Source organism: Corynebacterium sp. UMB8791 (genome assembly GCF_054166365.1).
The window spans coordinates 1-56708 of sequence record NZ_JBSZCG010000147.1 but is presented as its reverse complement, the minus strand read 5'-3'; the positions used below and the strand labels follow the sequence as shown (position 1 = coordinate 56708).

The 56708-nt window shown below is 62.8% G+C and carries 55 protein-coding genes and 1 pseudogene (1 of these 56 running past the window's edge); 23 read left to right on the top strand and 33 right to left on the bottom strand.

Annotation, left to right across the window (positions count from 1 at the left end; translation table 11 throughout):
• Positions 1-808, bottom strand: the beginning of a protein-coding gene (gene feoB / locus ACXIUA_RS10095) for a ferrous iron transport protein B (protein WP_256020562.1). Its footprint begins 1100 nt before the window's first position; only the first 808 of its 1908 coding nucleotides appear in the window; the start codon lies at positions 806-808; the stop codon falls past the left edge of the window.
• Between the two features lie 2 nt (positions 809-810).
• A complete protein-coding gene (locus ACXIUA_RS10090) occupies positions 811-1059 on the bottom strand; it encodes a FeoA family protein (RefSeq protein WP_083290805.1) in 249 nt (82 codons plus the stop codon).
• Positions 1060-1165: 106 nt separating this feature from the next.
• On the opposite strand from ACXIUA_RS10090, the gene ACXIUA_RS10085 reads away from it, so the two are divergent.
• Positions 1166-2098 carry a 1,4-dihydroxy-2-naphthoyl-CoA synthase gene (locus ACXIUA_RS10085; RefSeq protein WP_256006121.1) on the top strand — a complete coding sequence of 311 codons (933 nt, stop codon included), beginning with the start codon at positions 1166-1168 and terminating at the stop codon, positions 2096-2098.
• A gap of 209 nt (positions 2099-2307) precedes the next feature.
• Positions 2308-3186 carry a hypothetical protein gene (locus ACXIUA_RS10080; RefSeq protein ID WP_252931000.1) on the top strand — a complete coding sequence of 293 codons (879 nt, stop codon included), beginning with the start codon at positions 2308-2310 and terminating at the stop codon, positions 3184-3186.
• On the opposite strand, the gene ACXIUA_RS10075 is transcribed toward ACXIUA_RS10080, so the two are convergent.
• From ACXIUA_RS10075 to ACXIUA_RS10055, 5 genes are all read right to left on the bottom strand, one after another.
• Entirely contained in the window at positions 3183-4598 is a 1416-nt protein-coding gene (locus tag ACXIUA_RS10075; protein ID WP_457976750.1) for an ABC transporter permease, read from the bottom strand. The genes ACXIUA_RS10080 and ACXIUA_RS10075 overlap by 4 nt on opposite strands.
• Positions 4595-5296, bottom strand: a complete 702-nt coding sequence (locus ACXIUA_RS10070; protein WP_457976749.1) for an ABC transporter ATP-binding protein — start codon at positions 5294-5296, stop codon at positions 4595-4597. Before ACXIUA_RS10070 ends, ACXIUA_RS10075 begins: the two co-directional genes overlap by 4 nt.
• Positions 5297-5361: 65 nt before the next feature.
• Positions 5362-6000, bottom strand: coding sequence for a response regulator (locus ACXIUA_RS10065; protein ID WP_457976747.1), 639 nt, complete (start codon positions 5998-6000; stop codon positions 5362-5364).
• On the bottom strand, positions 5997-7109 hold the full coding sequence (locus ACXIUA_RS10060) for a sensor histidine kinase (RefSeq protein ID WP_457976746.1): 1113 nt from the start codon (positions 7107-7109) through the stop codon (positions 5997-5999). Before ACXIUA_RS10060 ends, ACXIUA_RS10065 begins: the two co-directional genes overlap by 4 nt.
• Before the next feature lie 54 nt (positions 7110-7163).
• Positions 7164-8144: a hypothetical protein gene (locus tag ACXIUA_RS10055; RefSeq protein ID WP_457976745.1), complete on the bottom strand. Its 981-nt coding sequence runs from the start codon at positions 8142-8144 to the stop codon at positions 7164-7166.
• A 155-nt stretch (positions 8145-8299) separates the two neighbouring features.
• Here ACXIUA_RS10055 and ACXIUA_RS10050 point away from each other — a divergent pair, with 155 nt between their 5' ends.
• From ACXIUA_RS10050 to ACXIUA_RS10035, 4 genes are all read left to right on the top strand, one after another.
• Entirely contained in the window at positions 8300-10258 is a 1959-nt protein-coding gene (locus ACXIUA_RS10050) for an exonuclease domain-containing protein (RefSeq protein WP_457976744.1), read from the top strand.
• Positions 10259-10844: 586 nt separating this feature from the next.
• Positions 10845-11681 (top strand): MetQ/NlpA family ABC transporter substrate-binding protein, encoded by an 837-nt coding sequence (locus tag ACXIUA_RS10045; RefSeq protein ID WP_457976742.1) that lies wholly within the window; start codon positions 10845-10847, stop codon positions 11679-11681.
• A 22-nt stretch (positions 11682-11703) separates the two neighbouring features.
• On the top strand, positions 11704-12744 hold the full coding sequence (locus ACXIUA_RS10040) for a methionine ABC transporter ATP-binding protein (RefSeq protein ID WP_457976741.1): 1041 nt from the start codon (positions 11704-11706) through the stop codon (positions 12742-12744).
• Positions 12745-13431, top strand: coding sequence for a methionine ABC transporter permease (locus ACXIUA_RS10035; protein ID WP_070363165.1), 687 nt, complete (start codon positions 12745-12747; stop codon positions 13429-13431).
• Positions 13432-13444: 13 nt separating this feature from the next.
• Here ACXIUA_RS10035 and ACXIUA_RS10030 read toward each other — a convergent pair whose 3' ends face one another.
• Entirely contained in the window at positions 13445-13861 is a 417-nt protein-coding gene (locus ACXIUA_RS10030) for an arsenate-mycothiol transferase ArsC (RefSeq protein ID WP_457976739.1), read from the bottom strand.
• Positions 13858-14943 carry an ACR3 family arsenite efflux transporter gene (arsB, locus tag ACXIUA_RS10025; protein WP_457976737.1) on the bottom strand — a complete coding sequence of 362 codons (1086 nt, stop codon included), beginning with the start codon at positions 14941-14943 and terminating at the stop codon, positions 13858-13860. The genes ACXIUA_RS10030 and arsB overlap by 4 nt, the downstream gene beginning before the upstream one ends.
• Positions 14944-15027: 84 nt before the next feature.
• Here arsB and ACXIUA_RS10020 point away from each other — a divergent pair, with 84 nt between their 5' ends.
• The 7 genes from ACXIUA_RS10020 (at position 15028) to menE (ending at position 21551) form a co-directional block, all read left to right on the top strand.
• Positions 15028-15360: an ArsR/SmtB family transcription factor gene (locus ACXIUA_RS10020; RefSeq protein WP_070477452.1), complete on the top strand. Its 333-nt coding sequence runs from the start codon at positions 15028-15030 to the stop codon at positions 15358-15360.
• 41 nt (positions 15361-15401) lie between these two features.
• Positions 15402-16304, top strand: coding sequence for an AEC family transporter (locus ACXIUA_RS10015; protein ID WP_457976736.1), 903 nt, complete (start codon positions 15402-15404; stop codon positions 16302-16304).
• Between the two features lie 37 nt (positions 16305-16341).
• Positions 16342-17331 carry a substrate-binding domain-containing protein gene (locus tag ACXIUA_RS10010; protein ID WP_457976735.1) on the top strand — a complete coding sequence of 330 codons (990 nt, stop codon included), beginning with the start codon at positions 16342-16344 and terminating at the stop codon, positions 17329-17331.
• Entirely contained in the window at positions 17328-18374 is a 1047-nt protein-coding gene (locus ACXIUA_RS10005) for an ABC transporter permease (RefSeq protein WP_457976734.1), read from the top strand. The genes ACXIUA_RS10010 and ACXIUA_RS10005 overlap by 4 nt, the downstream gene beginning before the upstream one ends.
• Positions 18375-19133, top strand: coding sequence for an ATP-binding cassette domain-containing protein (locus ACXIUA_RS10000; protein WP_256007677.1), 759 nt, complete (start codon positions 18375-18377; stop codon positions 19131-19133).
• 69 nt (positions 19134-19202) lie between these two features.
• On the top strand, positions 19203-20417 hold the full coding sequence (locus tag ACXIUA_RS09995; RefSeq protein ID WP_457976733.1) for an ATP-binding protein: 1215 nt from the start codon (positions 19203-19205) through the stop codon (positions 20415-20417).
• A gap of 6 nt (positions 20418-20423) precedes the next feature.
• A complete protein-coding gene (gene menE, locus ACXIUA_RS09990; RefSeq protein ID WP_457976732.1) occupies positions 20424-21551 on the top strand; it encodes an o-succinylbenzoate--CoA ligase in 1128 nt (375 codons plus the stop codon).
• Here menE and ACXIUA_RS09985 read toward each other — a convergent pair.
• Positions 21548-22387 carry a glycosyltransferase gene (locus ACXIUA_RS09985; RefSeq protein ID WP_457976731.1) on the bottom strand — a complete coding sequence of 280 codons (840 nt, stop codon included), beginning with the start codon at positions 22385-22387 and terminating at the stop codon, positions 21548-21550. The genes menE and ACXIUA_RS09985 overlap by 4 nt on opposite strands.
• A gap of 48 nt (positions 22388-22435) precedes the next feature.
• Between ACXIUA_RS09985 and ACXIUA_RS09980 the strand changes: the two genes are divergently transcribed.
• Positions 22436-23338 carry a 1,4-dihydroxy-2-naphthoate polyprenyltransferase gene (locus ACXIUA_RS09980; RefSeq protein WP_457976730.1) on the top strand — a complete coding sequence of 301 codons (903 nt, stop codon included), beginning with the start codon at positions 22436-22438 and terminating at the stop codon, positions 23336-23338.
• 284 nt (positions 23339-23622) lie between these two features.
• Here the strand turns inward: ACXIUA_RS09980 and ACXIUA_RS09975 are convergent, their stop codons facing one another.
• Entirely contained in the window at positions 23623-23850 is a 228-nt protein-coding gene (locus tag ACXIUA_RS09975; protein WP_256020512.1) for a hypothetical protein, read from the bottom strand.
• 171 nt (positions 23851-24021) lie between these two features.
• Between ACXIUA_RS09975 and ACXIUA_RS09970 the strand changes: the two are divergent.
• Positions 24022-24893, top strand: a pseudogene (locus ACXIUA_RS09970) (Abi family protein).
• A 247-nt stretch (positions 24894-25140) separates the two neighbouring features.
• Here ACXIUA_RS09970 and ACXIUA_RS09965 read toward each other — a convergent pair.
• On the bottom strand, positions 25141-26370 hold the full coding sequence (locus ACXIUA_RS09965) for an MFS transporter (RefSeq protein WP_070495012.1): 1230 nt from the start codon (positions 26368-26370) through the stop codon (positions 25141-25143).
• A gap of 91 nt (positions 26371-26461) precedes the next feature.
• Between ACXIUA_RS09965 and ACXIUA_RS09960 the strand changes: the two genes are divergently transcribed.
• Positions 26462-27139 (top strand): TetR/AcrR family transcriptional regulator, encoded by a 678-nt coding sequence (locus ACXIUA_RS09960; RefSeq protein WP_070614954.1) that lies wholly within the window; start codon positions 26462-26464, stop codon positions 27137-27139.
• Positions 27140-27386: 247 nt separating this feature from the next.
• On the opposite strand, the gene ACXIUA_RS09955 is transcribed toward ACXIUA_RS09960, so the two are convergent.
• The 6 genes from ACXIUA_RS09955 to ACXIUA_RS09930 form a co-directional block, all read right to left on the bottom strand.
• On the bottom strand, positions 27387-27950 hold the full coding sequence (locus ACXIUA_RS09955; RefSeq protein ID WP_143000823.1) for a hypothetical protein: 564 nt from the start codon (positions 27948-27950) through the stop codon (positions 27387-27389).
• A 57-nt stretch (positions 27951-28007) separates the two neighbouring features.
• Positions 28008-28271, bottom strand: coding sequence for a hypothetical protein (locus tag ACXIUA_RS09950; RefSeq protein WP_070975729.1), 264 nt, complete (start codon positions 28269-28271; stop codon positions 28008-28010).
• Positions 28272-28283: 12 nt separating this feature from the next.
• Positions 28284-29024, bottom strand: coding sequence for a hypothetical protein (locus tag ACXIUA_RS09945; protein WP_070975727.1), 741 nt, complete (start codon positions 29022-29024; stop codon positions 28284-28286).
• Between the two features lie 85 nt (positions 29025-29109).
• Positions 29110-29370, bottom strand: coding sequence for a hypothetical protein (locus ACXIUA_RS09940; RefSeq protein WP_143000822.1), 261 nt, complete (start codon positions 29368-29370; stop codon positions 29110-29112).
• A 275-nt stretch (positions 29371-29645) separates the two neighbouring features.
• Positions 29646-30131, bottom strand: coding sequence for a DUF4411 family protein (locus tag ACXIUA_RS09935; RefSeq protein ID WP_070975723.1), 486 nt, complete (start codon positions 30129-30131; stop codon positions 29646-29648).
• Complete coding sequence (locus ACXIUA_RS09930; protein ID WP_320072426.1) at positions 30132-31277, bottom strand: ImmA/IrrE family metallo-endopeptidase; 1146 nt, start codon at positions 31275-31277, stop codon at positions 30132-30134.
• A gap of 469 nt (positions 31278-31746) precedes the next feature.
• Between ACXIUA_RS09930 and ACXIUA_RS09925 the strand changes: the two genes are divergently transcribed.
• A complete protein-coding gene (locus tag ACXIUA_RS09925) occupies positions 31747-33039 on the top strand; it encodes a hypothetical protein (protein ID WP_457976728.1) in 1293 nt (430 codons plus the stop codon).
• On the opposite strand, the gene ACXIUA_RS09920 is transcribed toward ACXIUA_RS09925, so the two are convergent.
• Positions 33036-34307: an HtaA domain-containing protein gene (locus tag ACXIUA_RS09920; RefSeq protein ID WP_457976727.1), complete on the bottom strand. Its 1272-nt coding sequence runs from the start codon at positions 34305-34307 to the stop codon at positions 33036-33038. The two genes, ACXIUA_RS09925 and ACXIUA_RS09920, sit on opposite strands and share 4 nt — an antisense overlap.
• Positions 34308-34465: 158 nt before the next feature.
• On the opposite strand from ACXIUA_RS09920, the gene ACXIUA_RS09915 reads away from it, so the two are divergent.
• Positions 34466-36658, top strand: a complete 2193-nt coding sequence (locus ACXIUA_RS09915; protein WP_457976726.1) for an AAA family ATPase — start codon at positions 34466-34468, stop codon at positions 36656-36658.
• Positions 36655-37698: a 5-methylcytosine restriction system specificity protein McrC gene (locus ACXIUA_RS09910; protein ID WP_457976725.1), complete on the top strand. Its 1044-nt coding sequence runs from the start codon at positions 36655-36657 to the stop codon at positions 37696-37698. Before ACXIUA_RS09915 ends, ACXIUA_RS09910 begins: the two co-directional genes overlap by 4 nt.
• A 384-nt stretch (positions 37699-38082) precedes the next feature.
• Here ACXIUA_RS09910 and ACXIUA_RS09905 read toward each other — a convergent pair whose 3' ends face one another.
• Complete coding sequence (locus tag ACXIUA_RS09905) at positions 38083-38775, bottom strand: hypothetical protein (protein ID WP_457976788.1); 693 nt, start codon at positions 38773-38775, stop codon at positions 38083-38085.
• A gap of 609 nt (positions 38776-39384) precedes the next feature.
• On the opposite strand from ACXIUA_RS09905, the gene ACXIUA_RS09900 reads away from it, so the two are divergent.
• Together ACXIUA_RS09900 and ACXIUA_RS09895 are read left to right on the top strand one after the other, a co-directional pair.
• The gene (locus tag ACXIUA_RS09900; RefSeq protein WP_457976724.1) at positions 39385-41262 is read left to right on the top strand and encodes an AAA family ATPase; all 1878 of its coding nucleotides are present in this window, start codon (positions 39385-39387) and stop codon (positions 41260-41262) included.
• Positions 41263-41296: 34 nt separating this feature from the next.
• Complete coding sequence (locus tag ACXIUA_RS09895; RefSeq protein ID WP_457976723.1) at positions 41297-42076, top strand: MerR family transcriptional regulator; 780 nt, start codon at positions 41297-41299, stop codon at positions 42074-42076.
• Between the two features lie 6 nt (positions 42077-42082).
• Here the strand turns inward: ACXIUA_RS09895 and ACXIUA_RS09890 are convergent, their stop codons facing one another.
• The 4 genes from ACXIUA_RS09890 to ACXIUA_RS09875 form a co-directional block, all read right to left on the bottom strand.
• Positions 42083-43486 carry a succinic semialdehyde dehydrogenase gene (locus ACXIUA_RS09890; RefSeq protein WP_457976722.1) on the bottom strand — a complete coding sequence of 468 codons (1404 nt, stop codon included), beginning with the start codon at positions 43484-43486 and terminating at the stop codon, positions 42083-42085.
• Positions 43487-43496: 10 nt separating this feature from the next.
• Positions 43497-44168: a potassium channel family protein gene (locus ACXIUA_RS09885; RefSeq protein ID WP_176754815.1), complete on the bottom strand. Its 672-nt coding sequence runs from the start codon at positions 44166-44168 to the stop codon at positions 43497-43499.
• A complete protein-coding gene (locus ACXIUA_RS09880) occupies positions 44161-45498 on the bottom strand; it encodes a TrkH family potassium uptake protein (protein WP_457976721.1) in 1338 nt (445 codons plus the stop codon). Before ACXIUA_RS09880 ends, ACXIUA_RS09885 begins: the two co-directional genes overlap by 8 nt.
• Positions 45499-45859: 361 nt before the next feature.
• Positions 45860-46174 (bottom strand): DUF4229 domain-containing protein, encoded by a 315-nt coding sequence (locus tag ACXIUA_RS09875; RefSeq protein ID WP_370687309.1) that lies wholly within the window; start codon positions 46172-46174, stop codon positions 45860-45862.
• 44 nt (positions 46175-46218) lie between these two features.
• On the opposite strand from ACXIUA_RS09875, the gene ACXIUA_RS09870 reads away from it, so the two are divergent.
• On the top strand, positions 46219-46473 hold the full coding sequence (locus ACXIUA_RS09870) for a hypothetical protein (RefSeq protein WP_256059718.1): 255 nt from the start codon (positions 46219-46221) through the stop codon (positions 46471-46473).
• Here the strand turns inward: ACXIUA_RS09870 and galE are convergent.
• The 7 genes from galE to hemL are packed head-to-tail and all read right to left on the bottom strand — an operon-like array spanning position 46470 to position 53422.
• Entirely contained in the window at positions 46470-47462 is a 993-nt protein-coding gene (galE, locus tag ACXIUA_RS09865; protein WP_070363182.1) for a UDP-glucose 4-epimerase GalE, read from the bottom strand. The two genes, ACXIUA_RS09870 and galE, sit on opposite strands and share 4 nt — an antisense overlap.
• Positions 47462-48463 carry a c-type cytochrome biogenesis protein CcsB gene (gene ccsB, locus ACXIUA_RS09860; protein WP_070363183.1) on the bottom strand — a complete coding sequence of 334 codons (1002 nt, stop codon included), beginning with the start codon at positions 48461-48463 and terminating at the stop codon, positions 47462-47464. Before ccsB ends, galE begins: the two co-directional genes overlap by 1 nt.
• Positions 48464-48491: 28 nt before the next feature.
• Entirely contained in the window at positions 48492-50120 is a 1629-nt protein-coding gene (locus ACXIUA_RS09855) for a cytochrome c biogenesis protein ResB (protein WP_457976720.1), read from the bottom strand.
• Positions 50121-50849, bottom strand: coding sequence for a cytochrome c biogenesis CcdA family protein (locus tag ACXIUA_RS09850; RefSeq protein WP_177224256.1), 729 nt, complete (start codon positions 50847-50849; stop codon positions 50121-50123). It lies immediately after the preceding gene.
• 51 nt (positions 50850-50900) lie between these two features.
• Positions 50901-51479 carry a TlpA family protein disulfide reductase gene (locus ACXIUA_RS09845; RefSeq protein WP_457976719.1) on the bottom strand — a complete coding sequence of 193 codons (579 nt, stop codon included), beginning with the start codon at positions 51477-51479 and terminating at the stop codon, positions 50901-50903.
• 14 nt (positions 51480-51493) lie between these two features.
• Positions 51494-52096 carry a histidine phosphatase family protein gene (locus ACXIUA_RS09840; RefSeq protein ID WP_457976718.1) on the bottom strand — a complete coding sequence of 201 codons (603 nt, stop codon included), beginning with the start codon at positions 52094-52096 and terminating at the stop codon, positions 51494-51496.
• A complete protein-coding gene (gene hemL, locus ACXIUA_RS09835; protein WP_457976717.1) occupies positions 52097-53422 on the bottom strand; it encodes a glutamate-1-semialdehyde 2,1-aminomutase in 1326 nt (441 codons plus the stop codon). It abuts the gene before it with no gap.
• A 20-nt stretch (positions 53423-53442) separates the two neighbouring features.
• Here hemL and ACXIUA_RS09830 point away from each other — a divergent pair, with 20 nt between their 5' ends.
• Positions 53443-54288, top strand: coding sequence for an NAD(P)-dependent oxidoreductase (locus ACXIUA_RS09830; RefSeq protein ID WP_457976716.1), 846 nt, complete (start codon positions 53443-53445; stop codon positions 54286-54288).
• Positions 54289-54481: 193 nt separating this feature from the next.
• On the opposite strand, the gene ACXIUA_RS09825 is transcribed toward ACXIUA_RS09830, so the two are convergent.
• Positions 54482-55186 carry a DedA family protein gene (locus tag ACXIUA_RS09825; RefSeq protein WP_070363190.1) on the bottom strand — a complete coding sequence of 235 codons (705 nt, stop codon included), beginning with the start codon at positions 55184-55186 and terminating at the stop codon, positions 54482-54484.
• Positions 55187-55205: 19 nt separating this feature from the next.
• Positions 55206-56708, bottom strand: a 1503-nt coding sequence (locus ACXIUA_RS09820; protein WP_457976715.1) for a CAP domain-containing protein, incomplete at its 5' end; no start/stop codon positions are given.

The window sequence follows — 56708 nt, the reverse complement described above, 5'->3', positions numbered from 1 at the left end:
CAAAAAAGCCCTCCAGGCCATCCTGCAACGGCTTCGCCACAGTCGTGGTGATCTCGAAAACCATCCACATCGCCACCAGGAACATCAGCGGGCCGATCACCGGGTGCAACGCGAAGCGATCCAGGCGCTCGGTGAAAGTCTGCTGGTGACCGGTGTCGGTCGCAGCAACTTCGACGGCGGCGTCGACCCAGGCGAAGCGGGCGTCGGCAAGCTCGAAGTCGTCAGTGGTAGCCACTGGGCGCAGGGTGACCGCTGGTTCGGCGAGCTGGGCGTCGATAACTTCGCGCAGACCGCGCACATCCCTCTTACGCGGATCGACCGCGACCACGGGCAACCCAAGCGCGTTCTGCAGCGCCGCCGCATCCACCGCAATGCCCTCCGCGCGGGCCACATCCATCTTGGTCAACGCAACCACGATGCGGTACGGCGTCTCCGCGAGCTGCGCCACCATATACAAACCACGCGCAAGGTTCGCCGCATCAACGACGACCACCACCGCATCCGGACGCTCCGCCGGGCAACGCTCCAGCAGCAGCTCGCGAGTGAGCTCCTCGTCAGGGCTCTGCGGATCCAGCGAGTAGGCGCCAGGAAAATCAATCACGTTATAGGAACCCGCCCACACGCCGCGAGAAATCTCCACGGAGGTGCCAGGCCAGTTGCCCATCTTCACGTTCGCGCCAGTCAGCGCATTAAACAAGGTGGACTTGCCGGCGTTCGGAGCTCCGATCAGCGCGATGGTGGGCTCGCCCTTGACGGCGGTATCTGCGTGCGGCCCGCAACACGACGGAACCTGGGTGAAATCGGCCATGGCTATGCCACGCTCACCTTGATGCCACGCAGCGCGTCAGCGCTGAGGGCGTAGCGGGAGGTTGCCACCTTGATCACGCGGCCACCACCAGCCGTGGACTGCATAATGCTCACGCGCTGGCCTGGGCGAAGACCAAGCTCCTGCAGGCGACGCGCGACGGTAGGGGTAGTGTCAAGCGCCGCGATAACGGCGCTGTCGCCGACGGGGATGCGGGCAAGGGTGCCCTCGGCAGTTTTCGTTATCAGACTCATACGTTTGATTTAACTCCGAGCCCATTAGGTAAGCAATGCCTTATACAGTGGTTGCCTCCCTGTGGGGGTGCCCCGAGCTGCCGTCGGCACCGTAGACTACAAAGCCATGAGCTATTCCACTGCGCAACCATTCGACCCAACCCAATGGCGCGAGGTCGAAGGTTTTGACTTCACCGACATCACCTACCACCGACACGTAGGAACCACACGCGCCGACGGCATCGTCCGCATCGCCTTCGACCGCCCCGAAGTACGCAACGCGTTCCGCCCCCACACCGTCGACGAACTCTACCGGGCACTCGACCACGCCAGGCGCGACCCTTCTGTGGGCGTGGTGTTGCTGACCGGCAACGGGCCTTCCGAGAAGGACGGCGGCTGGGCGTTCTGCTCCGGCGGCGACCAGCGCATCCGTGGCCGCTCCGGCTACCAGTACGCGGGCGGCGACACCGCCGACACCGTCGATGAAGCGCGCGTCAAGGCCGAGGGCGGACGCCTGCACATCCTTGAGGTCCAGCGCCTCATCCGCACCATGCCCAAGGTGGTCATCGCGGTGGTGAGCGGCTGGGCAGCCGGCGGCGGCCACTCACTCCACGTCGTGTGCGACCTGACCATCGCCTCGAAGGAGGAGGCCAGGTTCAAACAAACCGACGCCGACGTCGGCTCCTTCGACGCCGGCTACGGCTCCGCCTACCTGGCCAAGATGGTGGGTCAAAAGTTCGCCCGCGAGATCTTCTTCCTCGGCCGCACCTACTCTGCCGAGGAGATGCAGCGCATGGGCGCCGTCAACATCGTCGCCCCGCACGCTTCCTTGGAAGAGGAGGCCATCCAGGTCGCCCGCGAAATCAACGGCAAGTCCCCCACCGCACAGCGCATGCTCAAATTCGCCTTCAACCTTGTCGACGACGGCCTCATGGGCCAACAAGTCTTCGCCGGTGAAGCAACCCGCCTCGCCTACATGACCGACGAGGCCGTCGAAGGCCGCGACTCCTTCCTTGAAAAACGCGAGCCCCGTTGGGACGACTTCCCGTTCTACTACTAGGTAGGTATGTGACCTAGCGGTTTTCTCCCCTTCGTGCCCCTTTGAAATAGTTCCCGCCGCCGGGGAACTATTTTGCGTTTGGGGCCGGTTCCGGTCGACCAACGGTTACATTTCCCTAGGTCACAACGGCTGTCCACGAAAATGGTTCCGGCGATCACGAATAGGTTGGGAACTTTCTTCGGGTTTCTAGTTTTCTGTAGCGTGGTGCCATGAAGCGCTATCTGCCTCTCATCACCGCCACTCTCCTGCTGGCTTCCTGCGGCACGGCGCCTGTGCCGGAAGCGCCCGTGCCGGAAACAACACTGGGCACGCCCGCGACTGAAGCACCGGTGCCCTCCACCCGTGATCTGTACGCCGACGCCATCGCGGACCCGGCGCGGTTCTTCGCAGATCTCGACGGCTTGGACGGCACGTTCGCCTACGACGTCTTAGATATCAACGGCGATCTTGAGCCGGAACTGCTGCTGCGCGCTGGTGCTGACGGCCCTTCTCCAATTCGCGTGTTGCGGGCCCAGGACGGCACGCTGAGCTGGACGAAGGACTACCTCATCGACTCGGACGACCCGTACCCGACTGTGTTCACCAACGGCACGCAGCCGGGCTTGGACCAGTACGAAGCCGAAAGCCCTCTCTTGCACGTGACGCACTTCGAGCTGCGGGGTCAGCGTTTGGAGAAGGTGTGGGGTCCGGAGGAGACGGTCGTCGGCAATCCGCTCAGCGAGTTCACCCGTATCACCTGGCACCCGACGACGGCCGCGGCGGCGCTGGGCACAATCAAACCTCCAGAACTCAAAGGTCCAATGGAGGGCACGATGGGTCAGGTATCCGAGGTCGAGCACCTACAGGGGCAGCAGTTCCGTGTCTGGTTCGCGCCAACCGCGGACGGTATCGCGGTGACCTACCCTGAGCTCGGCTGTGCAGGGCAGCTCACGAGAACCGAGGATGGCTTCCGGGAGACGATCACCGAGGGCACCTGCGATAACGGCGGCACGTGGCACTTACTTATCGACGACAACCACGCCCACGCCTTCTACAACTCCCCCGATGGTCGCTACACGGCGGACGGACGCCTCACTCCGGCGGGTTAGCGTCGTACTGGGCGCATCCCGCGCAGCGTCCGCATCAGCAGCACTACAACCACCGCCAGCAGCACCAGCCCCACCGCAGCCGCAACCCACACTCGTGTACCGGTGGCGGTAGCTGGCCATGCGGGGACGGCAAGGATCCATAACGCAGATTGCGCGAGGACGTCGCCGCCGATCGTGGCGGAGACGATCGTGACCAGGATCGCCGCAGCCAGCGCCCATGCCACGCCGAAGCGGACGGTGATGGCAAGTGCGGTGAGGGCCAATACGCTGCCGGCGAGGAACGCGAGGAGTCCGAAGCGCGCGTCGCCAACCACGGCCGCTCCGAACGCGCAGACGAGTGCGACGACTCCAACGCACCAAGTGGCCAATGCGGCGCGGACGTGTGGGTGTTCGACCTGCATGAGCGCCCAGGCGGGACGCAGTTTCGGCCACACCAGTGTGGGAAGCACGCCCGCCCCTATCGGCAGGATGATGTAGGTGAACATCGCCTCACGCACATCCACCGGATATGCCAGCGAGAACAGCAGCACCAGGGCGGTGAGCAGGAGCAAGACGCGTATCGACGACACCCTCGCCGCCATCGCAACCCCCTTCACCGCAGCCACGTATCCGGTGGCTTCGGTGCGTGGCGTCGCCGGAGAAGTGGCCAGCGGTGCGGTGACGTGGTGGACTCGGCGGCGGCGCAATATAGGTCGGGTGCGCGGTGGTACGAGGGCGGCCACTACAAAGCCAATTGCTGCGAGCACCAGCGTGAGGATGAGGGCAAGCACAGGAGACTCCCCCGCCATCGGATCCGTGGCGTCGAGGGGCAGCAGGTTGAAGTGCAGGCCCATGGTCGGCAGCACCAACCGAATTGGCCAGGCGCCGGGGTTGGCCCACCACCAGTCGCGTTCGGCGAAGTAGCCAAGCTCGATGGTGAAGAAAAAGCCGAGGATGATGGTCGGCAGCATCCCGATGCGTCGCGTAGACGCGGCGGCGAGGCCTGCCGGACCGAGCATGCCCAGCCACACAAACAAGCCGACGAGTGCGATCGCGGCTGTGTTGTCTAGGTTGAACATGAGGCCGGCGGCAACCGGTACGACAAAGTCAAGGGCAACGAACACGGCCAGCGCCAGCCACACCACGGCGATGCGGGCGGCTCGCGTTCGCACCCGTGAGACCGGCCGCCACAATGTGCCGCCGCCACGGGCGTCACGTTCGCGGGTTTCGGCCAAACCGGCGAACAGCGCGGCGGCGGGAGCAGCCATGCCGGTGACCAACAGTCCTTGCGGGTAGAGCAGGTTCGACGCGGTTTCGACGTTTCCGGCCAGGGCGAACAACGTCAGCAGCACGCCAACCAGCAGGCCTGCTCCGGCGAGCCACCACAGCATGGAGCCGCGCGCACGGATCCATTCGGCGTGTAGGAGGGTCATCGGTCATCACCTGACGTGAGCCGGAAGAATGACTCTTCTAGGTTGGGGCCCAGTTCCGCGAGCTCGCCTGCGAAGCGGACGCCGCCGCCTGCGATCACGGTGGCGTCGTCGGCCATGTGCAGCACTTCGCCGAGTTGGTGGGAACTGACCAGGACGGTGCGCCCGGCACGTGCGTATTCGCGGAGGTAGTCGCGCAGGTGGGCAATGCCTTCGGGGTCGAGACCGTTTTGTGGTTCGTCGAGAATGAGCACCTCTGGCTCGCCGAGCAGCGCCTGAGCGAGGGCGAGGCGTCCCTTCATGCCGGTGGAAAACGTTCCGGCTTTCTTCTTGCCCGCGGTTTGGAGGCCGACCAGTTCGAGAACCCGGTCGGCTTCGCTGTCGGGAAGGCCCAGCAGCGTGGTGTGGACGCGGAGGTTGTTGCGGGGGCTGAGGTGGCTGTAAAAGGCAGGGTCGTTGATGGAGGCGCCGACATGGCGCAGCGCCTCACGGGCGAAGGGCTGCCCCATCAGTGTTACCTCGCCGGCATCGGGTTCGATCAGGCCGAGCAGCACCGACATCAGCGTCGATTTCCCGGCACCGTTGGGGCCGAGCAGCGCGTGGACTCGGCCCGGGGTGGTGGTCAACGACACATCGCGAAGTACGTGGTGGTCCCCGAAGGACACAGCCACGCCGCGGCAAGCAAGTTGCGTATCAGTCATGGCATTCATGGTCGTCACCCAGCAAAGCCACCACATCGGTCGGTGGGACCAAACTGCCTCCTCCTCTAGGAGGAGATCCCGGCGCGCTGCGCAATCAAGGCGAGCGCCACCCTGTCGCGCGCGCCAAGTTTGGCAAGCAGATTAGAGACGTGCGTTTTCACCGTGGTCTCTGCAATAAACAGTGTGGCGGCGATTTCAGCGTTCGTGGCGCCGCGGCCAATTTCTGCGAGCACGTCGCGTTCGCGTTGCGTCAGCGCCTCCAGCGCGGCGGCGGATTCTTGGGTGCCCGCACCGTCGCGGACCCATTCCATCACGCGGCCGGTCACCCCGGGGGCCAGGACCGATTCGCCGCGGGCGACAGCGCGCACGGCGTTGGCCAGGACGTCGGGTTCGGCGTCTTTGAGAAGAAAGCCGTGCACGCCGGCGTCGATAGCCGCATGGATCAAGGTGTCGTCGTCGAAGGTAGTCAGCATGATCACGCGTGGGCCCATTTCCATGATGGTGCGGGCGGCGGTGATGCCGTCGAGTACTGGCATGCGGATGTCCAGCACCGCCACGTCGATGCGGTGGGCGCGGGTTTGCTCCACGGCCTCGGCGCCGTCGGCGGCGGTGGCGACGACGGTGATGTCGTCCTGGGCGTCCAAGATGGTGCGGAGGGCGCTGAGGAGGAGCGGTTGGTCGTCGGCAAGGAGCAGGCGGATCATGCTGCCAACTCCGCCCGCACGGTAAACGTCTCCCCTGACTGCCATGTCTTCAGCGTGCCACCGGCGCTTGCCGCGCGTTCGCGCAGCCCCTCCAGCCCAACGCCGGCGCCTGGTTGGGGTCGAATCTGGCCTGTAGAAACGACTTCTACCACCACAGTCTCGCCCGGTGCGATCCGAACCATCACAGCGGGATCGACTTGGTGGCGCGCCGCGTTTGCCAACGCCTCCGCTACGATGCGATAAGTAGCAAGCGAGGTCACCGGGGAGACATCCACTGCTGGTGCTTCCAGCGACACTTCCAGACCGGCATCGCGGTAGCGCTGCACCAACGACGGCAGGTCAGGGATCCCCGCCGCCGGCGAAAACGCATGATCGCTCTCACGCAGGCCGCGCACAAGCAGGCGAATCTCCGACAACGACTGCCCGGCGGCCTCGTTGATCTGCTGCAGCGCCTCCCGCTCCTGCCCGGCCGCCAACCCGGCATTGGCCTGCGCCTTGATCAGGGTCAGGGAGTGGCCGAGCAGGTCATGGATATCGCGGGCAATGGCGCGGCGTTCCTCCTCGCGCGCTGCCGCGAGGCGCTGCTCTTTCGCGTTCGCTTCTCGACGCCGCTCCGCCTCCTCAGCCGCCAAATTCGCCCCGAGCAAGTACCCCACCGCGCACGCGCCCCAATGCAGTGCAAGCGTGATCCCCAGATCAGCCCCGTGCCGGTAGAACAACACGAAGTTGTCGTCCCATGTCCACATGAACGGCGACAGCAGCGCCCACCCGCACGCGGCGGTGAGGACGCCCAACGCGAAGCGCTTCTCGGTGAACCGCCCGGCGATAAAGGTGGCCACCGGGACCGCCAACACCCACGGGGAAAAGCCAAGGTTGATCGGCGCTGCCAGCCACAACGCAGACCAGGCAACATTCAGCGCGATAAGGGCAATCGAGGAGAACTTGGGTTTGCTCGTGAGCACCACGCACACCGCGACGAAGCCCCACGACAGTACGGCTTGGCCCCAACTGGCCGCATGTGTGGGTTGGGTAAACGCACTCGCGGTGTACACCGCCGCCAAGATGGCAACAGCGACCGCGAGCACAAGGTCACCCGGTTTGTAGCGCATGGGCGTAAGCCTATCGGCAACACCGAGCACGCGCCTCCTCCCAGGGTAGGAGATTTACTTGTTCAGCCCGGGAATCTTCGGAAGCTCCGGCACATTGATGCCGGCGTTCTTGAGCAGCGCGAACAACCCGCCCAGCGCTGCCAGAACCGCAGCGATGATGCCGATGATCTGGCCGAGCTTGGCGTCAAAGTTCTGCGGCTGCTCCGGCTTCGGCGCGGGCTGCTCCGGGGTCGGCGTTTCGGGTGTGGAAGGGTCGGCTGGTTGGCCCGGCAGGGTGTTCTTCAGTACCGGCGGTGCTGGCAGGTCTGCGTTCTGGGTGCTGAAGATAAGCGGTGGGTTGTCACTGCACTGTTGCGCCTGCTTAAGCAAGTAGTAGTAGCGGGACTCGAGTGAGTCGGTGGCCTTGGCAAAGTAAGTATCGGACATGTTCGAGGCAAACGCGGCGCGCTTCCAGTCCTGGACGTGGTTCAGGAACCGAGCAGTGTTGTCGCCGGTACGGCCAAATACGTAGTTCTCCCCGAGGCTGGTCACCTCCGGCACGGAGCCGTCGATACCGATGTACCAGCGCGCCGAGCCCTGCAGCGCCTTGCCCGCTGGTGAAAGCGGAATCTGGGCACCCTGCTTCATGTCCAGGTAGAAGTCGGCGTCGGTGGAAACCAGGCCTAGCTTGGCCAGTTTTTCCTTAGTGGCGGCGCGGGCGGCGTCGTAGTCGGGACGCTCGCCGGGCTCCTGCCCTTCCAGGCGGAGTTGCTGGTAGGAGATGATGGCTGGTTGGTCGAGGTGGGCGTCGCCAAGTGGTTTGAGCCCCTCGAAGGTTGCCTCGAATGCTTCGGCGACGGCGGTGGCGTACATGCCGTGCGTGAGCGTTTTTGCGATGCGTTCGGCCTGCCAGGCGGGGCCGCGCTCGGCGTCGTTGAGGACGACGCGGCACTGGCCGCTGTCAGTGCGGGCGAGGTGGGCGGCGTGGGCCGGGGTCGTGGCGAGGGCGGTGAAGGCGGTCGCCGCAGCGACGGCCGATGCGATGATCTTCTTCATGCCCATGTAATCGGCACAGACGGTGCCGGGCGTTACGCGGCGACCACAACTCCCCCGCCGGTTCCATCGAACATCCGACCGACTCCGCCCCGCGGTGTCGGAGGCGTGCCTTATATTGAATGACGCCCCCAACACGGATGGACAAAGGAGCAGGAATGGGCCGGAATGGGTTTGCGGTCGTCGATTTGGAGACGACAGGGCTGAGCAACCAGGACCGCATTGTGGAGATCGGCGTGGTGCTGCTGCGCCCCGACTTCTCCGTGGAGCGCACGTGGGAGACCCTGATCCAGCCGGAGCGCGACATTCCGAATAGTTACATCCATAAGATCACGGCGACCGATGTGGTGGATGCACCATTATTTCGCGACGTCGCTCCGTACCTGGGCTCGCTGCTCAATGGTCGCACGCTGGTGGCGCACAATGCGTCGTTTGAGCACCGCTTCCTGACCAACGAGTTCGCGCGCGCCGGCGCGGAGTACGGCTTGTGCGAGTGGCTGGACACGATGCGGTTGACGAAGCAGTACATGGGCGTGGGCAAGTTGAGTGAGGCGTTGGGCATCGCGAAGATCCGGAACCGGTTTGCGCACTCCGCACTCGCGGACGCCGAGGCGACCGCGGAGCTCCTCCGTTACTTGTGCGTGGGCAACGGAGTGGACGTCGAGAAGTATCCGGCGGCGACGTTCACCTCCCCCGCAGCCGAGGCCCCGTGCCTCCCCCGCGGCGGCGAGCCGTCCTGGGCGGGGCAGCTTTCGCGCGCCTTGCCGACGGCCACCACCAAGAACGAAGCCGACTACCGCGCCGAGCTGACCTGCGCACTTGTGGACCGCGCCATCTCCCGCACCGAGATGCGCCGCCTCGAATCCACCGCCATCGCCGCGGGCCTCAGCGCCGACGACGTCGACGCCATCAACGAGGAGTTCACGCGCCAGCTCGCCGTCGAGGCCTGGGCCGATGGCGTCATCACGGACGAGGAGCGCGCCACGCTGCTCGACATTGCCGAGGCGCTCAACGTCGATGCGCAGCTCGTGCGCTCGCTTCTCGACGAGCCCACCTCCGGCCCCACCCCCGCCACCTTCGCCCTGCGCCCGGGCGACCGCGTCGCGTTCACCGGAGCCCTCGACATCCCTCGCGACGTCTGGACCGACCGCGCCACCGCCGCAGGCCTCGACGTCGGTGGCGTGACCCGCACGTGCGCCGTCCTTGTTGCGGCGAATCCGGACTCGATGAGCGGGAAGGCGAAGCAAGCACGCGAGAACAACGTGCCGATCATCAGCGAGACCCACTTCGCCCAGTTACTGAAGGCCATGGAGGATTCGACCGAGGACGCACCGGTTGCTGCCCCTGATGCCGCTGCGCCTGTTTCAGCCCCGGAGCAGTTCTCTTGGCTGACCACCGAGCAGTCGCACGCTGTTGGCGCGTCGAGTGCGCGCATCGCCGCCGCGTGGATCGAACAACACCCGGACCGCCCACTGCACGAGATCGCTGACAACCTCAAACCCCACCACGTCCCCGAGGCGACCGGGCGCGGCATCGACCGCTACCTCGCCATGTGGAGCCTCGAGCACCCGGAGATGCTCAACGCCAGCGCCGACGACCTACTTGACCTGCACGGCGTCGGCCCGAAGCGGTGCAGCCAGCTTGTGGAGATGGTGGTGGACCTCGCCGTCGACGGCGTCGAGGAGACGGCTGAGGTGGAGGCGGCGGTTGTTGAGGAGGTCGCTCCGGAGATTGTTGCGGAGGCGCAGCCTGCTCCAGCGCCACGCCCTGCAGCCACAAAGCCCCGACCTGCCACCAATGAACTGACACCTGAGGAGCTACTTGCCGCAGCGTATGCCCCGCTGCACGCACCGGTCCCCGCCCAATCGACGCTGTACGATCCCGCGCTGCTCACGCCTGCTACCGCCCCGAAGCGACGCTCCAAGTCCGGGAAGGTATTCAAGCGGTCGGTGATCATCACGGTGGTGTCGTTTGTGCTCTTCGGGCTGTGCCTGGAAACGTTCGACCCGGAGGCCGAGTCCTTCATCGCCGGGATGCTCGCTCTGGCCACGTTGGCCGGAATGCTGACAGCGGGGGTCTCGGGCGTGATGGCATTGATCGGCAAGTTGCGGGGGTAGAGCGCCAGGCCTTGTGCGTGTCTGATATTCAGTTGGGTTTGTCCGGCTGGTTACCGGAATCAGCTTGAGGCATTCATCTCACCCCCTTCCTTACGGTCGAGACCAGCCGCTTCCACAAAGAAGCGCGTCCGCGCCGCCACTCACAGTCCGCAAATTGCAAAAGCGGGTATAAAACCGTTGCAAAAGCGGGTGCGAAATCGTTGCAGAAACGGGTACGTCACCCGTGAGCTGCACGTTTACCGCAGCTCTAGGAACGCGCTCGCCACCATGCCGCGCGCCCGAAAACAGCGGCGCGAGCCCCAAAAAATTCCAAACTGTAGTAGGTGGATTGTAGTAATCCTCGAAATTCTTTGCGAAAAGCGGAATACTACAATCCTTTTACTCACTTTTAGGCGATCAACCCTAGCCCCCGGCCGCCCAACTCCAGCCCCCGCCCCCAACCTCACCCCACCCCAACCCAGCACAAGCCCAAACCAGACCACCCCGACCACCTCGCGCCCCAACAAACTAGACCGACCAGTCTTGCAATAACAAACCGAGTGGTTTATTCTTCGGTACAGCTTAAAACAACTTGAAAGGAAACATTGTGCTGAAGAAACTCACTGCCATCACCGCGGCTGCCGCGTTAACGCTTGGCCTCACCGCCTGCTCCGGCGATTCCACCGACGCCACCGCTACCCCGGACGGCGACTTGCAGACGATCCGCGTCGCTACTTCGCCTGGCCCGTACTCGGAGCTGTTCACGGACGCGGTCGGCCCCATCCTGGAGGGGCAGGGTTACGAAGTGGAGTACCAGTCGTTTACTGACCTGACCCAGGCAGATACTGCGCTCAACGAGGGGTCCGCGGACTTGAACGTTGACCAGCACACTGCCTGGCTGAACGTCTTTAATGAGGAGAAGGGCAGCAACCTCGCTTCCATTACTGAGGTGCCGACGGTGCCGGCTGGGTTGTACTCCGATAAGTACACGCAGCTCACCGAGGTTGCCGACGGCCACAAGGTTGGTATCCCGCTGGATGGGTCGAATAAGTCCCGCGCGCTGCACCTGTTGGTGGATGCTGGCTGGATTACCTTGAATGATCCGGATGCGACGCTGGTCGCGGAGTCGGATATTAAGGACAACCCCCACAACCTGGAGATTATCTCCATTGATTCGGGCAACCTGTCGCGCACGCTGCCGGACTTTGACTGGGCGGTGATCCCGGGCTCCATGTCGTATTCCGCCGGGTTGGACCCGAAGTTGCAGGTGTTCCAGGAGACGCTGCGTCCGGAGCTGATTCTTGTCGCGGTGACCACCGAGGACAAGAAGGATCAGCCGTGGGCGAAGGCGGTCGCGGACGCGTACCGCTCGGAGGAGTTCAAGCAGTACTTCGACGAGCACAACGAGAACAACTACTGGTTCCTTCCGGATTCTCTGAAGTAGACAAAGCGCTAGAAAGGCTCGCATGACCATCGCAACCGGTAGCGGTAGCGCCGTCGTCTTTGACGGTGTGACCAAGGTGTTCGGCACCGGGGACACCACCTTTACTGCGCTCGAGGACATCTCGTTTGCTGTGCCAGCAGGAGGTATCTCCGGCGTGGTGGGGACGTCTGGTGCTGGCAAGTCCACGCTGATTCGTACCGTCAATGGGTTGGAGGTGCCGACGTCGGGCTCGGTGTCGGTGCTCGGCGAGGAACCCGCGAAGCTGAACGCGAAGCAGCTGCGTGACCTGCGACGCAAGGTGTCGATGGTGTTCCAGAACTACAACCTTCTGGAGACCAAGACGGTTGCGGAGAATGTCGCCACGCCCCTACTGCTATCGAAGACGCCGAAGGCGGAGATGCAGCGCCGTGTCGCGGAGGCCCTCGAAATGGTGGGGCTCACCGACCGCGCAAGTCACAAGCCACACCAGCTTTCGGGCGGTCAGCGGCAGCGCGTCGGCATCGCTCGTGCGCTCGTGACCAATCCGAGTATTTTGCTTTGCGACGAGCCCACGTCCGCCTTGGATCCGCTCACCACAACACAAATCCTGGAGCTACTCCGCAAGATCAATTCGGAGCTGGGCGTGACGATCCTCCTGATCACGCACCAGATGGACGTGGTGGCGCAGCTCGCGGACGAGGTCGCGGTACTGTCCGAGGGCCACCTGGTGGAGTCGGGCCCCGTCGCCGAGGTGTTCGCCGACCCGCAGCACCCGTTGACGCAGCGGTTCGTGGAGACGGTCATCCAGCGCGAGGTCCCTGAGCACGTGCGCGAGACCATCCGCGAAGGAAGGTTTGACCGCGCGGTGCAGCTCGTCCACACGGGAGGGGCTGCGCAAGAGGTGTTCACGCAGCTCGTTGGCAGGTTTGGTGTGGATGCGCGGCTGCTGGCGTCGTCAAGTACTGAGCTTGCGGAGACCACCGTGGGCACCACCATCGTCGGCTTGCGTGGCGGCGAGGCGGACGGCGCGGTGGCGTGGCTGTCGAGCCTGGAAGGTGTGACTGTGAATGAGGTGGAGGCGTAAATGGAACCGCTGAACTCCTGGTGGCGCGACCTCACGGGCTCGCGCGTGACTCCGTCGATGTACCTCGACTCCTTCGGGGAGACCGTGTACATGGTGGGGGTCGCCCTGTTCATTGGTGCGCTGGTTGGTATCCCGCTGGCGCTGGCGCTGGTGATTACCCGCCCGGGCGGCTTGCGCCCGAACCGGCTGGTGTACGGGGTGCTCAACGTGGTGGTCAACATCATCCGTTCCCTGCCGTTCATCATTCTGCTGGTCGCGATTTCGCCGTTTACCCGCTCTATTGTGGGCACCTCAATAGGCACGACGGCCGCGCTGGTGCCGCTCACCCTGTACATCGCCCCGTTCATCGCAAGGCTCATCGAGCAGTCCCTGCTCGAGGTCAACCCCGGTATCACCGAGGCCGCCGAATCGATGGGCGCGAACATGTGGCAGACCATCCGCCACTTCCTCCTGCCGGAGGCGAAATCCTCCATCATTCTCGCGGTCACGACGGCAACCGTCGGCCTCATCTCCGCGACGGCGATGGCCGGAACGATCGGTGGCGGCGGCGTGGGCGATCTTGCGATTGCCTACGGCTACCAGCAGTTCGACTCCGTGGCAATGCTCACCACCGTGATCATCCTGATTATCGTGGTGCAGGCCATCCAGTCATTGGGTAACACACTCGCCCGCCGAGCACGCGCGTAGCGCCCCAAACCGCTCAAAGCGTGCGATGCAGCTCGCGCAGGAGGGCGCGCACGCGGGCGTCGATATCGTCGCGTACGAGGCGCATCCGTTCCATGCCTTCGATGCCACGGGTGGACGGCTCGTCGGTGTGCCAGCGTTCCAGGGTGCCGGCGGCGTCGGCTGGCATGTTGAGCTGGGCGGCGTCGCCAATTATTACTACTCGGTCGACTGTGCGCAGCAGTTCTGGGTCGATGGGTTTTGGTGTGCCGCGCGACATGTCGGCACCGAGTTCTGCAATTGCGGCGACGGATTCTTGGTTCAGCTTCGTGCCCGGTTTCGTGCCAGCGGAGAAGACGCTGACCTGGTCGCCTGCGTAGTGTCGCGCAAGCGCCGCCGCTATTTGTGATTTACCGCCGTTGCTGACGCAGACGAACAAGACACTGGGGTTCATGAACGGCTCCTTGCAGCTGGCAGGGTGGGATCGCCTGGGAAGAGTCTCTGCCCGATGCCGCGCATGAGGTAGACAAGTCCGACGAGGACGGGGATTTCGATGAGCGGACCGATCGTACCTGCCAGCGCTTGAGCCGAGGTGGCGCCAAACGTGCCGATCGCCACCGCGATGGCCAACTCGAAGTTGTTGCCCGCGGCGGTAAAGGACACGGAGGCGGATTGGGCGTAGCCCATCCCCGACGCCTTCGACACCACCAGGGCGATCAGGAACATGCCCACGAAGTACCCCAGCAGTGGCAGGGCGACTCGAGCAACGGTCCACGGTTGGGATGTAATCTGATCGCCTTGCAGGGAGAACAGCAGCACGATCGTGTACAGCAACCCCACGAGCGCAAGCGGGGAAACCGCGGGCAGGAAGGTCTCTTCGTACCACGCACGGCCCTTCACTCGCTCACCGATGATGCGGGAGAGCACTCCGGCAAGTAGCGGGATACCGAGAAACACCAGTACTGCGGTGACGATGGAGAAGAAGGAGAACTCCACAGAGGTGGTCTCCAGGCCCAGCCAGCTCGGCAGGGTCTGCAGGTAGAACCATCCGAGCACGCCGAACATGAGCACCTGAAATACTGAGTTGATGGCGACCAGGACGGCCGTGGCTTCCCGGTCGGCGCAGGACAGGTCGGACCACACCAGCACCATGGCGATGCAGCGTGCCAGTCCGACGATGATAAGGCCGGTGCGTAGCTCTGGTTGGTCCGGCAGGAACAGCCAGGCCAGGGCGAACATGAACGCGGGGCCGACGATCCAGTTCAAGATGATGGAGACGGTCATGAGCCGTTTGTCGGTGGCGATCTCGCGGGTCTTGTCGTAGCGGACTTTGGCCAGCGGCGGGTACATCATCACCAAAAGGCCCAGCGCGATCGGCAGCGAAATACCGCCGACTTCAAAACGCTCAAGCGTGCTGCGGAGTCCTGGAACGGCGCGGCCCAGCAGCAGACCGAATGCCATCGCCAAGATGATCCACACTGGTAGGAATCTGTCGAGGAACGACATTCGAACGGGGGTCGGCTCTGGGTTGGTCATCTAATCACCTCACATATCGATAATTATCAATATGTGAAAATAGAGGGCCGCATAGACCGCTGTCAATATGAGAAGGTAGAAGTCATGCACGAACAATCCCCCGCCCCAGACTGCTGCTCACTCGGCTCCGGCCCACTCCCCCCAGAAGACGCCGAGCGCTACGCGGCCCTGTTCAAAGTGCTGGCAGATCCCGCCCGGCTGCGCCTCCTCTCCCGCCTCGCCGCAGAAGGGTGCGAGCCGATGAGCGTGACCGCGCTTACCGAGTATTCCGGGCTCAGCCAACCGACGGTCTCCCACCACCTCAAAAAGCTTGCCGAAGCCGGACTACTCAAAAAGTCCCGAACAGGCCGAACCGTCACGCACGAAATCTGCCCGGCTCCCTTCGCGGAACTGCGCACCGTCCTTCAGATGGACTAGGCGCCAGTTTCACAGGCGCGTAGCCACTACACTCAGTCGGCATGCTTGACGTTCTGACTGGTTTCGCCATCATCTTCACCGTGATCGCGGCGGGCTGGTGGCTTGCCCAGAAGAAGGTGATCGGCCCGGGTGAGCAGCGGCTGCAGCTCAACCGCATCGCGTTTCATGTGGCAACGCCGTCGTTGATTTTTTCGTCGGTGGCGGTCTCGGACACGGATGCGTTCTTCTCCCCGGTGATCCTGGTGATCGCGATCGCGACGGTGACCACGATGCTGATTTATTGGGCGATCAGTGCGGTGTGGTTCAAGCAGGATGCTGCGGAGACGATGGCGGGGGCGGCGTCGTCGAGTTATTACAACTCGGTCAATATCGGATTGCCCATCGCCACCTATGTGCTGGGGGATCCGACGTACGTGATTCCGGCGCTGGTGTTGCAGATGGCGGTGCTCTCCCCCATCGTGATCGCTGGCTTGGACCGTGGGGCGTCGGGGCTACTGAAGTCGGTCATCGCGGGGTTGAAGGCGCCGGTGGTGGTTGCGGCGTTTGCGGGGTTTGCGGTGTCAACGTCGTCGTGGACGGTGCCGGAGCCGGTGCTCGCGCCACTGCAGATTCTGGGTGGCGCGTCCATCCCCATGATTCTGATGAGCTTCGGCGCCTCACTCACCGGGGAGAAGGTGCTTCAGAGCCAGCGCTTAGCGACGACCACCGCTACCATCCTCAAGCTGATCGGCATGCCGGCCGTGGCGTGGGTAGTGGCGTCGCTTATGGGCCTGACCGGCTCGGATATGTACGCGGCCCTCATTCTGTGTGCGTTGCCGACGGCGCAGAACGTGTACAACTACGCGGCGACGTACCGCTCGGGCGAGGTGATCTGCCGGGACACCGTCTTCCTCACCACGTTCCTTTCGTTACCTGCAATGTTGTTGATCGCGGGGGTGTTCTAGCCTTGACAAACATGGTGCGGTGGATCACACTCGTACAATGGCTAAGACACGAACTACATTTTTTGCCACAGCACTGATGGCTGCGGCGCTGCTTGTTGGGTGCTCCTCAACAGGCGGCGCACCCCGCTCCGAGAACGCTGAAGGGACCGCTGGTGGCGTCGATACGCCGAGGTACGTGGTGGCCATGGTCACCCACGGTGCGCCGGGCGATACCTACTGGGACCTCGTGCGCAAGGGCGCGGAGGACGCGGCGAAGAAGGACAACATCGAGCTGCGCTACTCCTCCGACCCGCAGGCACCGAACCAAGTGAACCTGGTGCGCTCCGCGGTGGACGCTGGCGTCGACGGCATCGCCGTGACCATGCCGAACGCCGAGGCAATCGGGCCCGCAGCGCGCAACGCTGTCGACCGTGGCATCCCCGTCGTCGGCCTGAACGCCGGTATGGGCAAGTACCAGGACTACGGGATGACGGGCTTCTTCGGCCAGGATGAGTCGGTGGCGGGCAACGCCGCCGGCGAGCGCCTCAAGGAGGAAGGCAAGTCGAAGGTCCTGTGCGTCATCCACGAGCAGGGCAACTCCTCCCAGGAAGCGCGCTGCGACGGCGTCCGCAAGGGCCTCGATGGCAACGTCGAACTGCTCTACGTCAACGGCCAGGATCTGACGTCCGTGCAGTCCACCATCACCTCGAAACTGTCGCAGGACAAGAGCTTCGACACCGTCTTCGCCCTCCAGGCGCCGGTGGCGATGCGCGCGACGGAGTCCGTGAAGCAGTCCGGGTCCAAGGCGCAGGTCGCCACGTTTGACACCAACGCCGAGCTTGTCGACGCCATCGCCGACGGCCGTGTCGCCTTCGCCGTCGACCAGCAGCCGTACCTGCAGGGCTACCTGGCCGTCGACTCACTGTGGATCGCGAAGCGCAACGGCGGCACCCTAGGCGGCGGCCGCCCCGTCTACACAGGCCCGAGCTTCGTAGATAAGGACAACGTGGACAAGGTCGCCGAGGCAGCGAAGGCGGGCATGCGATGAGCGCGGCAGTGAGCGAAGGGGCGTCGACAAGCGATGACCGGCTACGAACGCACACTGGCTTTTCCAAGCTCATCCGGCGCCCCGAGTTCGCTTCGATGCTGGGCTTCATCGCGATCTTTGCGTTCTTCCTGACCGTCGCCCCCGCGTTCCGCTCCTTTGAGGCGCTCGCGACCACCCTGTACGCGTCCTCGACGCTGGGCATCGTGGCGCTCGCGGTGGGGCTGCTGATGATCGGCGGCGAGTTCGACCTTTCCTCGGGCGTCGCCGTGACCACGGCCGCGCTGGCCGCGACGATGCTGAACTACAACCTGCACCTCAACTCGTGGGTTGGCGCGTTCATGGCGCTCGGGATCTCGCTGGCGATCGGCGCGCTGAACGGCTACCTGGTCACCCGCACCGGCATCGATAGCTTCCTGATTACGCTGGCGGCGTTTTTGATGCTGCAGGGCCTCAACCTAGCGGTGACCAAGCTGGTGACCGGCCAGGTGGCGACACCGATCATCTCCGACATGGAGGGTTTCCCGTCCGCGCATGTGGTGTTCGCGGGCACCTTCGACATTGGCGGCGTCACCTTGAATGTGACGGTGCTGTGGTGGTTGCTGCTCGTCGCGATTGCCTCGTTTGTGCTGTTCCGCACGAAGTTCGGCAGCTGGATCACGGCGGTCGGCGGGGACCAAAACGCCGCGCGTGCCGTGGGCGTGCCGGTGCGTCGGGTGAAGATTCTGCTGTTCATGGGCGTGGGCTTCGCGGCCTGGTTCGTGGGCATGCACACCCTGTTCGCCTTCGACTCCATCCAGGCAGGCCAGGGCGTGGGCAACGAGTTCCTCTACATCATCGCCGCCGTCATCGGCGGCTGCGCTATGACGGGCGGGCGCGGCACCGCGGTGGGTACCGCGATCGGCGCGCTGATTTTCGGCCTGACGAACCAGGGCATCGTCTACGCCGGCTGGAACCCTGACTGGTTCAAGTTCTTCCTCGGCGCAACGCTGCTGGTCGCCGTGTTTACGAATATGTCCTTCGCTAAGTACACCAAGGGGCGCTAAGTGGCTGTCATTGAACTGAAGAACATCACCAAGTCCTACGGCAGCTTCGATGCGCTGCGCGGGGTGAACCTCGCAGTGCGTGAAGGGGAGGTCACGTGCGTACTCGGCGACAACGGCGCCGGCAAGTCCACGCTGATCAAGATCCTCGCAGGCCTGCACCAGCCCACGTCTGGGGAGTTACTTATCGACGGCCAGCCAGCCACCTTCACCTCTCCCCGAGACTCGATCGATACCGGCATCGCAACGGTGCACCAGACGCTGGCAATCGTGGATGAGCTCAGTGTGTGGCGCAACTTCTTCCTCGGCCAGGAACTCACCGGCCGCTTCGGCATCCTTCGCGATACCGAGATGAAACGCATCTGCGCCGAGCAGCTGCGTGAGATGGGCATCGACATCCCCGACGTCGAGGTTGATGCCGGGAATCTCTCCGGCGGCCAGCGCCAGGTCGTGGCTATCGCGCGCGCCGTATACTTCGGCGCCCGCGTGCTCATCCTCGACGAGCCGACCGCGGCGCTGGGCGTCAAGCAGTCCGGGGTGGTCCTGCGCTTCGTTGCGGCTGCCCGTGACCGCGGCATCGCTGTCGTCCTGGTCACCCACAACCCGCACCACGCGTTCTTGGTCGGTGACCACTTCACCATTTTGAAGCTGGGCCGCCAGGAGCTCGACGCCCCACGCGCCGATGTGACCTTGGAGGAGCTGACCCACCAGATGGCAGGTGGCGGGGAGCTCGAGGCGCTCAGCCACGAGCTGGGAAGGTAGCTGCGCGGTTTCCGGTATACCTGAAACCACGGCACGTTTGAGCAATAGTTTCAGGTATGCTCGAAACGCATGAGAGCCCTGTACCCGCGACAGCAGTACCTGGACAACCTGCTGGCAGTCACCGATAACGACTTCGTGCGCATCATCACCGGTGTTCGACGCTGCGGGAAGTCGACCCTCCTGGAGCTGTACCGCCGCCACCTGCGCGAGCACGGCACCCCAGACGACGCCATCATGGTGATCAACTTCGAGGACCAGGCCAACGCCGCGCTGCGGGACCCGACAACCTTCCACGACGCCGTTACGCAACGGCTCGCACAAGGGCTGCGCTACCTCCACGTCGATGAGGTGCAGGAGCTCGAGGACTGGGCGCGCGTGATCAACTCGCTGCGGCTCAACGAGCAACTGGAGATCTGTGTGACCGGCTCCAACGCCTCCCTCTTCGTTGGCGAGTCGCTGACATATTTGGCGGGGCGCTACATCGAGATCCCGATGCTGCCTCTTTCCCTGGCGGAGTTCATGGAGTTCCGCTACCCGGCGGATGCGCGCCCTGGCCTTGACAGTGCGTTTCAGGAGTGGGTTACCATCGGCGGCTTCCCCGCCACGGTACAGCTCGCGGACCCGGTGGTGATTCGTCAGGCGAACTCCTCCCTGTTCGATTCCATCTTCACTCGCGACATTTCCTTGCGTGGCCAGATCCGCGACACCGACGCTTTCCTGCGCGTGGCCCGTTTCCTCTTCGACAACGCCGGAAACCCGGTGTCCACGCACCGCATCGTGGGCCACCTCAAGCACGAGGGGCTCAAGGCGTCGAGTGAAACGGTGGACCGCTACCTCGGACTGATGGCGGACGCGCACCTTATCTATCAGTGCCGGGATTACGACACGAAGGGCAAGCGGTGGCTGAGTACGAACGGCAAGTTCTACTTCGTCGACCCGGGGCTGCGCACCGCGCTGCTGGGCTCTCGCCCTTTCAACTTCGGCCACGACTTGGAAAACATGGTTTACCTTGAGCTTCGCCGCCGTGGGTACCAGGTTTCCACCGGTAAGGTTCCCGGTGGGGAGATTGATTTCATCGCCAACGACGGCCAGCGCACCCTCTACATCCAGGTGGCGCTCACGGTTACCGAGCCTGCAACGCTCGCGCGCGAGCTCGCGCCGTTCGACGCCCTTCCCGCCGGGTCCCGCTGCATCCTCTTGACGACGGACCGCTTCGCCCCCAACACCGGCAACGTCACGTGGCTCGACGCCATCGAGGTCCTCGCGGGCGGGGCGCTAGACTAACGCTTCGTGACGAAGCTCCTGGAACTCCTGCCCGTTGACCCCGCCGACCCGCTGGCGATCCTGCCCGCCCTCGAGGAGGCCCTGACCGGCCAGCGCGCCCTGCTGCCCGTGCCGACGAACGACCCGGCGCGCGCCAACCTGCTGCGCAACACGCAGGGTGTGGGCGAGCCGATCGCGGACGACGTAGCCCTCGTGGTGGCGACCTCCGGGTCCACAGGTACCCCGAAGGGTGCGCTGTTGACCCCGACGAACCTGATTGCCAGCGCGGACGCCACCCACCAGGCGTTGGGCGGGCCGGGCCAGTGGTTGTTGGCGATGCCTGCCGCGTTCATCGCGGGCATCCAGGTGTTGGTGCGCAGCATGGTCGCCGGCGTGGAGCCCGCCTTCGTGGACTTGACCCGCGGGTTCCACGTGGATGAGTTCGCGGCCCGCACCGCGGAGATCGCCGCAACCGGGGACCGCTGCTACACGGCACTGACCCCGCTGCAGCTGGACAAGGCGATGTCCACACTCACCGGCATCGACGCGCTGCGCAGCTTCGACGCGGTGCTCGTCGGCGGGGCGGCCACGAATCCGGCGCTGCTGGACTCGGCGGCGAAGCTGCGCATCAACGTGGTCACCACCTACGGCTCCTCGGAAACCTCCGGCGGCTGCGTCTACGACGGGGTGCCCATCGCCGGCGCCAACGTGCACATCCGCGACGGCCGCATCTGGCTCGGCGGACCCATGATCGCGCGCGGCTACCGCAACCAGCCGGAGCACCCCGACTTCGCCGAGCCGGGGTGGTTCCGCACCTCAGACGCAGGCCAGCTTGTCGACGGCCACCTGACGGTCGAAGGGCGCGTCGATAATGTGATTGACTCCGGCGGCCTGAAGCTGCAGCCGGAGGTACTCGAGCGGTTCCTGCTGCGCGTGCCCGGCGTGGCGGACGCGTGCGTGGTCGGCGTGCCGGACGAGCGCTTCGGGCAGCGGATCTGCGCCGCCTTCGCGGGCGAGGCGCAGGTGCCGGACGTGATGGATGCCCTGCAGGACCTGCCGCGCTGGCAGGTGCCGAAGGAGCTCAAGCGCGTCGCGGCGCTGCCGTTGCTGGGGCCGGGCAAGGTGGACCGGGCCGCGGTAGGTGACCTGTTCTAGCCTGCGTTGACGACCGCGCTGATGTCCTCGGCACTGTAGCTTGCGGCGAGCTGGGCGTCGTTGCCCCCGCGCAGGTTTGTGCGCACGAGTGCCACCGACTGCGAACCCGGCACCAGCGGAAACTCCTTCGGTTTGTCAAAGACTTGGCGCACGAAGTGCCCGGAGCGCACGGCGCACATGTTGAGCCACACGTCGTCGGCGCTGGGGGCGGCGCGTTGGAATGCGTCGCCCTGGGCGGCTACGAAGTCCACCATCGCGGGCGGGTACGCCACCCCGGACACGCCGGTGGCGAAGTGCCGCGGGCTCGGAGTGGTGGTGCGCACGCTGCGCCACTGCGTATACGGCGCGAACTGTCCGCCTCGCAGGGCGATCTCGTGGGCGCGATACGCCGTCACTGCCAGCGGATCCACCACCAGCTTCTCGACGAACCACCTCGGGTACAACACGTCATCATCCACCGTGATCACGCTCGTCCCCGTGCCCGCGAGCTGCCGGAACGTGCCGTAGTACTTCGTGTGCGGGCCGTAGTGGCCGTCGGAACGCCGCACCTGCAGGCCGCGCTCCACGAGCTCCCGCAGCGGCTCGGGCCAGGGCGCGTCGAAGTCCTCCGCGTCCAGCCACAGGATGGTGGGCACGCGGCGAGTCCCCACCAGCAGCGATGCGAGGGTGTGGTGGACCGTCGATAAGCGGGTGCCGTGCGAAGTCAGGCTGATGACAGTGTGGCCGTCGGCGGGAAACTCGAAGCGCCCGGAGCGCACCGCCAACCGCAACGACGGCAAACGCACCACCGCGCCTATCGACGCCACCGCCTGCCGCGCCGCGTAATCAACCCACATGGCGCACCACTTTAGCCGACAGACCCGACACGGGGCATGATGGAAACCATGAACGCACAACCCAACCTGCACGCGTGGTGGGAAGCCTCCCGCCCCCACACCTGGCCAAACGCCTTCGCGCCCGTCATCGCCGGCACCGGCGTCGCGGCCTTTACCGCGCAGGCCCACCTGGGCCGCGCCCTGCTTGCGCTGCTCGTGGCGTGGGCCCTGATCATCGGCGTCAACTTTGCCAACGACTACTCCGACGGCATCCGCGGCACCGACGACGACCGCTCCGGCCCCACACGCATCACCGCCAGCGGACTCGCCGAACCCAAGGACGTAAAACTCGCCGCCTTCATCGCGTTCGGCGTTGCAGGGCTGTTCGGCATCATCCTGTCCGTGCTGGCCGGGGCGTGGTGGCTGATCCTGATCGGCGCCGCCTGCATCGCCGCCGCCTGGTTCTACACCGGCGGCAACAACCCCTACGGCTACATCGGCCTTGGCGAGGTCAGCGTCTTCATCTTCTTCGGCCTCGTCGCAGTGATGGGCACCGAGTTCGTCCAGACCGGGTTCCTGTCCTGGGAGGGCCTGCTCGTCGCGGTGGCGATCGGCGCAATCTCCGCATCCGTGAACCTGGTCAACAACATCCGCGACATCCCCACCGACTCCGCCTCCGGTAAGCAGACGATCGCGGTCCGCCTCGGCGACCGCCGCGCCCGCACCCTGTTCACCGTCCTGACCTGCGTGCCGTTCGTAGTCAGCGTGCTGCTGGCCCTGGTGTACGCGCCGGCCCTGGTCGGGCTGGTGGCGCTCCCCCTGGCGATCGCCGCCGTCATGAAGGTCCGCAGCGGCGCGACCGGCACAGCCCTCATTCCGGTGCTGGGCCTCAACGGCAAGACGATGCTGGCCTGGGCCGTGCTCACGGCCATTGCGCTGGCGTTCGGCGGGATGGTCGTCCCGTACGCGTAGGGCTGGTTGTATGTGGTTTTGCGGGGTCTACGCACCAAATTCCCTCGCGCAGCAGTTTGCGTGACCTGGGCTTTTCCAAACCTCCGCGCGCGGGGAATCTAGGAATTTGGTGTCCTCGTTCGCCGCGCTAGTGACAAAAGACGCAACCCCCTTTTCGCGACCTGGGCTTTTACCGAGGTCGACCGGCAGGATTGCGTCCATTGTCACTCGCCGTTCACACAAGACACCACATTCCCTCACACGACCTACACGACCTGGGCTTTTCCAAATCGACACACGATTCTTCAGGACACGCCCGGCGAACCCGGAGAGGATGGCAACGCAGCGACCATATCAATCCCGTCGGCCTCGTCCAGCCAGGCGTCCAGCAGCTTCGTGCCGTCGTGGATGGTGGTCTCGAGGTTGGTGGTGCCGTAGATGAACCTGCCAGCATCGAACGCCTGTTGGTCAAAGAACTCGAACCTGGCCGCCAGGCAGCGCTTCGACCCCGCATACGCCTCAGACTCTGTCACCTGGGTGATTGGGGAAACCGGACACAGCGTGAGGAAGGCTCTCGCACATACGCCCCCGAGGACCGACGAATCCGGACGGATCAGAGAGCCCACTGGTGTGTGAACGTACCGATGGCTCCGTGCCCCGTGTTCTTGCTTCGCCGTCGTCAACTAGGTAGCTTTGCAAGCAACATGACCGGTTCCGCTGCCCGCCTCGGTGGGAGTCCAGGGCCGGTCTTCGTTTTTTATCCCGAGCATGCCGAGATGCTGCTGGCGCGATTGAACTACTGATGCGCCGTTTCTCCCAAGGCGACGGCACCGCCCGAGATGAATTCGTTGACGGAGCATCGTTTGACCTGGTGGTAGCCCTCTATGGGTTTGACGAACAATTGCGCCACAGCGTGTTCATCGAGCTTGATCGCGTGGAGTTGGCTATTCGAACCAAGCTCGGTCACGAACTGGGCCGCCTTGACCCGCTGATCTATTTGGATCCTCAACGTTTGAACGCCCGGGCACGGCAGCGAAACAAAGACGGGCGTAGCGTGCATGAGGTATGGGTGAGAAAGTACCAGTCGGCATTGAAAGCGTCGAAGGAGGACTTCGTCACCCACCACAAATCCAAATATGGCGGGACTCTACCCATCTGGGCGGCCGTCGAAATCATGGATTGGGGAATGCTGTCATACCTGTACGGCATGTCGCCCAATATCGTGCGCAAACGGATTGCCCAACCCTGCGGCCTAACCGGTCCTCAGCTTGAATCGTGGCTGAAATCCTTGAATATTCTGCGCAACTACGCAGCTCATCATGCGAGGATGCTCAACCGCGTTTACGACATCAAACCGAAACTGAACAATGACGTCAGGCTGGCTCCGGTAGCTGAAGGAATGAATCGCGTGTTCGGGCAGCTCTCCCTTATCCAATACTTGCACCGCCAACTGGGCTTGTCCCCAGCCGACCGGATGCCGAAGCTGTTCGACACTTACCCGCACAATCCCATCGTGCCGATTTCTCGCACAGGCGCACCTGACAACCGGCGTGAGTTGCCTCTCTGGCGCGTCTAATCCTTGCGGTTCATTACCGCGCGACCAAAAACACCGACTGGGTTGCCTGCAAAAGTCACGATCACGTTATCCGCACGACAAGTAAAACGGCACCGACGCCGTGTGCATTGATGATGCATTGTTAACCATAAATCTGACTCACAACCACTTGACATAGAGCGTCGTCAAAGCCAACTCGCTGGTGGACTACTCGGGGCCGACTCCTGCGGATAACGTGATGGAACGGCTACTTCAGGCACGCTCATAGTTATTGGCGTAGTGCGGGTGCGGTGTGGGCGTAGATGACGACCACTGCAATCAAGGCGATACAGACGGCGAAGGGTGCCAGCGGGTTCCACCCGTAAAGGGCGGTCGAAGCCAGCGGGGCAATCGCGTACGCCAACCCATTATTAGCGTTGATGATGCCAGCCACTGCGCCTTGCTCATCTGCACTCATCTTCAAGGTTGGGCCAGTGTTGTACCCGGGCATCGCCAGTCCCATACCTACCCCCAGCACGATACACCCGACAACCAGTAAAGCGTGCGAGGAGGTAGGCCAAATGAGCACAGTTGCAACTAGTGTAATGGCCAGACCAGTACGTAAAAGCTTCGCTGCTCCCCACCCTGTCTTTGGAGCAATCACCGCTTGGGCAATGATCATGGTCACGCCCATGATGGTCAGGTAAATCGCGGAAATACCTGCGGTCGCAGTTGCCGACAGGGCGAAGCGGTCTTGGACAGTGAATCCAAAAATCGTAGCAACAGAAGAAAACACAAGAAACATCACCAGACCAGTTGCTAGCCAGGGAGCTACACGCGGATCAGTGAAGCGAATCCGTTGAGGCTTTGCAAAAAGTTGCCCTCGGCTTTGAGGTGCGAAACTCACCAAGAGAACAACCAGACCAATCACCATCACAACGGGCATGACCACCAAGGGCAAGAGCAGGCCACCAGCAGCGGCTAACACACCTCCAGTAACACCTCCAACAATGGAGGCCATCCCTTGAGCCGCTCCAATCATGCCCAGTGCTTTTACCCGCCCGTTCTCGCTGGCAGCATGCGTGACCAGGTGGGCTTGCGCGGTCGGGGCGATCGCTGAAATCCCTCCACCATAGAGCAAACCACGAGTGATCACAACACCAAAAACTAGTCCGACACCGCCAACTACCTGGTTCATCCCCAGGTAGGAGACAATACCGAAGGCGCTCAAAGCGATGATCGCGATCACAAGCCCGGCAGCGAGTACACGTTTAGCGCCGACACGTTGGGAAGCTCGCCCCCAATAAGCACTCAAGCTCGCTAGTACAATCGCTGCCAAAGAGATAGTGGCGCCAATATGCCATTCCCGCAATCCCATCTGTCGTGACAGTGGCGCGATGATCGGATTGAGAATCATTTGCCCCATAAAGGCGAGAAAAACGATTCCCACTACCAGGTTCGCTTGCGCTCCTGGATCAATAGAGCTCTGTGTCGGCTTATTACTACGAGGGTCGGGCATCACTACACTCCATTACTAGAACACTGTTTCACTTAGGGATATTGTAGAATGGTGTTCTAGTAAGGGTCAAGGAATAAGTTAGGGTCACCTTATGAACACTGTGCCAACGGGGCGAAGGGCTGGGCTATCACGCGAGCTGATTGTCAAACAAGCTGTACAGTTAAGCGCGATCAGTGGCGTTGAGGGATGGTCAGTACGGGACATTGCCCGTGAACTGGGCGTGGTTCCCTCAGTGATTTATCATTATTTTCCAAACAAGGAAGCCATTTGTGATGCTGTTGTAGACCGGGTATGTGTCGGGATTGAAGTTCCCGACCCGGACCTTGAATGGAAAGCCTGGTTTCGAGCTATGGCTCACAATCTACGCCCCGCATTGTTAGCATATCCGGGGATTACCGACAGGTTCGCGCGGGGCAAGTTCACCGAACAGTTTTTGCCGATGATCGATGGAGCCTGGGCCAAACTACAAGAAGCTGGGTTTGGTGACAATTCGCCTGTGGCCTACACAATTATCGCGAACTCGATCATCCACACGATCGGAGCGAGAAACCTGCGCGCATCCAATCAAATCCAGCCTCGCCACAACCTGCACGAAATGCTTGTCAGGCTTGAGCCTATGATGGCTCAATCTGTTGGACTGACCAGTATTGTCAACTCTTACCTGGAGCCTCTCTCACACCCTGATGAAGAAGAAGCGATGTCCGAGGAATACTACGACCTCGTCATCGATGTGATCCTAGACGGCATCGAACACACCCTGCTGCCTTAACTCTGACCCACTTCTCAATCATCGTCTTAGTGAGCGCCCGCACAGCTGTGTACTTCAACACAGCGGATGTACCCCAGTTGATAAGCCGGGTCAGTTCACGTTCACCCCCGCGTTCTCATGGTCACGGAGACGGTTAAGTAGTTCTTCCTGATACGGATTATTCATGGTGTGCCCTTCATCCAGGTATGGGTAAAGGGGGCCAAGGCACACACCCTGACCCCCTTCGCTGTCTGCTACGGGCTAGCGTCTACTCGGTAGCACCCGCCGTGGTCGGCTCCACCACATCCTGTTCAGCCGTCGCCAGCGCCTCCGGGCGGATCACGGAACCGCCGTACACCTGGAGGCCCGTAATCGCACGGGTGAAACGGAACGGCAGCATGGACGATTCCTCCACCTCCGTGATCTGGTAGCCGAACGGGGTAGCCATCGGGTGGCCCGCAATGACCACCTCACGGCCCGCCACCGTCGGCACCGTCGGCGCGGAAATGATGCGAAACCCGAGCAGGCGACCAATCTCACCGTTCAAGAGATTGCTGTTGTTCACTGCCTTGTCCAGGCGCTCGTCGTGCAGCAGCGCCGCTTCCATCTCGGGGCCAACCATCACGAAACGGTCAGTCTTCGGAACGTGGGTAGCGTTCAACTTCTTACGCAACTTCACTAGCACGGAGAAAGAATCCTTGGAATCAATATCCAACGGAAGCTTGCCCACCTGGTTCTGCTTACGAACGCCGTCCTTCATGAGTTTGCCGATGTAGGTATCGACCTGCTCGGACATGCCTTCCTCTGCCTCGCTGACTGCCTCCGGCTTCACGTCCAGAGCAGACTGGACGGAAGATACCAGCGGAATCTTGAAGTTAAAGTAATCGCCCTAGTCGATCTTGAACTTGCGGTCGCCGAACTCAAGGTCTTCAACAACCGTGTCTTCGGACTCGTCGTACTTACGGATGGTGGGACGGCTAAGGTTGGTGACAACAACCTCGTCACCCTTACCGCGGATTTCGCCCTCAAAGTCGCGGTTCGTCACGCCTTCCTGCGCGAATGCCCAGGTCTGACGGAGCGGCTGCATGAGCTCAGACGCGACAATCGGGCCGATTACCGGATCCCAGTTCTTGTGGGACTGTGGAGTTGCCATAGTGTGTTCCTCCTAGTGGAAACTTTTAGCGGCTGATACGGCCTTCCTCCACTGCATTGTTGATTTCCTCAAACTTGCCCTGTGCGTACAGGCGGTCGAGGTCATCGGCGGTGAGGATTCGGCCATCGTTGTTGTTCGTGGGGCGGGGGTTCCGCTGGTGCGGGGTGCTACCCCACCCGCCTTGAACTGTGGAAATGAGTTGAGCGTGTTGGTGACGAGTTCGCCAGCCTTACTGTCCCACTCGTCGCTGCCCCACTGCGGGAGATCACCTACACCACGGAGATACGGCACAAGCATGTCGCGGTCTGCCCCGTTTTCCTTCGCCAGCTTGCGTAGGGTGTTGTCCTCGCGCATTCGGTCGAGTTCGGCCTGGAGCTTGTCACGCTCGGCTTCTCGTTCCTGCGCGGCGGCCTTGGCCTGCTTGATTTGTTCCTCCGGGTCTTCGTCGGACGGTTCAAAACCGAGTACCTGCGCGAGTTTCTTCAACGTCGCTGCCTGTTCTTCCGCCTGCTTCGCCTTCACTCGGCGGTCGCCGTTCTCGTTCTTCAACTTGCGGTTTTCCGCTTCGTATCGGGCGAGCTGCTTACGTAGCGCGTCAAGGTCTACGGCTTCGTCCGCCTCGTTGGCCTGCGCCTCGCCTAGGTGTTCACCGGCTTGGGTGTAGTTGCCCTGCTCGGTGTCGTGCTGGGCTTGCTGCGCCTTGTCAGCGGCCTGCTGTGCGAGTTCTGCGGGGGTGGTGTTTTCATCCGACATGTGGTTTGTCTCCTCCTTGGGGGCTTGGGTGGTGTTCCACGCCTTGGTGGTAACGGGGAGGAGTATCGCGGAGTCAGGGTGGCGGTCAGTGTTGCGTGATAATCACCCAGGCGGAATCGTCCTCACACACCTGCCAGTACCACTCCGGCCACGTATCAGCGTTGGAGGACAAAGCCACAACCTCTGTAGGGGTTACCCAGGCGGGAGCGTCACCAACCACCATGGGCACTGTTTCCTCCGGCATTACCATCGCCTCGTCACCGTAAACAACCACCCGGTTAGACCACAGGCGCTCGGGCAGCGCCTCCCTAGCGCGCTCCACCGCCCGTGCTGCAACGTCAATCAACGCTAATCACCGCCAAAACTTCATCCGTAGGTGTCAAATCGTCCGTGCGCATCATCGTCAGCGAACCCGCCTTCAACTTCTTCAACCGTTCGTCAACATTGATTAGTCCATCTGATGACTGGCCCTCAAACCACTTGATCTCGCCGTCCTCTTTAACCCCAGTTCCAGATATGGCCGCTCCTAGTGTGTGCACGGCACGTACCGGGACATCATCGCGGGGTTCCTCGGGACGGTCGAAGGGTTATAGAGCGTGGCGTGGGGTCGGATTGGCCGTTTTAAAAAATAATGCTTTGTTGCCTTAAGAAATCAAACTCTGTCATGCACTGCACTCCCAAGCCATTGGCAACGTCAGGCAGCTTGACCCGCGTTCGTTTTCGCGGACTCGGGGTCTCATTGGTGATCACGATGAAGTCTCGGGCATGCGCACTCGCCACTATCCAAGAATCTGCAACGCGCAAAAATTCTCGAATTGCACTTTCTTCATAGGGAGCATCCTTACGATCACGCACCCATCGTGTTACCGCACGATAGGAGTCAACCTCTTCTTGCGTCACAGTGAGAACCTGCGACGTAGGGACGAAGCTTCTCAGCCACTGTGACTTTTCGTCATCTCGTTTCAGCAACTCATCTTCTACAGTCTGGTGAAAATAAAACTGACCATTGGAGAAAAACGAATCGAACTGCCGCCAGTACGTTTCAAAAATGTCCCGTGGCCGATGGTTGAACGCACCAATCACGATATTCGTATCGATGAGGTACATCTATGCGACCCCCTGCGCACGAGTAACCGTATTCTTCAACGTCTCGGTCTTGGCAATCCCCAGTTGACGCGAAGCCTCCTCTTCAGAAATTGCACCGTCTACATATGCCCCGGTGACGGTGTCCAAAAATCGGCCACCCAGCCGCGACTTCAACGTGACGAAGAAGTCACCGCCTCCACTAACAATCGGAGGCGTAGGGTTCGAGGGACGTTGCCGAAGGAATTCCTGCACTTGTGGTTTGCCAAGGCGGCGCTGCCCCACAAGGGACCACAGTGCCGTATCCGCGCTTACCCGGTACGCATCGTATGCCCATTCAGTGATGCGTTTCAGATCGGGATTTCTGTCCCATTCCTGCAACAACGCATGCTGTGGCAGAAGCAGGGCAGCTGCAAACCTGTTACACCATCGCTCCACATCGTGATGATCATTCATGGCACCTGTGAGACCTTCTGCAGCGAGCAGTACGTGGCCCAGCTCGTGAGCAAGGCTGAAGTACTGCCCAACTTTGTAATCACTGCCGTTAACAAAGATCAAGGGGTAGGGGCCATCGAACAGTGTGAAAGCACGAAACTCGTCGATGTCGAGTTTGCGGTGGTTGTTATTTCCAAGTACGGAGTTCCGCATCACTAAGACACCGCAGTGCTCAATTGCATCCGCTAATTCCAGCACATTCTCCCGACCAGTGGGCGCTTTACCTGGCCTCCATCCGGCATCGGCAAGCTGGGGTAACAATGCACACACCGCATCGTCCGGGCTATCACGCAGTGTCCAGGCACCACCGAAATTTGGAGGATCAATTCCTTCCGCGCGCGCAAATTCTGCATACCAGCTCAAGCGGCGCTCACAGGTATAAATCGTCTCCTTCAACGCTGGGCTGAACTCAGTTACTTTCTTACTATCCACGGTGCGAAAATCTGGGAGATTCGGCTGGTCGTCCGTGGGGCCGTCGAGAAGCAAGTAACCAAACGGGATACATGCGAGCGATGCCAAGTGCTCAGCCTGATGCAGCGTCGGCGACACCTTGCCTTCCAGCCATTGCCGGACCAACCGAAAATCACTTCTTTGGGCAAGTTCTTCCACCGTGCTACCGGTTCGCTGCAGCGCCCAGCGCAGCGTCGGTTCTGCAATGTCGACTCGAACAGTCATCACGCACCTCCCGCTAGTTACGTAGTTTTTACCTTAGCGGAGGAGCCCGACAAACATCTCTGGGTAGCTACAGCTAGCAAATTGATACAAACGAGTTTTCATGCTTGTGGAACTAACCTCACGAACGCTAGGATTCATGTCAATCGTTCAGCCCGCCTCCGAGCCAAGCTCAGAGTGTGGGCTGGATTTCTTATTGCAATCGGGGAATATACTTCGCCAAGCTGCAAGATCAAACCAGCTACAACCGTTTCGCAACAAATCGCAAGTTCTCCTCGCTTCCAGAAGGACAACGTGAACACATTTTCGGAGCTTTCGTTATCATGTCCTCCGTAATTCGGGTCGTGTCCCCCGGGACGACTTGGCCAGACACAGTCTCGCAGTATCAAAAAGCGTGCAAACCGTTGCACACAATAGCGATAGACATTTAAGATAAGGCTAACCTAAGTTACCTAATGAGGGGAGTCTCATCTTGAACGTATCCACACGGCGTCGCGTCGCAACGGGCGCTACCCTATTCGCGCTGCTCAGCCCCAACGTTGCGGTCGCGCACGCCTTCCCAACTATCGACGCCGCCACCGCCCCCGGCTGCACCGGCGAACTCGACACGCGGCACCCGAACCTCGGCGTGCAGTTCGATGTCACCGGCCCCGACACCATCGACCCAACCAAGGACATCACGTTCAAGCTGAAGGGGGCGGGGATCAACCCGGCGTCGACGCCTGGGGCGTCCAACGGCGTCTACGTGGTGCTCACGCCGACGCGGGTGTGGCGCCTCAACCACTGCTCCACCATGACCGGCGACGGCGACGCGCTCGTCGCTCGCTGGATCCCCGCCGCCGTGATGGAAGACAACGGCGGGAAGCTGGACCTCGACCTGCTCGTGGAGGCAAACACGCTGCAACCTGGACAAACATACACGGTCGGGATCATGGCGGCGCACGCCCTGGCGCTCAGCGAACGCTACTTCGACCGCGGCGTCACGTTCAAGGTGCCGTCGGTAACAACCGACCACGTAGCGACGCCATCCAACGTCCGCGGCGAGATCGACCAGCAGCGCAACGTCACCGTCGCGTGGGACTACCCCGAGTCCGTCCCCGGCACAACGTGGCGCGCCCAGATCGAGTGCGTCGAACACTGCACCAGTGCCAAAACACTACGCAGCCTCGACCTTTCCGACCCCAACGCCCGCACCGCCAAGTTCGACGACGCCGACCCCGGCGTCTACCAAGCCTCCGTCAACGCCAGCCGATGGGTCAACGGCAAGTTCGTCACCACAGACTTCGGGGTGTCGACGCGCTTTGTCGTAGGGGACGTCGATAAGCCGATCAGCCAGCGACTGTACGCGGTCGGCATCGCGCACGAGTACGGCGAGTACGTGGCGCCCGGCACCGATGTCACCCTGGCGAACCCCCTGAACACGAAGGCGAAATGGTCGGTGACCGGCGTGAAAGACTACGAAGTCGACCCCGCGACGCAGGCGATACGCTTCACTATGCCGACCAACCCGGTGCAGGTCGAAGTCGCAGAGGCGAAGGAGGCGCCGACGACCACTCCGACCACCCCGACTTCGACGACCGCAGCGCCTACCGCGCCTGCTGAGTCTGCTAAGCCTGCATTGCCCACTGCCCCTGCTACCCCTGCCAAGTTCCCGGCGTGGGGCGCGGTGCTGATCGCGGGCGGGGTGGCCCTACTCGCCGTCGTTGCTGGCCTGGCTACCCAATCCCCCGTGATCGCGGCGCTACTGAAGCACCTGCAGCGTTAGATCTTCGGCAGGATGCTCGCCGCGAGCGTATGCAACGCGGCGAACCCACCCAACAGCGTGGCGATGACCCCGAGCACAATCGCCACAATCGACTCCGGGGCCATGCCCTGCTGCTGCGCCGCAGGCATCTCGACCGGCGGCAGCACCGTCCCGTCCGTCAGCGTCACAACGAGCTTGCCGTCCTTATCCGTCTTCACCGACGCGATACCGCGGCCGTCCTTGCCCTCCACGCCTGCGGCGCCTGCGGCGCCTTCCTTGCCTGGGGCGCCGTCTTTTCCTGCGGTACCGTCGCGTCCATCCTTACCGTCTCGACCGGCAGGCGCGTCACGGCCGTCACGACCATCGTGCCCGTCCTTCCCCACCACTTTGCCGAGGTCCTTGGTCGTGCCGTTGGTGAAGGTCAGGATCAGGTGGCCGTCACGGTTAATCGAGGCATCGCGGATGCCGCCTTCTGGCTGCTGCCCTGGCGCTGGTGCCGGTTCCGGCTCGGCAGGCTTCTCGGGCTTCTCGCCGAGCTCCAGCGTCACAGCAAACGGCGCCGGCTTCTTCTGGTCCTCCCACCTGCTCCCGGAGTTGTAGAACCACGACCGCACCGAGTCCGTCACGTTGTTCACCAGCTCAGTCGGCCATGCATCCGGGTAGGAAATGTCCTCATCCCGCTTATAGACGACCCCTTCGTACTCCGGCGTCGCCCCCACCATCACTGTCTTGCCATCGACGGCAACGTTGGCACCCTTGAACGTCGCGACGGTGACCCGCTTCGCTTCCTTATTATTTGCTGCCTGGTTCGGGTCCGCCGAACTCACGACCGCCGTAATCTTACCGGCGCCCTCCGCATCGACCTCGAGCGCGAAGTCCTTGAAGGAGATCGTTTGCGCCCCGTTAATCGTGTAGGTCACCTGGCCAGTCCACTGCACCGACAGCGCTTTGGTGTCCTCGTCGACCCAGCCGGTCGCCTTCGTCAGCTTCAGGCTCCCGTTGTTCGGTTCGGACTCGTCAACCGGGACGATGGAGACGCCCTCCCCTTCCACGGCAGCGTCCCACAGCAGGGCGCGTTTGCTCAGTTCCCACTGCAGGGTTTGGGATTTGGCGTCGGCAAGCGGTGTTGCCCCAGCTGGCTGAGCTGCTGCGACGGGCGCGACGGCCGTGGTGCCAGCCTCCTGGGCTTGGGCCGGGACGGCCAACGGCGCGACGGCGAGACTTGCCGTGAGCGCAACCGCGGGCAGCACTGGCAGCGTGGCGTAGATCCTGCGTTGGGACTTCTTCATAAGGTTCACCCTCCTCGTATAAATATTAGGCTTGCCTTACCTTAGTGCAATATATGGTTTGGAGTAAAGGTTTTCGAATGGGTTTTGGGGGCGTTTCTGGGGCGTTCGTTCCCGCTAATGTAAAGGCAACACGCTTCAGTGGACGTCGAAGGAGAGTTATGGCCCAGCACGTGTGGGGAGCCCACAACAACAAGACGGATTTTGATCCGATTGCGCAAGGCTGCGTCGGCGTCAGTTACAGATTCCCCGTTGACCTGCGAAGCTTCGCCTCCAAGGACGCGCTCAGGGACGCCTACAGTGAATGGTTCCCTGCCAAAACCGCATATGAAAGTGGCCAGGTCATCGGGGTGCTCTACCGCTTTTCTCGCCAGGCACAGGTCGGTGACGTGGTTGTACTGAGCAACCGGGAAAACAAAACGCTGAGCATCGGCGTGGTTACCGGGCCGTACTACTTCGAGGAACAGGGCCCGACGGCGCCGCACCGGTTGCCTGTGGAGTGGAAGCACGTCGACATCCCGCGTGCCAACCTGTCCCAGTCAACGCTGAACACGCTCGGGTCTGGGATGTCCTTCTTTGAGGTGCGAAACGGCAGACAGGAGATCCTTGATCTACTCAGAGGCGTCAACCCTGCGACCAAACAACCGGTGTTTGATTGGGTGCCGTTCTACGAACAGCTCGCCAATACCGTGCTCACGTACAGAACTAGCCGCGCCGAACTGCTGGATAAGGTACTGGAGTGCGGGACGGTCAGTGGCAAGCCGGACCTGTTCAAGTTCCTACTTCCCTCCAACGAGCGCTACAGTGACGGCACTCGGGTCCGCGATATTGATCCGTTTACGGTCTTCGCCCCGTTCAATCGGAGCATCATCGACGCGAACCGCCTCCGCATCGCGGAGGCATACAAGCAGGTCTTTGGCATCGAGGCCCCGGCGCCGACTGGGTTTAGCGGCGTCCCGCTTCTGAACAACCTCAATTCGTGGTTCATGCACTTCCCAGCCAAAGACGCTGATGACTCCGAAAGCAACGTGGAGCAGCTGTGGGATCTCGCCGAGGCAGCTATCCGCTACGCGGACTCGGGAACAGACGCGGACGAAGAGGCCTTCGTCGCAACGTTTGATGCGGCCCGGCGCAACTCCGTCGTGCAAATCACGATGGGCTTGTTCTACCTGCGCCCGCGGAAGTTTGTGGCCGTCGATTCGCAGAATGTGCGCTACCTCAACGAACAGTACCCCAACCCAGAAACGCTCAATCTCAACCGCGCAATGACTGGCGATGAGTACGTCGCAACGCTCGACAGCGTCACTGACTGGATCAGCGAGAGTGCCGAAAGCCCAAGCACCATCGTAGAGCTTTCCCACGAGGCGTTCGTGCACCGCGTGGAGCCAGCCACCATCATCGAGGACGAGCCCGCTGCCGAGTCCACCGACAACAGCTACGACGTCAGCCAAATCATCGACGACGGCTGCTTCCTCGAAGAAGCCCAGCTGACCAGCATGCTGCACAGCCTCGAAGCGAAGAAAAATCTCATCCTCCAGGGCCCTCCCGGCACGGGCAAAACCTGGCTCGCCCGCCGCCTCGCGTACGCGCTCATCGGGGAGAAAAACACGGATTCGCTCACGGTCATGCAGTTCCACCCCTCCATGAGCTACGAGGATTTCGTCCGCGGGTACCGCCCATCGCCGACCGGCAGCCTCGAGCTTATCGACGGCCCCCTCCTCACCCTCGCCGAACGGGCCCGCGCAGACCAGGACACCCGCTATGTCATGATCATCGAGGAGATCAACCGCGGCAACCCCGCCCAGATCTTCGGCGAGATGCTCACCCTCATGGAGAACACTAAGCGTGTCCCGGCCGCCGCAATGCAGCTCATCTACCCGCGGACCGACGAGCAGTTCTACCTCCCGCCGAATCTCTACATCATCGGCACGATGAACCTCGCGGATCGCTCGCTCGCACTCGTCGACATGGCTTTTCGACGCCGCTTCGCCTTCACCAACCTCTACCCCCAGATCAACAACCGCTGGTTGGAGTACGTCACGCAGCTCGGCTACGACGCGAGTATCGCCGACGCCTACCGCGCTGCCCTCGCCGACCTGAACCAGGACATCCACGACGACCAGCTGCTGGGCCCCGAGTACCAAATCGGCCACAGCTACATCGTCCCCACCGAACGCATCGACACCCAAGCCAACGTGGACGCCCCCGCGAAAACCCGCGCCTGGCTGCAGGTAGTCACCGACACCGAGATCCTGCCACTACTCGAGGAGTACTGGTTTGATAATCACGACAAAGTAGCGAAGGCGAAGTCCCAGCTTACGGCTGCACTACACGCGGGAAGCGTTCAAGCGTGACGCCCATCCCTGTCCGCAACGTCTGGCTGCTACAGCTGCTGGCGTCGAAGTTGTACCGCGACGGTGGGATCGCGTTGTCCGGCGCGGAGCTCGTCGATAAGGATGTTATTGAGCTGGTCTCAACCATCCTTGCCGACGCCGCCCAACACCGCCTCCGCAACGGACTGCGCGTCGGATTCGAGCGCCACACCGCGGACATCCGCCGTGTACGAGGCAAGATCGACCTGCTTGGCACCGCGCGCGACCAGCTCCTCACACGTGGCCGCATCCGCTGCCACTTCGACGAGGTCTCCCTCGATACTCCGACCAACAGGCTGGTCCGCTCCGCGCTCATTCGCGCGACCCGCTTCCCCGGCGCCGACCCCCGCTGCCACCACCTTGCCGATCAGTTCGGCGCCGCCGGTGTGAGCGCAATGAAACCCGACGGCCGTGCCGTCGCCGCCCTCGAGCACGACCGCAACACCTCCGCCGACCTGCGCATGATCGCCGCCGCGAAACTCATCCACGACCTCGCCGTGCCCAACACACAAGCCGGGTCACTGCGCACGTTATCTTCCGACATTAGCGACCCCCAGATGCGCCTCCTCTTCGAGGCTGCCGCCCTCGGCGCCTACACTGCCAACCTCCCAACCTGGAACGTTAGCGGTGGGACGCGCCTGCATTGGGACCTTTCTTCCACCGCCGTCGACGACGCTGCCCTGCTGCCCGGCATGATCACCGACATTATCCTGCGCCCGCCCGGCGCGCCCCCAATCATCCTCGACACCAAGTTCAACGAGATCCTGCAGCCCACCCAATACCACGCCGGCAAGTTCCGCTCGGGCTACCTGTATCAGATTTACTCCTACGTGATGAGTCAGCAGGCCAACCCAGGCTTCGGGCCACACACCCGGGGTGTGCTGCTGCACCCGGTCATCGGCGAGGCGGTGAACGAAACTGTCGTGATCCAGGGCCATCCGTTCCGCTTCGCCACCGTAGACCTGCACGGCACGTACCGCGAGATCCTCGCGGGATTCCTCGGGGCGGTCGAGGGGTTGTGAGGCAGGGGCTTTGACCCGACAGAAAACGAAGGAACCCCCTCCCGCACAACTTTGATGCACATGGGGTAGCGGTCGACTTTTGGGCATGAGAAAGGCCTCCATCCAAGTATGGTGTTGGGTGGAGGGGATATTTTGTCGTCGCGGCGGCTACATCACAAGGTGTGACACGTATCTGTTAGACACCGGAGAAATATCGGGAGTGAGACTGACGGAGGTTTTCTTCACTGGCACTAGCAACCGCCACAATCTCAACATCGGGGTCAGTATTGTCTCGGTCCAAACGCAGTCGCTCACGCGTAGCCTCAGAAAGCGAATCAAACTTCTTACACCGGACAGTTCCCTGTTTGCGATGGTATTCAATCAAGAATGCTGGCATAGGGCTTTTCACTCTCCTTCCTGTGCGATGTTTGACCGTACTCTCACTAATTCCGAAAGTCTAGCCTCAAGTATGTCATACGCACGGCTCCTTAACTGGCGAATCTCCGAATGTAGTGATCCGTCTCTCCTTTCGGAGCTGAACGGGATGAAAACCCTGTCAACGACTTTCTCCGCTTCATGGACAACATCAGAGGCCTCATGCAAAAGCTTCATGTGTTCCTGAGCCTCACCGGTGGGCTTTGCCCCGAATTCCAGGTAGCGAATATCCCTTCCGTAAATATCAGCTGCGACCTCATACAGGTTCGCCCATTGAGCCTGCATGGCGGTTCTAATCTGAAATTCAGCTCGACCCGCCGGTGCAACTATATGCAAATGAATAGCCCGGTATCCAGAGTGTGCATTTTCCCTCATATCACTAATCTGCACAGTGCTTGCACCAGCATTCAGAAAGTCTTCTCTAAATAGCTCAGCTATCTCAGTTTGCTCGGACAAGGTTAAATCACAGTCGAGTCTGAGGCCTGACACATCCCAGATATTTTCCAATGGATATGTCGGCATCCTTCTGAGTTTTTCTACAAGCGTGCCGAATGTCTTCACCCTGGCAGCAAAGACATAATCGCCTGAGTCAGGCTTCACCAAGCCTTCTTTTTCATTGAGTGGATAAATTAGGCACTTGACTGTGTTTGTTGCGATTTCCATCAAGGAATCGCAGAGTAGGGCTTGATGCTCTAGAAATCGAAGAAGAATCTCCTCGTCATATGGGAGACCTTTGCGCAGGTTGCTTCCAACTTTGTGTACTTGGCTCCGAGTGAATAAATCTCGGCTGGGCTTAGTATTGATGAAGTCCAAGTCAATTCTCCAGATTTCGCATGATGCTCCTTAGAAGTTAGGTTGCTCGATTGAATGTGTTGACTTTCGATTCAACCTGTCCTTCCCCCTCGTCAGTACAGAGTAGTAAAAGAAGCGGAACTAAATCCAGGGCGCTTAAGTCTTGGCCCCAGAAAACGCCCCATACAGAGATTCATCCCAAAGTTCTTCACGCTTTAACCCCACTCAACCAGACCAAGAGCCAAAAGGTACCCCCACAACACCCCGTCAATTGGATGTGCGTATCCCCTTATCCATGGTTACTTGATAGAATGCCCTCGAACGCCCCGAGGCGCCTCTGCGAAAGCATGCACCCGGGGCTCCTGTGTTTCTGCCATGTTTCGACACCGCGAACCCCCGTTCGAACATCGCCCGTGCAATGTCGGGGCTGCATGCTTCAATGAAGTCAACAAGTGATAGTTGATGCGAAAGGTGCAGGTCATGGCGATTTCGATGCCGCAGGACTTCGAGCATGCGCTCGCGTCGATGCTCAACGGCGAGAGCGTTGTGATCGACGGCGCGCCCGGCACCGGCAAGTCCACGCTGCTGCGCACGTTCATGGAGGTGAACGACGCACTACCCGATAGCCAGCGCAAACGAGTGCTGCCCGTCGCGCTGCTGGGACGCGCGGCGAACGGCATCAGCGGGCTGACGATCGACTCTGCATTCAATTTCGATCCCTTCATGACGCTCGACGACGTCCTGCCCGGCGGCAAGTGGGACATCAGCGGTGCAAAGCTGCTGCTCAGCTTGGTTGAGACATTAGTTATCGACGACGCCCACAACCTCAACACCGAGCTCCTGTTGATGATGAGCGTGGCCCTGCAGCGCGTGCGAAAGAATAACGAGCCGTTTGGGGGCGTACAGCTCATCGCTGCGGGAGAATTGGCTAGGTCCGACTCACCGCTGGGATCGATGGTGCAAGAGCCAGAACCGGATCCCGAGCGTTATGTGTTCCTCTCCTTTGACGGTGTCAGTTTTAACGTCAGCTACCACGTCGTTCGCGTTCACGCGGTGGTTGTGGAGCGTGGCCAGATCGTTGCGGACTTTGGCACGTGGCTCAACCCGATGTCGGATTTGGGGCAGTTCGGCCTCGACAACGAGGTTCCTCCGGGTGGGGTTGCTATCGCGCCGCAACTCGAGGACTTTTGGCCGCTGCTGCTACGGCAGGCTGCAGGTGGCATTGTCGTCGGCGATCGCTTAGAGATGGCCCAGGATGCGGGCCGCTACCAGGCCCGGGGCCTCGACATGGAACTCGGCGACGGTATCGACGCCGAAGCACTCGACATCGTTGTTGAGGGCAGCGACGTCATCGAGCGCGCGCACTCCATGGCGCTCGATTTCCTCTCGGGGGACGTCGAGATCCCCTACGTGCGGCCGGTACCCGACGCATCCGATGCACAAGAAGGCGCACTCTTCCAGCCGTTTTGGGCGCCCGCCGCTCCTCTCAAGCTCGATCAAACTCGCGCGACCGACTCCGATAACGCATGGGCAGCTTTCTCCGGCTCCGGCGTGGAAGTCAGCGACCAACGCATGCTCCAGCAGACTGCCCTGCGGCTTTCTTCCTGGGGGATGTCTCGCGGCGTTTGGACGAAGCGGGCCGAAGAGGAGGTGCGCAAACGCGCCATCATGACAGGGCTGACGCAGGTGTCCCTCCCGGAAGGCGAAGAGCAAAACATCGACATTGCTGCGCTGCTCTCCCCAGGCATGAGGGTGGTGTTTACGGGCTGCCGCGAAGCCATCAGCTTCTACGACGGCGAAGAGCAGCTCATCTCCGCCTGCGAGTCGTGCGGGCTCATCTTCGAAGACAGCGTCTCTGCAACCACGTGCGATGTCCTCGTAGCGTGGGACCCGGCATCCATGTCGCGCAAGGCAAGAACCGCCCGGGAGCTGGGCATCCCGATCGTCTCGTTCGCCGATTTTGAGGACTGGTATAGGTACTACACGGGTTCGCCCTACGAGACCTTCCTCGCGGACATCCTCGAGGAAGGCCACCAGGTGGCGTTCCGTGGATCGATCGTCATCAACGGGATCCACATCACCGACGGTGCGCGCATGGCGTACCTGTGCGACGAGCTCGGCCTCGTGTACAGCCCGGAAATCCCCATCTCACTTTGCGACGCCCTCATCACCGACGACCTGACCGCCAGCCAGTACGGCATACCACTCATCCCAGTGGATGCATTCGGCGCGTGGGTGAACAGGGAGTTCGCATCCAAGGGTCAGTTCTTCACCGAAGACTTCTTCATCCCCGCCGACATCACCGCGCTGTATGGCCCGGACGAGCTGCTTTCCAAGATCGACGAGAGCAAAGCTTGACCCTGACGTAACGTCAGACTGCACAATGGCTGCCATGACCAACAACGAAGCGCTGTACACAGTCGGCGAAGTAGCCAACGCATTCGGGATCACGGTGCGCACCCTGCACCACTGGGAGCAGGCCGGCCTCGTCGAACCTGTGTACCGCAGCTGGTCAAACTACAGGCTGTACACGCCAGATGACCTGGAGCGCATCCAGCACATCCTGGTCTACCGGACCACCGGTATGAAACTGTCTGAAATCAAAGAAGTACTATCCCACCCCACCTCGAACCGGGAACACCTGCGCAGGCAACACGAACGCCTGCTTGAGGAGCGTTCGCGGATCGATGGGATGGTGGTGGCCGTCGAAAAGTTATTGGAGCAAGCAATGAACAATCACAAGCCAACCCTCGAAGAAATCGGCGAGATCCTCGGCGACCCGAACTACGCCGAACATCAAGCCGAAGCGCAAGAGGCCTACGGCGATACAGCTGGCTGGGCGCAGTACCAGGGCCGCACCGGCAACTGGGGCGCGAGCGACTGGGAGGACAGCAAGCAGCGTTTCGACGCCATCGATACCAAACTCGCCGACGCTGTTCGCCGCGACGTGCCCACCGACAGCGCGGAAGCCGCCGAACTCGTCGAACAGCACCGGAAGGTGATCGGGCAGTTCTTCGACGTCACCCCGGAGATGCAGTTCCAGATCTCGCGCGGCTACATCGCCGATGAACGCTTCAAGCGCTACTACGAAGAACGCCAACCTGGCCTGGCGCAGTGGCTCGCCGACGCCATCGCGCACGCCACCGGCCACAGCACAGAGAGCTCGTCCTAGCCGGGCCTAGCGCAGCAGGCGTTTCCCCAGCCGCAGCGCAAGCGCCATCGCGTCCGCGACCCGCTTGCCGCCGCCAGCGCCGACCCCGCCGAGCGGCAAATAGCGCTGCGCCGCCACGGTGCGCGCCTCGGTGTACTTCAGCAGCCCCTCATCACCGTGACGTCGCCCCACACCAGACTGCTTCCACCCGCCCATCGGCGCGTCCATCGACGCCCACGCGGCCGCGTACCCCTCATTGATATTCACGGTTCCCGCATGCACATGCTCCGCGACCATGCGCGCCTCGTCCTCCGCGCCCCAAATCGAAGCGTTGAGCCCGTAGTCGGTGTCATTCATCTTCTCGACGCCCACCTCCGGCCCATCCACCACCTCCACAAAGACGACTGGCCCGAACACTTCCTCGCGGTACAGATCGGCGTCCTCCGGGACGTCCACGAGGATGGTCGGTGCGTAGAACGTATCCCCGAGCTGGGGTAACGCCTCCCCACCAGCCAGGACGGTGGCGCCTTTGTCCACGGCGTCGTGGACAAAGGCGTCGACACGCGAGCGGTGCTCCGCAGAAATCAACGAGCCAACATCGTCACCCCACCCGTGCCCAATGCGCAGGCGTTTCGTCAGCGCCACAAAGCACGCAAGGAACTCGTCCGCCACGGCGCGGTCCACGTAGATCCGCTCCACGGAGATGCACAGCTGACCGGTATTGCTGAAGCAGGCGTCAACGGCGCCGCGCGCCGCCGTCTCGGGGTCCGCGCTAGCCAGAACCAGCAGCGGGTTCTTCCCGCCCAGCTCAGCGGAGAACCCAATCAGACGCTCCCCGGCCTGCGCGGCAAGCTTCCTGCCGGTGGCGGTGGACCCTGTGAACATGAGGAAATCGCACCGCTTCACAATCTCCTGCCCCACCGTCCGCCCGCTTCCCTCCACAACCTGGAACAGGTCGGCTGGCAGCCCAGCCTGCACCAGCAGCTGGTGGGCGCGCTGCGCGGTGCGCGGGGTTTGCGTATCCGGCTTCAGTACCACGGCGTTGCCCGCAATCAGTGCCGCCACCGCATCCGACACCGCCAACGAGAGCGGGTAGTTCCAAGGTGCAATCACTCCCACCACGCCTTTCGGTGCCCGGTGCACCTCGGTCCATGTCACCACCGGCATAGCGCCCCGCACTCGGGCTGGCGTCAGCAGCGCCTTCGCGCGGTACGCGTAGTGGCGGGCGGTAATCGCAACGTCCATGACCTCGTCGAACGCGTTGTGTTTCGCCTTACCTGTCTCCTGCTGGATCAGGTCCACCAATTCGTCGCGGTGCGCCAACACCAGGTCGTGGTAGCGGAGAAAGATGCGGCTGCGCTGGCGAAGAGGTGTCGTCGCCCAGGCGCGCTGTGCCGCGCGTGCAGTGTCGAAAGCGTGCTGTACTGACATGCAGCCCAGGTTAGCGTCGCCGCGCCGCCATGCGGCTGAACTTTTCCACCCGGCGCGAATCCCCATAGATCTGCACCTGCTCGCCAGCCACCAGGACCATGTGCCCAAGCACCGGTTGCCAGCGGTCCTCGCGGCGCACGGCAATCACCTTCACGCCGTGGCTCTGCCACAACGCCTGCTCGTCGAGCGGGCCCGCCACGTGCGTCGGCACCACCGTGTGCACCAGCGCCGTGCCCGAGGACAACTCCACGTAGTCGAGGTTCGCCCCACGCACCAGGTGCGCCACGCGCCGCCCCATCGCCTCCTCCGGGTGCACCGCATGCGGCACACCGATCTGGTCCAGGATGCGCCCGTGCGCATTACCGGAGGACTTCGCCCACAAATTCTCGACGCCCACATCCACCAACAGCGAACACGTCAAAATCGACGCCTCCACGTGCGCCCCGCCGATCGCCACGACGACGCCGTCGAACTCCGAAATGCCCAACTCTTCAATCGTGGCCACGTCCGTGCAGTCCGCCTGCACCACCTTCGACAGCAGCCCGTTGTTGCGCTTCACGGCAGCCTCTTCCAGATCGATGCCGACGACGGTGGCGTCGTCAAACATGAGCTCCCGGCCCACCGCCGAGCCAAACCTCCCGAGCCCAAGCACCGCGTACGTGGGCGTTGCAAACTTAACCAATGATCGGCCTTTCATAAGGAAGCAAAATTTTCGACGCCGGCTCCGCAAACGCGAACGCCGTCGCCACAGTAATCGGACCCAACCTGCCAACAATCATCATAAAAATAATGACCAACAACGAAGGCGCATCCAGGTGCGGCGTAATGCCCGTGGACAACCCCACCGTGCCAAACGCCGACAGCACCTCAAACAACACCTCCGACAGGTGAAACGGCGTCAGCGCCAACAACGCGAACGTCGCCACCACCACCAGCGCGCCACTGAGCATCACCACCGTGATCGCCTGGTGCACCACCTCCACCGGGACACCTTTGCCCAGCATAACCGGCTGCGTACGACCCCGCACCACCGCCGACACCGCCGCCACCAGCACCAACACCGTCGTGATCTTCACGCCACCCGCGGTGCCGGCCGGGCCCGCCCCCACAAACATGAACAGGTCCATCGCAAACAGCGTCGGCTCGTGCATCCCGCCAATATCGACAGAGTTGAACCCACTCGTGCGGGTCTGCACCGCCTGAAACAGCCCCGCCAACACCGCATCCGACGCCGGCAACCCACCCAGCGTGCGCGGGTTGTTCCACTCCATGGCGAGGATGGTGGCCGTCGAAAAGCAAAGAAGGAAGAGCGTACCGGCAACCACCATGCGCGTATTCAACGTCCAGCGGTGCAGGTGCAACACGTCCCGCCGAAACTGAAACAGCACCGGAAACCCCAAACCACCAATAATGATCGCCGCCATGATGGGCACGCAGACCCACCAATCCCCCACGAAACTGGTCATGTTGTCCGAATAGAGCGCGAACCCCGCATTGTTAAACGCCGACACCGCATGAAACACCCCATGCCCCAACGCGCGCGGCAATGGGTAGCCCAACGCCACGAACCGCGCCGTCAACGCCAGCGCGACCAGCGCCTCCACCACGATGCTCACCAGCAGGACCCGCCTCAACAGCGGCGCGATCCCGCCCACCGCCGTACGACGTTCCACCGCCGAAATCACATTCGCACTCAAATTCGCTTTGCGGACCACCGCCTGACCCAGAATCGTCGCGAAGCTCATCACCCCGAACCCGCCAACCTGGATCAACACGGCAATAACCACCTTGCCGAACGTGGTCCAATACGTCGCCGTATCCACAATCGCCAAGCCGGTCACACACAGCGCGGACGTCGCCGTAAACAACGCCGGCAACAGCGGCAACCCACCCGGATTCACAGTGGAAGCCGGAAGCATCAGCAACACCGTGCCCACGAACAGGGCAACCAGGAAGCCGAACAAAATCACCGCCGCGCTATTGAGCTGGCGGTGCCGAATGACAGCAGGCACCAGCGGAACATTACGCCAGCGGGGTGCGGGTGGCAAGGGTTTTGAACTTTTCGAGTGTAAAGTGTGAGGGGTATTCCCCTCTTGCCTGAAGTCACCCGTTCAGCGGACTGGCTGCGGAGGGGTTTTCTTGTCGCTGAGTAGCTATGGAGTGGGCGCCAGTGCCAAATCTGACATCGTTTGTTGTCTAGCACATTTTTTGCCAGCAACTTTGAAGCAATAGACCTTATTCGATTGCGTCTTTTGGCACTCGAGCCGACCTGCCTGACACCAAATTCCCTCGCGGCAGAACACGCGACCTGGGCTTTTGCGAACCCACGACGCCAAAATGCAGGAATGTGGTGCACACCGTCCCACGAGAGAACTAACGCTCGGCCAGCTCGGCCTCGATCCACGCCTTGCGGGCCTGGCGCTGCTCCTTCCAATGCGCAAGCGCCTGGACGGCCTCGATGCGTTGCTTCTTGAACACCAGCATGGACAGCGGGAACGCCACGATCAGGGCCAGCAGGGCCGACATGATCAGCGGCACGGGCGCCCCAACCGCGACGGCTAGCAGCTGGATCACCACGGTGAGGGCGATGAAGAGGAGGAGCCGGTACAGCCCATAGATGGCGGCGGCTTTGTTTGCGCGACGCTTCGCGCTCGGGTCAACTTCGGGTGCTTCACTCATGGGGGCCATGGGGACTTAGCCTAACGCAAAGGTGGACCAGTATGTTAGAGGGCATGGGAAGGCTTCTACTCATCGCTCTGATCATTCTGGCTGTGTACTTGATGTGGCGTGCGTTCGGCCCGGGGTCGAACGCCCGGTATGGGGTGCAGCAGCAGGAACAACCGCCGGTTATTAAGGGGCCGGATGATGATGAGGAGTTCCTGTGGGAGATCGAGAAGAATAGGTTTAAAGAACGCCGGGCCCGCGAGGAGGCGGAGCGCCGGCGTCGTGAAGAGGAGGAGCGTCGGAGGAAGCGCGGCGAAGACTAGCTGCGCGTTGCTTCCTCGGCGAGGACCTCGGGCAGCTTCTCTGCCCAGGCCAGGGAGTCGCGGACGCCCTGCTCAATGGTGAGCTCTGGGGACCAGCCGAGTACCTCGCGCGCCTTGTCAATGCGCGGCGCGCAGCCCGCAACGTCGCCCTCGCGCGGCGGCGCGGTGGTGACCTCCATGTCGGAGCCGCTGGCGGCCTTGAACGCCTCCGCGAGCTCGAAGACGGTGGTGCCGGTGCCGGTGCCCAGGTTGATGACCTCGTATGGGGCGAGGTCGGCCTTGAGGGCGGCGACGTGGGCGCGGGCCAGGTCCCAGACGTGGACGTAGTCGCGCAGGCCGGAGCCGTCGCGGGTTGGCCAGTCGACGCCGGTGACCGTGAACGCCTCACCTCTCTGGTGGGCGGTGATCATCTTGCCCAGCGCGTGAGACGGCAGCGGGTTCTGCAGGCCGGTGCGCAGCTGTGGGTCGGCGCCGATCGGGTTGAAGTAGCGCAGGGCCACAGCCTGGATCTGGCCGGCCGCAGCAGCGTCGGCCATGACGCGCTCCAGCATCCACTTCGATGCGGCGTACGGGCTGGTCGGCGCCACGACGGAGGACTCGTTGACGGTGAAGTCCTCATCCGCCTGGTACATCGCGGCGGTCGAGCTGAGCATGACACGCTTGACGCCGCGGTCGCGGAGGACCTGCAGCATCTTGGTTGCGCGGCCGACGTTGACGTCGTAGTACTCGAGCGGCTGCGCGACAGACTCCGGCACGATGATCTTGGCCGCGCAGTGGATGACGGCTTCGATGTCGGGGTGGTCGTCGAAAATCTTGTTGAGCAGCTCGGTGTCGGCGATGTCGCCCTCGTAGTGGTCGAAACGCTCGGCGAAGACGCGCAGGCCAGTGGAGTAGTCATCCAAGATGACCGGGGTGATGCCTGCGTCGGAGCAGCACGATGCAATTGTGGAGCCGATGTAGCCGGCCCCTCCTGTAATCAGTGTTTTCATTAGTTCAATCCTGCGTACGAGTGAAGTCCAGCAATGACAGTATTTACATACGTCATGTTAAAGATGGTCATGGCCAAGGCAAAAACGTTGATCCACGCGGCCTTCGAGTTCTTCCAGCCGGCGGTGGCGCGCGCGTGAAGGTAGGCGGCGTACAGGATCCACGTAATCATGGACACGGTTTCCTTCGCGTCCCAACCCCACGGGCGACCCCAGGCGACCTCAGCCCAGATCGCGCCAAACACAATGCCGATTCCGAACAGCGGCAGCGTAATGATCGCCGTCTTGTAGGTGATCTGGTCGAGCGTCTTCGCGCTCGGCAGCGGCTTCGCAATCGCGCCGAAGAACCCGTGCTCCTCGCCGCGAGGCTGCCACATGCGCAGCAAGTACAGCAGCGCAAAGATGCCCGACACAATACCTATCGACGCCCCCACCGACACCGACGACACGTGCACCGGCAGCCAGTAGGACTGCAGCGCCGGCACCACCGGCGCCACGTGCATGTGGAACACGGTGGAGTTGAGGAACATCGCGATCGCCATAGGCGCGAGCAGCCACGGCCAGATGGTGTGCCAGTTCTTGCGCTGCACCACGATCGCGGCTGCGACCATCACGACGGCCGTCATGGCCAGGATGTACTCGTACAGGTTGCCGAGCGGGAAACGCTTCGCCGCCAGTCCGCGCGTAATGAAGGACGCCACGTGCAGCACGATGCCGAACCAGATCAGCGCCTGCGTCATGTTCGCCCATTTGCGGGCGCCGGCGACGCGGCGGTCGTATTCTGCCTGGTCGAAGGAGTCGGAGGGGACGTCGATAAGCTCGGAGCCGCCCCCGGCCCCCACGGCGACTTTTTGATCCATGCGGGCGCGCTCGCGGCGCATGTCGAGCACGCCGAACATGCGCCCGTAGTAGATACAGGACATGATCAGCGCAGCCAGGTACAGGATGAACGCGGTGCGGAACGTGAGGTCTGAAAGGTCCGCCATCGTGGAATCGACAAGCATGGGGACCAATCTACAGCGTCACCGCAGGTTAGCCAAGGTCATCAACCTCGAAGGAGGGGTGAACTTCGGACGGAGTACCGAGGATTTCCTCCGCGATTTCATCAAACTCGGCGCCCCACCCGGCGCGGTCCGTGCGCGCCAAGCCGGCCAGCTCCACGTGGGTGCCAGTGGCCGTCGGGGTCAGGCGGATCCACAGGCGGCGGCGCTTGATGGTCAGCGAGCCCGCCAGCGCGGCCAGCATGATGACAGAGGTCGCCAGCATCCAGCCCTGGGTCGGGTCGTGGGAGATTTGGTAGTTGGCGTACTCGGCGGCGCCATCGAAGCGCACCCGGATGCCACCCTCAAGGGTGGTTTCCTCCCCCGGCACCAGGTTGACGCGCTCCACCTTCTGCAGGCGCCCCTCGGCGATCAAGTTCTGGTCCAGCACGAAAATGTTCTGCGGGCGGCCGGTGTCCAGGCCGGCGTCACCGACGTAGATGTCCACCGCCATCGCAGGGTCCTGCATCGCGGGGAACGCGGACTGCAACATGTCGCCGTTGACGCCGGTCCACTGGGCAGTCGGCGCGAAATTACCCTCAATGGCGATCTGGTGCTCGCGACGCTCGGTGAGGTCCGGGTACATGCCGGCCGGCGGGTCGAAACGCATCACGCCGGCGGACAGGAAGTTCTGCACATCGGTGGGCCTAAACTGCACCATCTGTGTGCGGGTCTCCCCGTTCGGCCAGGTGATGGTCACCTGCGGGGCAAACCCGTGGCCCTGCAGGTAGACGCGGTTGCCGTCCACGCGCAGCGGGTGGTTGACCTGCAGTGTGAAGTCCTCCCACTGCTCGCGCGGAGCGCTCACGTCCGCGGTGTAGGCCACGTCCGACCAGAACCCGTTCGCCTGGCCGGTGTTGAGGTATTCGGCACGGAAGTTCTTCGACTCGATGCAGAACGGGTGCAGGCCGGTGCCGTCGAAAAGCGGGCCGGCGCGGAAAACGTCGAAGTTCGCAGGTGACGTATTACAGAACTGGCGCGGCTGCTCCACCGGCACCGCGTACTGCGACTCGGACTCGGTCACCATGATGACCTGGCCCTCGTAGAAGACCATTCGGCCCGCCGCGAACGCCACGATCATGCCCACCAGCCCGATGTGGAACAGCAGGTTCATCAGCTCGCGGGAGTAGCCGCGCTCCGCCGAGATGGAGAACACCCCGGCGCGGTCCTCCTCCGGCTGGTAGGAGGCCACGTGCCACCTGCGCAGCACTGCGCGCGCCTTCGCCTCCAACTCGTCCTTCGGCGTATCGACGTCCCCCTCCGCATGCAGCGGCATCCTGGACAGGTACTTCGGCGCCCTGGTCGGCGTGGCCCGGTACGCGCGCCAGTGGTCAATCGAGCGCGGGATGATGCACCCGACCAGCGAGACCATCAGCAGCGTGACGATAGCGACGAACCAGGTGGAATCGAAGACGTCGAAAAGCTGCAGCTTGTCGTAGATGGGCCCCATGGTTGGGTTGGCGCGCAGGTAGTCGTCTACCAGCGTCGCGGAGACCGTGCGCTGTGGCAACAGCGCGCCCGGTATGGAGGCGAGCGAAAGTAAGAACAGGAGCAGCAGCGCGGTGCGCATACTGGTCAGCCAGTGCCACGACCTGCGTAGCCACGTCCATGCAGTGCTCATTTAAATCACCGTTGCTCCATATCCGAAGACGAGCTGGCGCGTCCAGCCGATAAACACGTTCCAGGCCCCGGTCAGCAGCAGCAGGCCGACGATGACCATCGCTACCCCGCCGATCACCTGGATGGTGCGCGAGTGCTTTCGCAGCACCTCGATGCTACGCACCGCTTTCGCCGAGCCAAGCGCCACCAGCAAGAACGGCAGCCCCAGCCCGAGGCAGTACGCGATGACCAGCAGCACGCCGCGCGCCGCGGTCATGCCCGCCGTCCCCACAGAAACGGACACGATGGCGGCGAGCGTCGGCCCCAAACACGGGGTCCACCCGAGCGCGAACACCCCGCCGAGCAGCGGCGCGCCCAGCAGCGTGGTCCACTTCTTCGGTCGCAGCCGCGTGTCGTTTTGCAGCGCGGGCACCCAACCGGCGAACACCAGGCCCATCACAATCGTGACCACCCCACCCGCACGCATGAGGGTCTCCGCGTTGAGCGCCACCGCGCTCACCGCGCCGAAGACGGTCACGGTGGCCAGCAGGAACACCACGGTGAACCCGAGGATGAACAGGCCCGCCGCGCCGGCGACGGCCCAGCGGCGCCGCGTCACAGATACCCCGTGCTCATCCACGTTGAGCTCCCCGCCCACGATGCCCGTCAGGTACGACATGTAGCCCGGCACCAGCGGCACCACGCACGGCGAGGCGAAGGACGCCAACCCGGCCAGCGCAGCCGCCAGCATTCCCAGCAGCAGCGGCCCCTGGGAGACCAGCTCCGATAACGCCTCCCCCACTTAGGCCTCCGCCTCCTGGTGCAGCGTATTCGCCAGGTCAATGATCTCCTGGGCGTTGACCTCCCGCAGGAACACCGCCGCCGGGCGGCGCTGGGTGTCCAGCACGATCGTCGTCGGGATCACGGAGCTGGGCACGCCGCCCAAGAACGCGGCGGTCTTAAACGGCGGGTCGTAGATGGATGGGTAGGTCACCCCGTTGTCCTTCATGAAGTCGCGCGCAATGTCCGCGTTGTGGTCACGCACGTTAATGCCCAGCACGGTGCCGAAGCCCTCGATGGACTCCTGCACCTCCTGGAGGTCGTCGACCTCCGCACGGCACGGCGCGCACCACTGGCCCCACGCGTTGAGCACCACGACCTCGCCGTCGAAGTCGCTGAGCGAAATCTCGCTGCCCGGCTCCATCAGGGACTCGCCGGAAAAGTCCGGCAACGGCTTACGCTCCTCCTGCGGGTAGAACAGCTCCACCTGCCCGCCCGGCGAGTGGAACGCGAAGGACCCGCCGTTGTCGCTGGCGCTCGAGCACCCGCTCAGCAGCACGGCTGCGGCAACGAATGGGACAAGGCTGCGGCGCACGGTCATAGGGTCCTTCCAGGTTAGATCGCGGATGCGGGGGTTGAGTATGACCAGTCAACAACAACGTCATCGTCGAACACAAGTGACGTCACGCTGGCCAGCTCGCAGCGACGGCTCGCGTGCGCGAAGGGCTTGCCCTGCACGTAGCGCTGCACCGTCACGATCGGCAGCTGGTGGCTCACCAGCACGGCCTCGTGGCCCTCGGCGCGCTGGCGGGCGTCCTCAATCGCGACGTCCATGCGGGCGAAGATGTCCTCGTAGGACTCGCCCCAGCTCGGCTCCCAGGGCTTGAGCATGTGGCGCCACCGGATCGGGTTCCACAGCTGGGAGCGCCACCCCTTGGTGCGCAGCCCCTCAAAGGTGTTGCCGGCCTCCAGGATCTCCTCCCGGGTATCGATCTCCAGACCGGTGACCTCCGCGATCGGCTGCGCGGTCTCCTGCGCGCGCAGCAGCGGGCTGGCCGCCAGGTAGGTGACGTCGCGGCCTTCGAAAAACTTCGAGGTCACAGCGGCCATCGAGTAGCCGCGGGAGCTCAGGTGGTAGCCCGGCATGCGCCCGTAGAGGATCTTCTTCGGGTTGAACACTTCCCCATGGCGCACCAGGTGGACAACAGTTCGCGTCATTTACTGGCCCTCCGGGGTCGCGGCGGCCGCGGCCTTCGCAGCCGGGACGAGCGCGGCCTCGATGGTGGCGAAGTCGTCGTCGGTCAGCGCTGTGGAGACGAACCAGGTCTCGAACGGGCTCGGGGACGCGTGCACTCCGTGGTCCAGCAGCGCGTGGAAGAACGGCGCGTAGCGGAACGTGTCCGCCGCCTTCATGCCGTCGAAGTTGTGGCCCTCGCCCTCCGCGAAGCGCACCGACAGCATCGTCGACGCGCGCTGAATGTGGTGCGCCACGCCCTCACGCGTCAGCGCCGAGCTGACCAAATCTTCCAGCCTGTCCGCGTTGCGGTGCAGCACCGGGTAGATATCCTCGCTGGCCAGGCGCAACGACGCCATGCCAGCCGCCATCGCCACCGGGTTTCCGGACAGGGTGCCCGCCTGGTACACCGGCCCGTTCGGCGCCAGCTTCTCCATTACTTCTCGACGCCCACCAAAGGCCGCCGCCGGCAACCCACCCGAGATGACCTTGCCGAAGGTCGTCAGGTCACCCGCAACACCGTCGACCCCGTACCAGCCGGAGTAGGAGGTGCGGAAGCCCGTCATCACCTCATCCAGGATGAGTAGGGCGCCGTTGGCGTGACAGACCCCCTTCAGCTTCGCGTTGAAGTTGTCCTGCGGCGCCACCGTACCCATATTGCCGGCGGCCGCCTCCGCGATCACGGCGGCGATCTGGCCTTCGTTCTCCGCGAACGCGCGCTTCACGGCCTCGATATCGTTGTACGGCACCACGATCGTGTCCGCCGCCTGCGCGCCGGTCACCCCCGGCGAATCCGGCAGCGAGAACGTCGCAATCCCCGAACCCGCCGACGCCAGCAACGCATCCACATGGCCGTGGTAGCAGCCATCAAACTTAATAATCTTCGGGCGCTGCGTGTACCCGCGCGCCAGGCGCACCGCCGACATCGTCGCCTCAGTACCCGAGTTGACCATGCGCACCTCCTCCACGGAGGTACGCTGCGTAATCATCTCCGCGATCTCCACCTCGGCCTCCGTCGGCGCACCGAAGCTCAACCCGTTCACCAACGCCTTCTCGACGGCCTCCAGGATCGCCGGGTGCGCATTCCCGTGGATCATCGGACCCCACGAATCCACCAGGTCGACGTAGGAGTTGCCGTCGACATCTACAAGCGTGCTGCCGAACGCCTTCTCAATAAAGCGCGTCTGCCCACCCACCGAGCCAAACGCGCGCACCGGCGAGTTCACCCCGCCCGGCGTGACCCGCTGAGCACGCGCAAACAACTCAGCAGAACGAGCAGTATTTTCTGAAGTCAGGTTCGTCTTCGTCATAGTTGCCTATCCTAGGCGATATGAAGATTGCATTTTTAGGCCTCGGCCGTATGGGTACCGAATTAGCACTCAAGCTTGTCAGTGACCACGACCTCACGGTCTGGAACCGCACCGCAGCAAAAACCGCCCCGCTCGTGGAGCGCGGCGCCACCGCCGCCGACACCCCCGCAGACGCCGTCAAAGGCGCCGACATGGTCATCACCTCCCTGTTCGGCCCCGACACCGTCCGCGAAGTCGTCATCGAACCCGGCCTCATCCCCGACGGCGTCACCTGGGCCGACGCCACCACCATCTCCCCCGCCGACGCCGACTCCTTCGCCGCCGCCGTCCCCACCTTCGTCCACACCCCCGTAGTCGGCTCGCTCATCCCGGCGCGCGCCGGAAAGCTCGGCGTCTACGTCGGCGGCGCCACCGAGCAGCGCCGCAAGGAAGTCGCCGACGTCGTCGCACCGTGGGCCGCCGCCAACCCGGAACGCCTCAAGGTCGTCGACACCGCCGCCCAGGCCGCGACGGGCAAGCTCATCGCCAACCTCGCCCTCGCAGTGACCATGCAGGGATTCAAGGAGGCACTACACATCGGCAACGCCCAAGGACTTGACGACGCCACCATCGTCGACATGCTCGGCTCCACCGGCCTCGAGTTCATCGTGAACATGAAGTCCCCATTCCTCCTCGGCGAGCGCGACACCAACCCCGGCGACTTCTCCACCGACGCCATCGAGAAGGACGCGCGTTTGATGCTCGCCACCGCCGAGGCCGCCGGCAAGGAGCTGCCCGCCGTGGCAGCCGCAGTTGCCTCCCTGCAGGAGCAGCAAAAGAAGGGCCACGGGGACGAGGACTTCTCCTCAGTGGTGGTGTACCGCTAATTTTCTGGGGAGCGAGTGCCAAAGGACGCAATTCTTGTTCGGGGAGGACGCAAAAGCCCAGGTCGTGAAAAGGGGGTTGCGTCCTTTGGCACTGGCACGGTTGAGAGGGCACCAAATTCCTGGATTTCGCGCGGCGATTTGGAAAAGCCCAGGTCGAGCAAACTGCGTGAGGGAATTTGGTGCGCGCATCCGCCTACGCTTTCTTCGCTTGCCTCCTAAACGCGCCGAACATGATCACCACGATCAGGCCGATGGCGATCCAGTTGGCCACCTTGGCGTACTGCTCCAGCACGTACACCACGGGCTCCCCGATCCACCATCCGAGGGCGAAGTACCCAAGTGACCACAGGGTTTTCGAGATGAAGTCCAGCACCATGAACTTCCACAGCGGCATGCCGGTCATGCCCATCAGGACGAAGACGACGAAGGCGATGGGAAGTGGGATCGGTACGTAGGCGAGGAAGATTCCCAGCCAGCCGAGTTTGAGGGCCCACTTTTCCACGCGTTCGATGTTGCGGGCGCTGCGCTTGGAGTTCTGCGCCTGCACGTCAAGGATTCCGCGCCCCCACAGTTTGCCGGCCCACCAATAGATCCAGTCGAACTTGATGGCCATCAGCGTGCCGATGAGCAGGTAGCCCAGCCAGTGCTGCACCTCGCCGACGGCGGCGAGCGCGCCCGTCGACGCCGCTCCAATCCGGGAACCGGTAATGGCCAGCATGATGGGCGGGTGCAGCCCAAGCAGCCAGGCGCGGAGCGGGATCATGGCGAGGCCGAAGAGGCCTACGAAGCCGAACCAGCCAAGGCACCAGTAGTCGGCCTTGGTTGGTTTGCTGTTCCAGGGCATGCCTGGTTGTTCCCACCATTCTGGTTCGGGTGTGGTCTGCTCCTCGCTTTGCATAAGCAGAGAGTGTACCTAGCTAGAACATATTTAAAATTCCCGGGTTGGTGGCCACCACGATTCCGATGATTGCCAGCAGCCCGAGCACCACGCCGGCGATGATGCCACCGGTGGAGGAGCCCTCCTTGTCGGCGCCGGTCAGTGCGTCGCAGTTGGCTTTGACGGGCTGGTATTCGGCTTCGGCGCGCTCGATGGCTGCGCGGGCTTCAGCGGCGGCAGCCTTTGCTGCTGAGGCGGCCGCGGCTGCATCCTCCTGCGCCTGCTTCGCCGCGGTCAGCGCTTCCTCGGCTGCGGTCTGTCGGGCCGGTTGCGCCTCCTTGGCGGTGGAAAGCTCCTGCTCACGCTTTGCCACGAGCTCCTCCGCGGCCTGCAGCGCGCGTGCGGCTTCCAGGGTCCGCTCCGCCTTGTCGACGTCCGCTTCGCGCTCCTCGAGCGTTTGACGCTTGGTGGCGTCGCCAAACTCGATGGCGTGCTTGAGGCCGTCGTAGTAGGTATTGAAGCGCTCGGTGTACTCGTCGACGGTGAACAGTGGAGTGCCCTGCTTCATCCAGTGGGTGGCGAAGGTCTGCGAGTGTGCAATACGCCACGGGTACCCCTGGTACCGGAAGGCTTTGGTGTTCACGGCGAAGCCGGTGGCGCGCATGTCCGGGTTGACGATCGCCATGTAGTGGCCAGCACCCGCCTCGAATGGTTTCTCGCCCTTCTCGAGTGCCTCGAAGTACGCGACGCGCTCCTCGTGGAACCAGCCCTTGAACGGGTTGTCGTAGTTCCAGGACAGGTTGTCCCATCCGTTCTTCGAGTGCCCGCGCGGCAGCTGGTGCGACCAGTTCACGTTTACCTGGGCCTGCGCCATCAGGAAGTCGGAGACGGGCAGGGCGGGCTGGCCGTCGCTTTCGCGGAGCTCGTTGGCCTCGGGCAGCCAGCCGATGGCTGCCTTCATGTTGTCCAGGTGGGTGGCGTCGTCGGCCTCACCGATGTGGGTGTCGTCCGCGATGCGGTAGCCCGTCTGCGCAGCCACCGGGTCTTCTTCTTTGAAGCGGAAGTCGGTGTTCAGTTCGGCGACGGCGTCGGTTGCGCCCATGGCTTCGAAGAAGCCGAGGGAGCCGCGGTCGAACTGCTGTTGCGCCTCGGCCTTGCTGGCTTCGAGGGCGGCGGCTGCTTCGGCGGCCCGCGCCTTCGCGTCCTCGAGCGCCTGCTGTGCAGATTCCGCCGTCACGCCGGCGGGCACTGCGGACTGTTTCGCGGTGCGGTCGGTGGTGGCGTCGTCAAGAAGGCGTTGGGCGGCGGCGACCATGCCCTTTGCTGCCTTGAGTTCTTCCTGGGCGGCGGCGACGTCGCGCTGCGCCGCATCGAGCGTCTGCTGCGTGGCGCGCTCGCGGTCCTGCGCATCGCGCTGCTTCGCGGTGGCGTCCTTGACCGCGTCGACAAGCGCCACGCAACGAGCCTCCGTGAGCTGGGCGGTGTCCTCCGCCATGGCCTGCGGGGCCACCAACATGGCCGCTGAGCAGGTAGTAACGAGCAT

Coding starts and splice junctions, on each gene's coding strand:
- ACXIUA_RS10090 (WP_083290805.1), bottom strand. CDS start 1,059: ATGAGTCTGATAACGAAAACTGCCGAGGGCACCCTTGCCCGCATCCCC.
- ACXIUA_RS10085 (WP_256006121.1), top strand. CDS start 1,166: ATGAGCTATTCCACTGCGCAACCATTCGACCCAACCCAATGGCGCGAG.
- ACXIUA_RS10080 (WP_252931000.1), top strand. CDS start 2,308: ATGAAGCGCTATCTGCCTCTCATCACCGCCACTCTCCTGCTGGCTTCC.
- ACXIUA_RS10075 (WP_457976750.1), bottom strand. CDS start 4,598: ATGACCCTCCTACACGCCGAATGGATCCGTGCGCGCGGCTCCATGCTG.
- ACXIUA_RS10070 (WP_457976749.1), bottom strand. CDS start 5,296: ATGACTGATACGCAACTTGCTTGCCGCGGCGTGGCTGTGTCCTTCGGG.
- ACXIUA_RS10065 (WP_457976747.1), bottom strand. CDS start 6,000: ATGATCCGCCTGCTCCTTGCCGACGACCAACCGCTCCTCCTCAGCGCC.
- ACXIUA_RS10060 (WP_457976746.1), bottom strand. CDS start 7,109: ATGCGCTACAAACCGGGTGACCTTGTGCTCGCGGTCGCTGTTGCCATC.
- ACXIUA_RS10055 (WP_457976745.1), bottom strand. CDS start 8,144: ATGAAGAAGATCATCGCATCGGCCGTCGCTGCGGCGACCGCCTTCACC.
- ACXIUA_RS10050 (WP_457976744.1), top strand. CDS start 8,300: ATGGGCCGGAATGGGTTTGCGGTCGTCGATTTGGAGACGACAGGGCTG.
- ACXIUA_RS10040 (WP_457976741.1), top strand. CDS start 11,704: ATGACCATCGCAACCGGTAGCGGTAGCGCCGTCGTCTTTGACGGTGTG.
- ACXIUA_RS10035 (WP_070363165.1), top strand. CDS start 12,745: ATGGAACCGCTGAACTCCTGGTGGCGCGACCTCACGGGCTCGCGCGTG.
- ACXIUA_RS10030 (WP_457976739.1), bottom strand. CDS start 13,861: ATGAACCCCAGTGTCTTGTTCGTCTGCGTCAGCAACGGCGGTAAATCA.
- arsB (WP_457976737.1), bottom strand. CDS start 14,943: ATGACCAACCCAGAGCCGACCCCCGTTCGAATGTCGTTCCTCGACAGA.
- ACXIUA_RS10020 (WP_070477452.1), top strand. CDS start 15,028: ATGCACGAACAATCCCCCGCCCCAGACTGCTGCTCACTCGGCTCCGGC.
- ACXIUA_RS10015 (WP_457976736.1), top strand. CDS start 15,402: ATGCTTGACGTTCTGACTGGTTTCGCCATCATCTTCACCGTGATCGCG.
- ACXIUA_RS10010 (WP_457976735.1), top strand. CDS start 16,342: ATGGCTAAGACACGAACTACATTTTTTGCCACAGCACTGATGGCTGCG.
- ACXIUA_RS10005 (WP_457976734.1), top strand. CDS start 17,328: ATGAGCGCGGCAGTGAGCGAAGGGGCGTCGACAAGCGATGACCGGCTA.
- ACXIUA_RS09995 (WP_457976733.1), top strand. CDS start 19,203: ATGAGAGCCCTGTACCCGCGACAGCAGTACCTGGACAACCTGCTGGCA.
- ACXIUA_RS09985 (WP_457976731.1), bottom strand. CDS start 22,387: ATGTGGGTTGATTACGCGGCGCGGCAGGCGGTGGCGTCGATAGGCGCG.
- ACXIUA_RS09980 (WP_457976730.1), top strand. CDS start 22,436: ATGAACGCACAACCCAACCTGCACGCGTGGTGGGAAGCCTCCCGCCCC.
- ACXIUA_RS09965 (WP_070495012.1), bottom strand. CDS start 26,370: ATGCCCGACCCTCGTAGTAATAAGCCGACACAGAGCTCTATTGATCCA.
- ACXIUA_RS09960 (WP_070614954.1), top strand. CDS start 26,462: ATGAACACTGTGCCAACGGGGCGAAGGGCTGGGCTATCACGCGAGCTG.
- ACXIUA_RS09950 (WP_070975729.1), bottom strand. CDS start 28,271: ATGGCAACTCCACAGTCCCACAAGAACTGGGATCCGGTAATCGGCCCG.
- ACXIUA_RS09945 (WP_070975727.1), bottom strand. CDS start 29,024: ATGTCGGATGAAAACACCACCCCCGCAGAACTCGCACAGCAGGCCGCT.
- ACXIUA_RS09935 (WP_070975723.1), bottom strand. CDS start 30,131: ATGTACCTCATCGATACGAATATCGTGATTGGTGCGTTCAACCATCGG.
- ACXIUA_RS09930 (WP_320072426.1), bottom strand. CDS start 31,277: ATGACTGTTCGAGTCGACATTGCAGAACCGACGCTGCGCTGGGCGCTG.
- ACXIUA_RS09920 (WP_457976727.1), bottom strand. CDS start 34,307: ATGAAGAAGTCCCAACGCAGGATCTACGCCACGCTGCCAGTGCTGCCC.
- ACXIUA_RS09915 (WP_457976726.1), top strand. CDS start 34,466: ATGGCCCAGCACGTGTGGGGAGCCCACAACAACAAGACGGATTTTGAT.
- ACXIUA_RS09905 (WP_457976788.1), bottom strand. CDS start 38,775: ATGGAAATCGCAACAAACACAGTCAAGTGCCTAATTTATCCACTCAAT.
- ACXIUA_RS09900 (WP_457976724.1), top strand. CDS start 39,385: ATGGCGATTTCGATGCCGCAGGACTTCGAGCATGCGCTCGCGTCGATG.
- ACXIUA_RS09895 (WP_457976723.1), top strand. CDS start 41,297: ATGACCAACAACGAAGCGCTGTACACAGTCGGCGAAGTAGCCAACGCA.
- ACXIUA_RS09890 (WP_457976722.1), bottom strand. CDS start 43,486: ATGTCAGTACAGCACGCTTTCGACACTGCACGCGCGGCACAGCGCGCC.
- ACXIUA_RS09875 (WP_370687309.1), bottom strand. CDS start 46,174: ATGGCCCCCATGAGTGAAGCACCCGAAGTTGACCCGAGCGCGAAGCGT.
- ACXIUA_RS09870 (WP_256059718.1), top strand. CDS start 46,219: ATGGGAAGGCTTCTACTCATCGCTCTGATCATTCTGGCTGTGTACTTG.
- galE (WP_070363182.1), bottom strand. CDS start 47,462: ATGAAAACACTGATTACAGGAGGGGCCGGCTACATCGGCTCCACAATT.
- ccsB (WP_070363183.1), bottom strand. CDS start 48,463: ATGCTTGTCGATTCCACGATGGCGGACCTTTCAGACCTCACGTTCCGC.
- ACXIUA_RS09855 (WP_457976720.1), bottom strand. CDS start 50,120: ATGAGCACTGCATGGACGTGGCTACGCAGGTCGTGGCACTGGCTGACC.
- ACXIUA_RS09850 (WP_177224256.1), bottom strand. CDS start 50,849: ATGCTGGCGGCTGCGCTGGCCGGGTTGGCGTCCTTCGCCTCGCCGTGC.
- ACXIUA_RS09845 (WP_457976719.1), bottom strand. CDS start 51,479: ATGACCGTGCGCCGCAGCCTTGTCCCATTCGTTGCCGCAGCCGTGCTG.
- ACXIUA_RS09840 (WP_457976718.1), bottom strand. CDS start 52,096: ATGACGCGAACTGTTGTCCACCTGGTGCGCCATGGGGAAGTGTTCAAC.
- hemL (WP_457976717.1), bottom strand. CDS start 53,422: ATGACGAAGACGAACCTGACTTCAGAAAATACTGCTCGTTCTGCTGAG.
- ACXIUA_RS09830 (WP_457976716.1), top strand. CDS start 53,443: ATGAAGATTGCATTTTTAGGCCTCGGCCGTATGGGTACCGAATTAGCA.
- ACXIUA_RS09825 (WP_070363190.1), bottom strand. CDS start 55,186: ATGCAAAGCGAGGAGCAGACCACACCCGAACCAGAATGGTGGGAACAA.